General features: G+C 64.3%; 53 protein-coding genes, 1 tRNA gene and 1 pseudogene (1 of these 55 cut by a window edge). 21 read left to right on the top strand and 34 right to left on the bottom strand.

Annotation, left to right across the window (positions count from 1 at the left end; all coding sequences use genetic code 11):
* Positions 1-1,632: the 5' portion of a leucine--tRNA ligase gene (leuS, locus tag BUA69_RS09660; protein WP_046137255.1), read on the bottom strand. It extends 987 nt beyond the left edge of the window; 1,632 of the gene's 2,619 nt are visible here — the first part of the coding sequence; the start codon lies at positions 1,630-1,632; the stop codon falls past the left edge of the window.
* Positions 1,633-1,792: 160 nt separating this feature from the next.
* Between leuS and BUA69_RS09655 the strand changes: the two genes are divergently transcribed.
* From BUA69_RS09655 to BUA69_RS09640, 4 genes are all read left to right on the top strand, one after another.
* A complete protein-coding gene (locus BUA69_RS09655; protein ID WP_046137256.1) occupies positions 1,793-2,470 on the top strand; it encodes a YggS family pyridoxal phosphate-dependent enzyme in 678 nt (225 codons plus the stop codon).
* 168 nt (positions 2,471-2,638) lie between these two features.
* On the top strand, positions 2,639-3,322 hold the full coding sequence (locus BUA69_RS09650; protein WP_046137257.1) for a response regulator transcription factor: 684 nt from the start codon (positions 2,639-2,641) through the stop codon (positions 3,320-3,322).
* Positions 3,323-3,433: 111 nt separating this feature from the next.
* Positions 3,434-3,895 (top strand): cyclic nucleotide-binding domain-containing protein, encoded by a 462-nt coding sequence (locus tag BUA69_RS09645; protein WP_046137258.1) that lies wholly within the window; start codon positions 3,434-3,436, stop codon positions 3,893-3,895.
* A 244-nt stretch (positions 3,896-4,139) separates the two neighbouring features.
* Positions 4,140-4,850: a DUF930 domain-containing protein gene (locus BUA69_RS09640; protein ID WP_046137259.1), complete on the top strand. Its 711-nt coding sequence runs from the start codon at positions 4,140-4,142 to the stop codon at positions 4,848-4,850.
* A gap of 3 nt (positions 4,851-4,853) precedes the next feature.
* On the opposite strand, the gene BUA69_RS09635 is transcribed toward BUA69_RS09640, so the two are convergent.
* From BUA69_RS09635 to ffh, 6 genes are all read right to left on the bottom strand, one after another.
* Positions 4,854-5,666: an exodeoxyribonuclease III gene (locus BUA69_RS09635; protein WP_046137260.1), complete on the bottom strand. Its 813-nt coding sequence runs from the start codon at positions 5,664-5,666 to the stop codon at positions 4,854-4,856.
* A 680-nt stretch (positions 5,667-6,346) separates the two neighbouring features.
* On the bottom strand, positions 6,347-6,892 hold the full coding sequence (gene rplS, locus BUA69_RS09630) for a 50S ribosomal protein L19 (protein ID WP_046137261.1): 546 nt from the start codon (positions 6,890-6,892) through the stop codon (positions 6,347-6,349).
* Positions 6,893-7,076: 184 nt separating this feature from the next.
* On the bottom strand, positions 7,077-7,769 hold the full coding sequence (trmD, locus tag BUA69_RS09625; protein ID WP_046137262.1) for a tRNA (guanosine(37)-N1)-methyltransferase TrmD: 693 nt from the start codon (positions 7,767-7,769) through the stop codon (positions 7,077-7,079).
* Positions 7,766-8,302, bottom strand: coding sequence for a ribosome maturation factor RimM (gene rimM / locus BUA69_RS09620; RefSeq protein ID WP_046137263.1), 537 nt, complete (start codon positions 8,300-8,302; stop codon positions 7,766-7,768). Before rimM ends, trmD begins: the two co-directional genes overlap by 4 nt.
* Positions 8,303-8,424: 122 nt before the next feature.
* The gene (rpsP, locus tag BUA69_RS09615) at positions 8,425-8,826 is read right to left on the bottom strand and encodes a 30S ribosomal protein S16 (protein WP_046137264.1); all 402 of its coding nucleotides are present in this window, start codon (positions 8,824-8,826) and stop codon (positions 8,425-8,427) included.
* 31 nt (positions 8,827-8,857) lie between these two features.
* Positions 8,858-10,438, bottom strand: coding sequence for a signal recognition particle protein (gene ffh / locus BUA69_RS09610; RefSeq protein ID WP_046137265.1), 1,581 nt, complete (start codon positions 10,436-10,438; stop codon positions 8,858-8,860).
* 373 nt (positions 10,439-10,811) lie between these two features.
* Between ffh and dapF the strand changes: the two genes are divergently transcribed.
* The 4 genes from dapF (at position 10,812) to BUA69_RS09590 (ending at position 15,785) form a co-directional block, all read left to right on the top strand.
* A complete protein-coding gene (dapF, locus tag BUA69_RS09605; protein ID WP_046137266.1) occupies positions 10,812-11,666 on the top strand; it encodes a diaminopimelate epimerase in 855 nt (284 codons plus the stop codon).
* Positions 11,666-12,931, top strand: a complete 1,266-nt coding sequence (gene mtaB / locus BUA69_RS09600) for a tRNA (N(6)-L-threonylcarbamoyladenosine(37)-C(2))-methylthiotransferase MtaB (protein ID WP_046137267.1) — start codon at positions 11,666-11,668, stop codon at positions 12,929-12,931. Before dapF ends, mtaB begins: the two co-directional genes overlap by 1 nt.
* A gap of 103 nt (positions 12,932-13,034) precedes the next feature.
* Positions 13,035-14,321, top strand: a complete 1,287-nt coding sequence (gene ftsY / locus BUA69_RS09595; protein ID WP_072866528.1) for a signal recognition particle-docking protein FtsY — start codon at positions 13,035-13,037, stop codon at positions 14,319-14,321.
* Positions 14,322-15,155: 834 nt separating this feature from the next.
* On the top strand, positions 15,156-15,785 hold the full coding sequence (locus BUA69_RS09590) for a septation protein A (protein ID WP_046134482.1): 630 nt from the start codon (positions 15,156-15,158) through the stop codon (positions 15,783-15,785).
* Positions 15,786-15,800: 15 nt separating this feature from the next.
* On the opposite strand, the gene BUA69_RS09585 is transcribed toward BUA69_RS09590, so the two are convergent.
* From BUA69_RS09585 to tsaD, 4 genes are read right to left on the bottom strand one after another with little or no spacing between them, the layout of a single operon-like run.
* Entirely contained in the window at positions 15,801-16,235 is a 435-nt protein-coding gene (locus BUA69_RS09585; protein ID WP_046134483.1) for an EVE domain-containing protein, read from the bottom strand.
* Positions 16,235-16,531 (bottom strand): YciI family protein, encoded by a 297-nt coding sequence (locus BUA69_RS09580; RefSeq protein ID WP_046134484.1) that lies wholly within the window; start codon positions 16,529-16,531, stop codon positions 16,235-16,237. The genes BUA69_RS09585 and BUA69_RS09580 overlap by 1 nt, the downstream gene beginning before the upstream one ends.
* 2 nt (positions 16,532-16,533) lie before the next feature.
* The gene (locus BUA69_RS09575) at positions 16,534-17,526 is read right to left on the bottom strand and encodes an NAD(P)H-dependent glycerol-3-phosphate dehydrogenase (RefSeq protein WP_046134485.1); all 993 of its coding nucleotides are present in this window, start codon (positions 17,524-17,526) and stop codon (positions 16,534-16,536) included.
* Positions 17,523-18,587, bottom strand: coding sequence for a tRNA (adenosine(37)-N6)-threonylcarbamoyltransferase complex transferase subunit TsaD (tsaD, locus tag BUA69_RS09570; RefSeq protein WP_046134486.1), 1,065 nt, complete (start codon positions 18,585-18,587; stop codon positions 17,523-17,525). The genes BUA69_RS09575 and tsaD overlap by 4 nt, the downstream gene beginning before the upstream one ends.
* A gap of 82 nt (positions 18,588-18,669) precedes the next feature.
* On the opposite strand from tsaD, the gene hemC reads away from it, so the two are divergent.
* The 5 genes from hemC (at position 18,670) to BUA69_RS09545 (ending at position 23,144) form a co-directional block, all read left to right on the top strand.
* Complete coding sequence (gene hemC, locus BUA69_RS09565) at positions 18,670-19,608, top strand: hydroxymethylbilane synthase (RefSeq protein ID WP_046134487.1); 939 nt, start codon at positions 18,670-18,672, stop codon at positions 19,606-19,608.
* Positions 19,593-20,333 carry a uroporphyrinogen-III synthase gene (locus BUA69_RS09560; protein ID WP_160300111.1) on the top strand — a complete coding sequence of 247 codons (741 nt, stop codon included), beginning with the start codon at positions 19,593-19,595 and terminating at the stop codon, positions 20,331-20,333. The genes hemC and BUA69_RS09560 overlap by 16 nt, the downstream gene beginning before the upstream one ends.
* 24 nt (positions 20,334-20,357) lie before the next feature.
* Positions 20,358-21,656, top strand: a complete 1,299-nt coding sequence (locus BUA69_RS09555) for a COG4223 family protein (protein ID WP_046134489.1) — start codon at positions 20,358-20,360, stop codon at positions 21,654-21,656.
* Positions 21,653-23,035, top strand: a complete 1,383-nt coding sequence (locus BUA69_RS09550; protein WP_052950430.1) for a heme biosynthesis protein HemY — start codon at positions 21,653-21,655, stop codon at positions 23,033-23,035. Before BUA69_RS09555 ends, BUA69_RS09550 begins: the two co-directional genes overlap by 4 nt.
* Positions 23,036-23,068: 33 nt before the next feature.
* Positions 23,069-23,144: transfer RNA gene (locus tag BUA69_RS09545), tRNA-Thr, on the top strand.
* Between the two features lie 131 nt (positions 23,145-23,275).
* On the opposite strand, the gene BUA69_RS09540 is transcribed toward BUA69_RS09545, so the two are convergent.
* The 3 genes from BUA69_RS09540 to BUA69_RS09530 all read right to left on the bottom strand — a co-directional run bounded on the left by BUA69_RS09540 (position 23,276) and on the right by BUA69_RS09530 (position 26,990).
* The gene (locus tag BUA69_RS09540) at positions 23,276-23,545 is read right to left on the bottom strand and encodes a hypothetical protein (RefSeq protein ID WP_046134490.1); all 270 of its coding nucleotides are present in this window, start codon (positions 23,543-23,545) and stop codon (positions 23,276-23,278) included.
* Positions 23,546-23,791: 246 nt separating this feature from the next.
* A complete protein-coding gene (locus BUA69_RS09535) occupies positions 23,792-24,550 on the bottom strand; it encodes an N-acyl amino acid synthase FeeM domain-containing protein (RefSeq protein WP_046134491.1) in 759 nt (252 codons plus the stop codon).
* A 133-nt stretch (positions 24,551-24,683) separates the two neighbouring features.
* Complete coding sequence (locus tag BUA69_RS09530) at positions 24,684-26,990, bottom strand: putative bifunctional diguanylate cyclase/phosphodiesterase (protein ID WP_143154480.1); 2,307 nt, start codon at positions 26,988-26,990, stop codon at positions 24,684-24,686.
* 290 nt (positions 26,991-27,280) lie between these two features.
* Between BUA69_RS09530 and BUA69_RS09525 the strand changes: the two genes are divergently transcribed.
* Positions 27,281-27,571: a 4a-hydroxytetrahydrobiopterin dehydratase gene (locus BUA69_RS09525; protein WP_046134493.1), complete on the top strand. Its 291-nt coding sequence runs from the start codon at positions 27,281-27,283 to the stop codon at positions 27,569-27,571.
* A 2-nt stretch (positions 27,572-27,573) separates the two neighbouring features.
* Here BUA69_RS09525 and BUA69_RS09520 read toward each other — a convergent pair whose 3' ends face one another.
* The 3 genes from BUA69_RS09520 to BUA69_RS09510 are packed head-to-tail and all read right to left on the bottom strand — an operon-like array spanning position 27,574 to position 33,336.
* Positions 27,574-30,969: an error-prone DNA polymerase gene (locus BUA69_RS09520; RefSeq protein WP_201777438.1), complete on the bottom strand. Its 3,396-nt coding sequence runs from the start codon at positions 30,967-30,969 to the stop codon at positions 27,574-27,576.
* Positions 30,966-32,642, bottom strand: a complete 1,677-nt coding sequence (locus BUA69_RS21230; protein ID WP_201777439.1) for a Y-family DNA polymerase — start codon at positions 32,640-32,642, stop codon at positions 30,966-30,968. Before BUA69_RS21230 ends, BUA69_RS09520 begins: the two co-directional genes overlap by 4 nt.
* Positions 32,527-33,336 (bottom strand): hypothetical protein, encoded by an 810-nt coding sequence (locus tag BUA69_RS09510; protein WP_052950431.1) that lies wholly within the window; start codon positions 33,334-33,336, stop codon positions 32,527-32,529. Before BUA69_RS09510 ends, BUA69_RS21230 begins: the two co-directional genes overlap by 116 nt.
* A 282-nt stretch (positions 33,337-33,618) precedes the next feature.
* On the opposite strand from BUA69_RS09510, the gene BUA69_RS09505 reads away from it, so the two are divergent.
* Entirely contained in the window at positions 33,619-34,068 is a 450-nt protein-coding gene (locus BUA69_RS09505) for a tellurite resistance TerB family protein (protein ID WP_046134495.1), read from the top strand.
* A gap of 9 nt (positions 34,069-34,077) precedes the next feature.
* Here the strand turns inward: BUA69_RS09505 and BUA69_RS09500 are convergent, their stop codons facing one another.
* Positions 34,078-34,641 (bottom strand): hypothetical protein, encoded by a 564-nt coding sequence (locus BUA69_RS09500; protein ID WP_046134496.1) that lies wholly within the window; start codon positions 34,639-34,641, stop codon positions 34,078-34,080.
* Positions 34,642-34,746: 105 nt separating this feature from the next.
* On the opposite strand from BUA69_RS09500, the gene ppa reads away from it, so the two are divergent.
* Genes ppa through BUA69_RS09485 form a run of 3 tightly spaced genes read left to right on the top strand, consistent with a single transcriptional unit; the run spans position 34,747 to position 36,166 of the window.
* Positions 34,747-35,280: an inorganic diphosphatase gene (gene ppa, locus BUA69_RS09495; RefSeq protein WP_046134497.1), complete on the top strand. Its 534-nt coding sequence runs from the start codon at positions 34,747-34,749 to the stop codon at positions 35,278-35,280.
* A gap of 1 nt (position 35,281) precedes the next feature.
* On the top strand, positions 35,282-35,917 hold the full coding sequence (locus BUA69_RS09490) for a chloramphenicol phosphotransferase CPT family protein (protein WP_046134498.1): 636 nt from the start codon (positions 35,282-35,284) through the stop codon (positions 35,915-35,917).
* A gap of 54 nt (positions 35,918-35,971) precedes the next feature.
* A complete protein-coding gene (locus BUA69_RS09485; RefSeq protein ID WP_052950432.1) occupies positions 35,972-36,166 on the top strand; it encodes a hypothetical protein in 195 nt (64 codons plus the stop codon).
* A 20-nt stretch (positions 36,167-36,186) separates the two neighbouring features.
* Here BUA69_RS09485 and infA read toward each other — a convergent pair whose 3' ends face one another.
* The 13 genes from infA to BUA69_RS09415 all read right to left on the bottom strand — a co-directional run bounded on the left by infA (position 36,187) and on the right by BUA69_RS09415 (position 51,113).
* On the bottom strand, positions 36,187-36,405 hold the full coding sequence (gene infA, locus BUA69_RS09480; protein ID WP_046134499.1) for a translation initiation factor IF-1: 219 nt from the start codon (positions 36,403-36,405) through the stop codon (positions 36,187-36,189).
* A gap of 182 nt (positions 36,406-36,587) precedes the next feature.
* The gene (locus tag BUA69_RS09475; RefSeq protein ID WP_046134500.1) at positions 36,588-37,913 is read right to left on the bottom strand and encodes a hemolysin family protein; all 1,326 of its coding nucleotides are present in this window, start codon (positions 37,911-37,913) and stop codon (positions 36,588-36,590) included.
* A 1,090-nt stretch (positions 37,914-39,003) separates the two neighbouring features.
* On the bottom strand, positions 39,004-39,558 hold the full coding sequence (locus BUA69_RS09465; RefSeq protein ID WP_046134612.1) for a dihydrofolate reductase family protein: 555 nt from the start codon (positions 39,556-39,558) through the stop codon (positions 39,004-39,006).
* A gap of 409 nt (positions 39,559-39,967) precedes the next feature.
* Positions 39,968-42,109 (bottom strand): sodium-translocating pyrophosphatase, encoded by a 2,142-nt coding sequence (locus BUA69_RS09460; RefSeq protein WP_046134613.1) that lies wholly within the window; start codon positions 42,107-42,109, stop codon positions 39,968-39,970.
* 336 nt (positions 42,110-42,445) lie between these two features.
* On the bottom strand, positions 42,446-42,760 hold the full coding sequence (locus tag BUA69_RS09455) for a DUF167 family protein (RefSeq protein ID WP_046134614.1): 315 nt from the start codon (positions 42,758-42,760) through the stop codon (positions 42,446-42,448).
* Between the two features lie 3 nt (positions 42,761-42,763).
* On the bottom strand, positions 42,764-43,054 hold the full coding sequence (locus BUA69_RS09450) for a YggT family protein (protein ID WP_046134615.1): 291 nt from the start codon (positions 43,052-43,054) through the stop codon (positions 42,764-42,766).
* Positions 43,055-43,403: 349 nt separating this feature from the next.
* Entirely contained in the window at positions 43,404-44,012 is a 609-nt protein-coding gene (locus BUA69_RS09445) for a DedA family protein (protein WP_046134616.1), read from the bottom strand.
* Between the two features lie 91 nt (positions 44,013-44,103).
* Positions 44,104-45,915, bottom strand: a complete 1,812-nt coding sequence (typA, locus tag BUA69_RS09440; protein ID WP_046134617.1) for a translational GTPase TypA — start codon at positions 45,913-45,915, stop codon at positions 44,104-44,106.
* Between the two features lie 235 nt (positions 45,916-46,150).
* A complete protein-coding gene (locus BUA69_RS09435) occupies positions 46,151-46,534 on the bottom strand; it encodes a VOC family protein (RefSeq protein WP_046134618.1) in 384 nt (127 codons plus the stop codon).
* Entirely contained in the window at positions 46,531-46,926 is a 396-nt protein-coding gene (locus tag BUA69_RS09430; RefSeq protein ID WP_046134619.1) for a VOC family protein, read from the bottom strand. The genes BUA69_RS09435 and BUA69_RS09430 overlap by 4 nt, the downstream gene beginning before the upstream one ends.
* A gap of 41 nt (positions 46,927-46,967) precedes the next feature.
* Positions 46,968-47,573: an RNA polymerase sigma factor gene (locus BUA69_RS09425; RefSeq protein ID WP_046134620.1), complete on the bottom strand. Its 606-nt coding sequence runs from the start codon at positions 47,571-47,573 to the stop codon at positions 46,968-46,970.
* Between the two features lie 70 nt (positions 47,574-47,643).
* On the bottom strand, positions 47,644-49,770 hold the full coding sequence (locus BUA69_RS09420) for a putative bifunctional diguanylate cyclase/phosphodiesterase (protein ID WP_160300116.1): 2,127 nt from the start codon (positions 49,768-49,770) through the stop codon (positions 47,644-47,646).
* Positions 49,771-49,889: 119 nt separating this feature from the next.
* Positions 49,890-51,113: an argininosuccinate synthase gene (locus BUA69_RS09415; RefSeq protein WP_046134639.1), complete on the bottom strand. Its 1,224-nt coding sequence runs from the start codon at positions 51,111-51,113 to the stop codon at positions 49,890-49,892.
* 129 nt (positions 51,114-51,242) lie between these two features.
* On the opposite strand from BUA69_RS09415, the gene BUA69_RS09410 reads away from it, so the two are divergent.
* Positions 51,243-51,710, top strand: a complete 468-nt coding sequence (locus BUA69_RS09410; RefSeq protein ID WP_046134622.1) for an Lrp/AsnC family transcriptional regulator — start codon at positions 51,243-51,245, stop codon at positions 51,708-51,710.
* Positions 51,711-51,788: 78 nt separating this feature from the next.
* Positions 51,789-52,433: a LysE family translocator gene (locus tag BUA69_RS09405; protein ID WP_046134623.1), complete on the top strand. Its 645-nt coding sequence runs from the start codon at positions 51,789-51,791 to the stop codon at positions 52,431-52,433.
* Positions 52,434-52,491: 58 nt separating this feature from the next.
* Here the strand turns inward: BUA69_RS09405 and BUA69_RS09400 are convergent, their stop codons facing one another.
* Positions 52,492-52,914 (bottom strand): GNAT family N-acetyltransferase, encoded by a 423-nt coding sequence (locus BUA69_RS09400; protein WP_046134624.1) that lies wholly within the window; start codon positions 52,912-52,914, stop codon positions 52,492-52,494.
* Positions 52,915-53,151: 237 nt separating this feature from the next.
* Between BUA69_RS09400 and BUA69_RS09395 the strand changes: the two genes are divergently transcribed.
* On the top strand, positions 53,152-53,310 hold the full coding sequence (locus BUA69_RS09395; protein ID WP_072866525.1) for a YqaE/Pmp3 family membrane protein: 159 nt from the start codon (positions 53,152-53,154) through the stop codon (positions 53,308-53,310).
* Positions 53,311-53,343: 33 nt separating this feature from the next.
* Here BUA69_RS09395 and BUA69_RS21475 read toward each other — a convergent pair.
* A pseudogene (locus BUA69_RS21475) lies at positions 53,344-53,712 on the bottom strand (VOC family protein); the annotation flags it as partial.
* Between the two features lie 5 nt (positions 53,713-53,717).
* Entirely contained in the window at positions 53,718-54,920 is a 1,203-nt protein-coding gene (rlmN, locus tag BUA69_RS09385) for a dual-specificity RNA methyltransferase RlmN (protein WP_046134625.1), read from the bottom strand.
* Positions 54,921-55,181: the final 261 nt, after the last annotated feature.

Below are 55,181 nucleotides of genomic sequence, written 5' to 3'. Positions count from 1 at the left end.
GCCGCCGATATACTGGTCGACCGGCAGCCAGGCATTGGCGACGGCCGGAATGGTCGGCGTCGGTGCCTGCGGGGCGGTGAAGCGGGCGAAGTACCAGGACGAATCGACAAAGGTGTCCATGGTGTCGGTTTCGCGCGTTGCCGGACCGCCGCACTGGTGGCAATTGACATGCTTCCAGGTCGGATGATGGTCGAGCGCATTGCCGGGCTTGTCGAAGCTGACATCCTCGGGCAGCACCACTGGCAGGTCCTTCTTGGCCACCGGAATGGTGCCGCAGACCTCGCAATGGATCACCGGGATCGGGCAGCCCCAATAGCGCTGGCGCGAAATGCCCCAGTCGCGCAGGCGATAATTGATTTCGACCTTGCCCTGCGGCTTGCCGTCGACGCTGCGGGCGGCGAAATAATCGGCCGCCTGGCGCTTGGCGTCGTCGATGCTGAGGCCATCGAGGAACTGCGAATTGTAGATGGTGCCGGCATCGGTAAAGGCTTCATCGGCCACGGCAAAGCTGGCGGCGTCGCCATCGGGCGGCAGCACCACGGGCAGCACCGGCAGGTCATATTTGCGGGCGAAGTCCAGATCGCGCTGGTCATGCGCCGGGCAGCCGAAAACGGCGCCGGTGCCATAATCCATCAGTACGAAATTGGCGACATAGACGGGCAGGGTGGCGCCTTCGATCACCGGATGCTTGACGTAAAGCCCGGTGAAGACGCCCTTTTTCTCGGCCTTTTCCAGCACTTCGGTGGCCGTGCCCAGGCGATGGCATTCGGCTACGAACTCGGTCAGTGCCGGATTGTTGGCGGCCAGTTCGCTGGTCAGCTTATGGTCGGGCGACAGCGCCAGGAACGAGGCGCCGAAAATTGTGTCCGGGCGGGTGCTGAACACCTCGATGCTGGTCGCCGCAGTGGTCTGGGCCGGCAGCAGTTCGAACAGCAGGCGCAGGCCCTCGGACTTGCCGATCCAGTTGCGCTGCATGGTGCGCACCTTTTCCGGCCAGTCGGTCAGCCCGTCCAGCCCGCTCAGCAATTCCTCGGCATAGTCGGAAATCTTGAAGAACCACTGGGTCAGCTCGCGCTGCTCCACCGGGGCGCCGGAGCGCCAGCCCTTGCCGTCAATGACCTGTTCATTGGCCAGAACGGTCATGTCGACCGGATCCCAATTGACCTTGGACTTCTTGCGGGTGATCAGGCCGGCGGCCAGCATGTCGATGAACAGCGCCTGCTGGTGCTGGTAATAGTCCGGCTCGCAGGTGGCGATCTCGCGGGTCCAGTCCAGCGACAGGCCCATGGATTTCAGCTGGGTCTTCATCGCCGCGATATTCTGGCGGGTCCAGGTGCCGGGATGGGTCTTGCGCTCGATAGCGGCATTTTCGGCCGGCAGGCCGAAGGCATCCCAGCCCATGGGGTGCAGCACATTCTTGCCGCGGGCGCGGTGATAGCGCGCGACGACGTCGCCCATGGCGTAATTGCGCACATGGCCCATATGGATGCGCCCCGAGGGATAGGGGAACATTTCAAGGACGTAATAGGGCTCGCGCGGATCGTCATTGGAGGCGGCGAAGCTCTGGGCATCGTCCCAGACCTTCTGCCAGCGGGGTTCCATTTCACGCGGATTGTAGCGTTCGACGCTCACTTGCTCGTCCTTGAAGATAAATTGGCAGCTAGATCGGAGAGATCACTGGCGCGGTAAAACACCGGCGCCGCTTGCGTTTGGTGGGGATTTTGGCTACCGGACCATCACCAGAAATCCCCCTCAAGGTCAACAGGAACAGGGCAAAACCGTGGACGAGAGCATGACTGACGCCCGCCATCGCCTCGATGCGGTGCAGGCCCGCATCACAGCGGCGCAGCGCCGTTTCGGACCGCCGGCCGCCGGGGTCAGCCTGGTCGCTGTGTCCAAGACCTTCCCGGCCGCTGAGATCGCGCCGTTTCTCGCCGCCGGGCAGCGCGTGTTCGGTGAGAACCGGGTACAGGAGGCCAAGGACAAGTGGCCGGATCTGCGCGCGGCCTATCCGGACGTGCAATTGCACCTGATCGGGCCGCTGCAGACCAACAAGGCCCGCGAGGCCGTTGCCCTGTTCGACGTCATCCAGACGCTGGATCGCGACAAGCTCGCCATCGTGCTGGCCGCGGAAATGGACCGCGCCGGCAAGCGGCTCCCGTGTTTCGTGCAGGTCAATATCGGCGGGGAAGAGCAAAAGAGCGGCATTGCGCCGGACGAGACCGTGGCGTTCGTGGCGCGTTGCCGCGCCGTGCATGGTCTGGAGATTGCCGGGCTGATGTGCATTCCGCCCGAGGGGCAGCCGGCCGGTGGCTATTTCGCCCATCTTGCCATGCTGGCCAAGGAGGCCGGAGTGTCTGGCCTGTCGATGGGCATGAGCGGGGATTTCGAGACCGCCATCGCCATGGGGGCCACCCATATACGGGTCGGGTCGGCCCTGTTCGGTCATCGTCCGCCAGTCAGCGCCTAGTCAAACCGGCCAGCAGCTGCCCGGACCAGCAAAATTGGGCTATCGTGCAACTCTTGTTGTGCTGCCACCGTTGCTTACATCTGTAACGCCGATGTGATTGGCAGGCCCAAAACGTGTCGCAATAGTGTGACCCATGGGCGGGCTGATACAAAAAGTCCGGAGATAACAATGAATAAGCGACGCATTCTGCTGGTGGATGACGATGCGGACTTGCGGCAGACCCTGGTTGAGCAGCTGGCTCACTATCGCGAATTCGACATCATCGAGGCCGGCACCGCCAATGACGCGCTCAAGGCGACGCGCGAAAACAATATCGATTTGATGATTCTGGATGTCGGCCTGCCGGATATGGACGGGCGCGAAGCCGTCAAGATCCTGCGCACCGAGGGCTACAAGAGCCCGATCCTGATGCTGACGGGCCATGACAGCGATGCCGACCAGATCCTGGGGCTCGAATCAGGCGCCAATGACTATCTGACCAAGCCCTTCCGCTTTCCGGTGCTGCTGGCGCGCGTCCGCGCGGCCCTGCGCCAGCACGACCAGAGCGAGGACGTGGTCTTCACCATCGGCCATTACAGTTTCCAGCCAGCGGCCAAGATGCTCGAGGCCAATGACGGTGCCAAGGTGCGCCTGACCGACAAGGAAACCTCGATCCTGAAATATCTCTATCGGCAGGGGCCCAAGACCATCACGCGCGACGTGCTGCTCAAGGAAGTGTGGGGCTATAATAACCGCGTCACCACCCATACGCTGGAGACCCATATCTATCGCCTGCGCCAGAAGATCGAGCGCGATCCGTCCAATGCGCGGCTTCTGGTCACCGAAGAAGGTGGATACCGGCTGGTTCCATAGCGTTAGGGCAAAATTAAGGGTTCAGGCGCAGCCCGAATATGGCCTATAGGATGAGGGACGCCGCAGTGCACGTTGGCCACGCGGCAGGGATCCTTTATCGGATTGGGGCATATGCGCTTGGACGATGCGGCAGCGGTACTCGCGCAGGCCGATTTCTTCGAGATCTGTGACGATGAGCAGCGGCGGTTGCTGGCGTTTGCCAGCGATCGGCGCCGCCATGCCCCCGATGCGGTGATCTACAAGGCCGGGGATATTCCCGATGGCGCCCATGTGCTGATCACCGGCACGCTCAAGGCCAAGCCCGAAGGGCAGGGCGCCGGCACCAAGCCCTATGCGATCAGCGAACCGGGCAGCGTGGTGTCGACCATGGCGCTGATCCTGGCCAAGCCGCGCCCGGTGACCATTACGGCCGTCATCGACTGCGAAACGCTGTTCGTGCCCCGAGCTGCCTTCCTCAAGCTGATCGAGCAATCGCCCGAACTGGCACAACGCGCCGTGGCGCGCATCCAGCATGATCTGGGGGCCTATCTCGGCGCGCTGGAGCCGATTGGCGCCCGGATGAAGCGCGATTAGTTTTGCCACGTTGCGGTGGTGGATTGTTGCCGGGCCGGAATTCGGCGGTGGGTTTGCTTGCCCGACGCGGGCACCTGTCCCTTCCTGCACGACGGCTTGCTCAAGGCGTGCTGTTGCAGCGCCGCTCCCGCCCCATCGTCATCACCCGGCTTGTCCGGGTGATCCATTCTATGCGCGCCTTTCCGATTGAGCCGGTATTTCGCAAAACAGCCGCAAAGCCTTGTCAGGACGACGCAGCTCCTTCATGGCTCGGCCCATCATGCTCAGCGCTGCACGCCCCATCACAGCGGTTCGCTGGACCGTGCCGGTTTCGGCTGGCCTCCATGGTCTGCTGCTGCTTCTGGCAGTGCTGCTGATGGCGCCGCGGGCCCTGCCGATTCCGCCCGAGCGGCCAATCGCCGTAGAGCTGATCAGTAGCGAGGCTATGCAACCAGAACCGGCCGCGCCGCTGCCGCTGGCCGTGACAGCACCATCACCTGAACCAGCCGCAATGCCCCTGGTGGCACCGACACCACCTGTTGCAGAGCCGGAGCCTGCAGCCGTGGCGGGCGCGCCCGGCATGAAGCAGGCCAGCCAGTTCTATGCGTCAGGCATTTTGGCGGATCCGGCCAATGCCGAGCTGCGGGACAATTTTCCGTTGCTGGCGGGCAGCGAGCAATTGATCCAGCTGTGCAATATCGAGGCGCTGGAGCAGCTGCGGGACGAGCCGGGCACCGTTGAACCCGATGCGCTGGTCGGCTATGCCTTTGGCGACATGCAGGTCACTGGCGGGCTGCTGGAGGCCGAGGGCGGGGCGTTCCGCCGCGACGGGCAATGGTACCACCTGCGCTATCGCTGCACCGCCGGCAGCGACCTGCGCAGCGTCAGCGCGTTTGAATATCAGGTGGGGGCGCTCGTCCCGCGCAGCGCGTGGGAAGAGCACTTTCTCAATGGCGACGATGAGGGCTTCGACTAGCGGCTAGAGCGCCTGGAAGCGCACGATCACCGGCACGTGGTCGGATGGCTTGTCGGTCCAGCCGCGGGCCGGCTTGATGATCTCGGCGGCGGCGCTGCGCTCGGCGATATCGGCGGTCGACCAGATATGGTCGAGACGGCGGCCCTTATTGGCATTTTCCCAATCGGCGCTGCGATAGCTCCACCAGGAATAGAGTTTCTGGTCATAGGGCACGTGCTTGCGCACCAGGTCCACCCAGCCATGCCCGCCATTGAGGATGGCGTTGAGCGCCTCGGTCTCGATCGGGGTGTGGCTCACCACCTTGAGCAGCTGCTTGTGGCTCCAGACGTCGTTTTCATGCGGGGCGATGTTGAAATCGCCGGCAATCAGATGGCCGCGCTGGAAGATGGGCTCATTGAACCAGCTGGTCAGCTCGCTGAGGAAGCCCAGCTTGTGCTTGAATTTGGGGTTGATCTCGGGATCGGGCTCGTCGCCACCGGCCGGGATGTAGAAATTGTGCAGCGTCACCGGGCCATGGCCGAGATCGGTCAGCGCCGAAACGTGACGTGATTCGGGGATTTCGCAGAAGACCCGGCTCGACACATCGGCCAGCGGAAACTTCGAAACGATGGCAACGCCGTGATAGCCCTTTTGCCCGTGCACCGCCTGGTAGGGGTAGCCCGCTTCGGTGAAGGCATTGGCCGGAAACTGGTCATTGGTGCATTTGATCTCCTGCAGCATCAGCACGTCGGGCTGATATTGCGCGAGGAAATCCAGCACCATGGGCAGGCGCAGGCGAACCGAATTGATGTTCCAGGTGACGACAGAAGCGGACATGGGCGGGACTCAAGGCGTGGCGGGGGCCTCTTTATGGTCGCGGGGGAGGTGAAAGGTAAAGCCGGAAATGGCCGGGGCGGGCTGCGGGGATTAGCGTTGGAGCTAAACCAATGTCGACAAACCCAGCGCGCTGCCCATGGGCCTGACCCGTGGATCATTCGCAACGTGTGCCGGGCTGAGAGTGGCCCGCGGATCAAGTCCGCGGGCAGCGCGGTGGGTGTTTGGGCATGCAGGCTCTTGCGCAGGAAGGAGCGGGATTGCCGGCACAAGCCGGACAACGACGCTGGGGCGCGGGAGTAGTCCCTGGGTTCGGCGGCACCCACCGCGCTGTCCACGGGCCTGACCCATGGATCATTCGCAACGTGTGCCGGGCCGAGAGTGGCCCACGGGTCGAGCCCGTGGGCAGCCCGGTGTGTGTGTGAGCAATTTGAGTGAGGGAATGGCGCCGGGAAGGAAGGGCAACGAAGTAGCGTTGAGGCTAAACCAATGTCGACAAATCAACCGCGCTGCCCACGGGCTTGCCCCTTGGGTCACTCGCAACGCGCGCCGGGCTGACAGAGGCCCGCGGATCAAGTCTGCGGGCAGCGCGGTGGGTGTCGCGACATCGCAACAGACCTCCGCCAACCAACAAAAAACCCGGCCTTGCGACCGGGTTTTTCAAATTCAGCGATGCGCTCGGCTTATTCGGCCTTGGGCTCTTCGGTCGCTGCAGCTGCGGCGGCGGCAGCAGCGGCTGCTGCGGCTTCAGCGTCCTTGGCGGCCTGTTCGGCGGCGAAGGCTTCTGCAGCGGCAATCTTTTCCTGCTCGCGGGCGTTCTTGGCTTCCAGAGCTGCAACGCGCTCGGAGGCTTCGATCTTCTTGGTGCGCGAATTGGTCGATTCGAAAATACGGGCCGATTTACCGCGACGATCGCGCAGGTAGTACAGCTTGGCGCGACGCACCTTACCGCGCTTGAGCACTTCAACGCTGGCAACGTTGGGCGAGTAAAGCGGGAACACGCGCTCGACGCCTTCGCCATACGAGATCTTGCGCACGGTGAAGGAAGCGGTGATGCCGCCGCCATTGAGGGCGATCACAACGCCTTCATAGGCCTGCAGGCGCTCTTTTTCGCCTTCGCGAATCTTGACCCAAACCTTGACGGTATCGCCATGGGTGAAGTCGGGGAGGGCGCGCTTGGCGGCGAGCTCGGCAACATGCTCAGCATTGAGCTGCTGGATGATATTCATGGATCCGTCCTGATCTTTTCAATGGAACGATTATTCGCGTTTTGAGGCGCGATCGCCCGGTCTTGGTTATAACGGAGTTTTGCAGTCTTCTTGTTAGTGCGGCTCGGGTCCGATAAGCCCAAACGCGCGATAGTGGCGGCTCCATAGGCGAAAACGGGCCGTGAGTCCAGCGTTCCCAAGCGTTTTATGACGATTTGGGCTCCAGCAGGTCCGGCCGGCGGGTCCGGGTCAGCGCCAGGCTCTGCTCGCGCCGCCATCTGGCAATCTTGCCATGGTCGCCCGAGGTCAGCACGGCGGGGATGTCCAGGCCCTCAAAGCTTTGCGGGCGGGTATATTGGGGATATTCCAGCAACCCGTTTTCAAAGCTTTCATCGGCATGGCTGTCGGCGCCGCCGAGCACGCCGGGGATCAGCCGCACCACGGCTTCCAGCAGCACCATGGCGGCAACTTCGCCGCCGGCCAGCACATAGTCGCCAATCGAGATTTCCTCGAGCTGGCGGGCATCGATAACGCGCTGGTCGACGCCTTCGAAACGGCCGCAGACGATCACCGCCCCGGGCCCCAGCGCCAGCTCGCGGGCGCGGGCCTGGGTGAGGGGCTTGCCGCGCGGGCTCATCAGGATGCGTGGGCGCGGATCGCTTGCGGGGGTGATGGTGTCGATGGCTGCAGCCAGGATATCGGGCTTGAGCACCATGCCGGCGCCACCACCCGAAGGGGTGTCGTCGACGGTACGATGCCGGTCAGTGGCGAAATCGCGCAGATGGGTGGCGTTGAGCGACCACAGGCCATCGGCCAGGCCGCGGCCCAGCACCGACGCGCCGAGCGGGCCGGGGAACAGCTCGGGAAACAGGGTGATGATATCAGCGTGAAAGCTCAATCGGGCTCTTCCTCGCCGAGTTCGGCATCGGTGGGGACCTCGATGACCAGATAGCCATCGGCAATCCGGATCTCGGGGACCACGGCCTTGGTGAAGGGGTAGAGATAGGTATCGCCCGAGCGGGGGTCGCGGATTTCGATCAGGTCGCCGGCGCCGAAATTGGGCAGGGCAATGACCTCGCCGATCACGGTGCCGTCCTGCAGGCGTGCCGCCAGACCCAGCAGATCGGCATGGTAGAAATCGTCCTCGTCATCGGGCTCGGGCAGCTTGCTGCGCTCGACGAACAGCGAGACGCCGTTGAGCGCTTCGGCGGCATTGCGGTCATCGACGCCCTTGAGGCGCGCCACGACCACATTCTTTTGCAGCCGCAGCTTGGCAATGGTGACGACCAGGCCGGCCCGGTCGGTTTCCAGTGGCCCATAGGTGCCGATGGCCTCGGGGTCCTGGGTGAACGGGGTAATCCGCACTTCGCCCTTGATGCCATGGGCGGCGCCGATAGTGCCCACCAGCAGGCGGTTCTTGGAATTGGTCATTATGGGCTCCAAAGCACGGCTGTTCGATAGGCGGCGCAGTGGATGCTGTGCCATCGAACCAGTCAATATGCAAAGGGCCCCGACACTTGCGCGTCGGGGCCCCAGGGCAAAGCCGGTATGGCTTACTCGGAAGCGGCTTCCTCGGCGGGAGCTTCTTCCTTGGGGGCATTCTTGGCGGCTTCGGCAGCGGCGGCTGCAGCAGCACGGCTCTCGGCGCGCTCGGTCGCCTTGGCGCCCGGCTTGGCCTTTTCCGGGTTGTTGCGGACTTCGCGCTTCAACAGACCCGCGGTGTCGAGGAAACGCTCGACGCGGTCGGTCGGCTGGGCGCCAACTTCGAGCCAGTGCTTGGCGCGCTCGACGTCGAGCACGACGCGGTTGTCAGCGTCCTTGGCCAGCAGCGGGTTGAAGGTGCCGAGCTTTTCGATGAAGCGGCCGTCGCGGGGCGAACGGGCGTCGGCAACGACGATGTGGTAGAATGGGCGCTTCTTGGTGCCACCACGGGCGAGACGGAGCTTGAGAGCCATTTTATCGGTCCTTTAGAGAGAGTTTTTCGGGTTACTTCTTCTTGCCCAGGCCGGGCAGGCCTGGGAAACGGGGGGCGCTGCCGAGGCCGGGCAGGCCGGGGGCAGACTTGAGGAGCGAGCCGACATCGGTCGGCAGCTTTTCGGTCAGCTGGGGCTGGGCCTGGCCCATGCCCTGCTGGAGTTGCTTGGGGTCGATGCCGGCCTGGCGGGCCATGGCCTCGAGCTGCTTGGGATCCATCTTGGAGAGATCGGGCATGCCGCCCATCATCCCACCCATCTTGCCGCCAAACATGCCGGCGAGAGAGCCCATGCCGCCCTTGGCGACCTTTTTCATCATGTCCGCCATCTGGCGGTGCTGCTTGATCAGCTTGTTGATCTCGCTGACCTCGACGCCGGCGCCGGCGGCAATGCGCTTGCGGCGGCTGGCATTGAGCAGGTCGGGATCGGCGCGTTCCTTCTTGGTCATCGAGCCGATAATGGCGATCTGACGGTCGAAGACCTTCTCGTCGATATTGGCGCCGGCCATGGCTTTCTTCATCTGGCCAACGCCGGGCATCATCGACATCAGGCCGCCCATGCCGCCCATTTTCTTCATCTGCTGCAGCTGGCCGCGCAGATCGTCGAGGTCGAAGGAGCCCTTTTTGAGCTTCTTGGCCATCTTCTGGGCGTCTTCGGCCGAAACGTGCTCGGCTGCTTTTTCGACCAGCGAGACGATGTCGCCCATGCCCAGGATACGGTCGGCAATGCGCGAGGGATGGAAATCCTCCAGCGCATCCATCTTTTCGCCGACACCGATCAGCTTGATCGGCTTGCCGGTCGCGGCGCGCATCGACAGGGCGGCGCCGCCACGGCCATCGCCGTCGACGCGGGTCATGACGATGCCGGTAATATCGACGCGGGCGTCGAAGGAGCGCGCCAGGTTGACGGCGTCCTGACCGGTCAGCGCATCGACCACCAGCAGCACTTCGTGCGGGCTGGATACCGACTTGATCTCGGCCGTTTCGGCCATGAGTTCTTCGTCGATATGGGTGCGGCCGGCAGTATCGAGAATCAGGACGTCGAAGCCGCCGAGGCGGGCTTCGCGGGCCGCGCGCCGGGCAATGGTGACCGGGTCTTCGCCGGCCACGATGGGCAGGGTGTCGACGCCGACCTGCTCGCCCAGCACCTTGAGCTGCTCCATCGCCGCCGGGCGGCGGGTATCGAGCGAGGCCAGCAGAACCTTTTTCTTCTGCTTGTCCTTGAGGCGCTTGGCGATCTTGGCGGTGGTGGTGGTCTTGCCCGAGCCCTGCAGACCCACCATCAGGATGGTCACGGGCGCTGCGGCATTGAGATCGATGGGGGTGGCGGCTTCGCCCAGCACGCCGACCAGTTCGTCATGGACGATCTTGACGACCTGCTGGCCCGGGGTCACCGAGCGGGTAACCTCGACGCCGATGGCGCGATCGCGCACCTGTTCGACAAAGGCCCGCACCACTTCAAGCGAAACGTCGGCCTCGATCAGCGCGCGGCGGATTTCGCGCAGCGCTGCATCGACATCGGCCTCGTTGAGCGCACCGCGCCCACGCAGACCATCAAAGATTTTGCCAAGCCGGTCGGAAAGGCTCTCGAACATATTTTTGGTCCTTGTCTCTTCGGGTGATCCGACGAGATATGGTAATCATCAGCCAAACGCAAAACCCACCCGCGGGCGCAACGCGCTGGCGGATGTTGGCCTCCGGGATCGTTTGACCTTGCGGGTCCCGGTCGGCGGTTCAGGGCGGAAGCCTGATGAATGGGCTGCGTTTATTGGAAACGCTGGCTGGAGTCAACAAAACAGCGGTTCGAGGCCGGATCGGCACGGCGTCGCGCCATAGCCCTTCGGCCGGCGCGGCGCTGGCATTCCGGGCCTGCACTGGCAATTTGATGATGTATCGGCCATATACTGGCCCACAACAGACCTATCAGCAGAGCAAGAGGCCACAGTGAGCAGCGTACCGTTTCTCAAGATGAACGGGCTGGGCAACGAGATCATCGTGGCCGACATGCGCGGCCGTGCCGATCGCGTGCTGCCGGCGGCTGCCATCGCCCTCAATGGCGACATCGCCACCGGGTTCGACCAGATCATGGCCATCCATGATCCGCGCACGCCCGGCACTGCTGCCTATGTCGAAATCATCAATTCGGATGGCTCGCGCGCCCAGGCCTGCGGCAATGGCATGCGCTGCGTCGTGCACGCCCTGGCCGCCGAGAGTGGCACCACGAGCTATGTGTTTGAAACCATTGCCGGCATCCTGACCGGCGAAGCGCGGGCCGATGGGCTGATTTCGGTCGATATGGGCAAGCCACGCACCTATTGGCAGGACATTCCCCTGTCCGAGGAATTTTACGACACCCGCAAGATCGAGCTGCAGATCGGGCCGATCGATGCGCCGGTGCTGCATTCGCCCTCGGCCGTATCGATGGGCAATCCGCACGCCACCTTCTGGGTGGATCAGGATGTGTGGTCTTATGCGCTGGACCGGTTCGGGCCATTGCTGGAAAACCATCCGATCTTTCCCGAGCGCGCCAATATCTCGATTGCCCAGGTCGTGGCGCCCGATCACATCATCCTGCGCACCTGGGAGCGGGGCGCCGGGCTGACCAGGGCTTGCGGCACCGCGGCCTGCGCGGCGCTGGTCAATGGCGTGCGCACCAAGCGCACCGAGCGCCAGGCAACCATCACCATGCCGGGTGGCGATCTGATCGTGGCATGGCGCGAGGACGATCATGTGCTGCTGACCGGCCCGGCCGAGCTGGAATTTGCCGGGCGCTTCGATCCGGCCACTGGCGCGTGGTCGCGCAGCGAGCAGGATGTGGCTTGATGGCGGTCGAAACCCTGACATTCGGGTGCCGTCTCAACGCCTATGAAGCCGAAGTGATGAAGGCCGAGGCCGAGAAGGCCGGGCTGGATAATGCCATCATCATCAATACCTGCGCCGTGACGGCGGAAGCCGTGCGCCAGGCCAAGCAGGCCGTCCGCAAGGCCCGGCGCGACCATCCCGAGGCCAGGATCATCGTCACCGGCTGCGCCGCTCAGACCGAGGCGCGCAGCTTTGGCGACATGGCCGAAGTCGACCTGGTCATCGGCAACAATGACAAGATGAAGGCCGAAAGCTATACGCCGATGGTCTTCGGCACGCCGCTCAACGACAAGGTGCAGGTCAACGACATCATGAGCGTGCGGGAAACCGCCGGCCATCTGATCGAGGGCATGGATGGGCGCGCCCGCGCCTTCGTGCAGGTGCAGAACGGCTGCGATCACCGCTGCACCTTCTGCATCATCCCGTTCGGGCGCGGCCCGTCGCGCTCGGTGCCGATGGGGCTGGTGGTCGAACAGATCAAGAAGCTCGTCGACAACGGCTATGGCGAAGTGGTGCTCACCGGGGTGGATATCACCTCCTATGGCGGCGACCTGCCGGGCACGCCCAGTCTTGGCAAACTGACCCAGTCGATCCTCCGCCATGTGCCCGCGCTGCCGCGGCTGCGGATTTCCTCGATCGACAGCATCGAGGCCGACGAGGCGCTCTATGACGCCGTCGCTTCCGACCGCCGGCTGATGCCGCATCTGCATCTGTCGCTGCAATCGGGCGATGACATGATTTTGAAGCGCATGAAGCGCCGGCACAGCCGCGATGATGCGCTGGAGATCGTCGCCAAGCTGCGGGCACTGCGCCCCGAAATGGTGTTCGGCGCCGATATCATTGCCGGCTTCCCCACCGAAGACGACGTCATGTTCGAAAATACCAGGCGCATCGTCGCCGAGGCCGGGCTGACCTATCTGCATGTGTTCCCCTATTCGCCGCGCGAGGGCACGCCGGCGGCGCGCATGCCGCAGGTCGACAAGCGCATTGCCCGCCAGCGCGCCGCCATCCTGCGCGCCGAGGGTGATCAGCAATTTGCCGCGCTCTGCGCCAGCCGCGTCGGCATGGTCGAAAACGTCCTGATTGAGCGCGAGGGCCTCGGCCGGACCGAGCAATTCGTGCCGGTCAAGGTGGCTGGGGCGCAGCCGGGCGAATTGCTGGCCGTGCGCATTACCGGGGTCGTTGCCGATGGCCTGGTGGGCGAGGCGCTGCGGGAAGCCGCCTGATCAGGCGCGGATGGGCTTTCCCTTTGCGATTTGAGCGCCTAACTAGACCTCATCCTGCACGCGTGCCCGCACGTGGTGGCGGCCCTGAATTGAAGGCAAGTAGATGACCGACAAGAAGCCCGGATTCTTCAAGCGCCTGTTTGGTGGGGACGTGGCCGCACCGCGCCCCGAACCCGTGCCAGCGCCGCCGCCGGTCACTCCGGCGCCGGTCGAGCCCGAACCGGTCGCCCCCACGCCAGAACCGGCGCCGCAGACAATACCCGGACCCGTGCCGCAGTCCGAACCTGAGGTCGTGCCTGAGCCTGAGCGTCTCCCCGAACCCGAAATCATCCCACCGCCCGGCCCACCCGAGACGACGCCCGATTATGTCGAGGCAGTGGAAGACGACCTGGTTGCTGAACCGGCCGCCATCGCGCCGGTCCCTGTCGCGCCAGCCCCCGCTGCCCCGGCGACAGCTGCCGAACCCCAGGGCTGGTTTGCCCGGCTGGCTGGCGGTCTCAAGCGCTCCTCCGATCAGCTCACCGGCTCGATTGCCGGGGTGTTCACCAAGAAAAAGCTCGATGCGGCAACGCTGGATGAGCTCGAAGACGTGCTGATCCAGTCCGATCTGGGCGTCGAAACCGCCACGGCGATCACCGAAACCCTGCGCCGCGACCGCTTCAATCGCGATGTCTCAGGCGAGGATGTGCGCGCCGTTCTGGCCGCCGAGGTTGAAAAGGTGCTGGCGCCGGTGGCGCGGCCCCTGGTTATCGACAGCAGCCAAAAGCCCTTCGTCATCCTGATGATCGGGGTCAATGGCTCGGGCAAGACCACCACTATCGGCAAGCTCAGCCAGAAACTGGTGGCCGAGGGCAAGTCGGTGATGCTGGCCGCCGGGGACACGTTCCGTGCCGCCGCCATCGAGCAGCTGCAGATCTGGGGCCAGCGCACCAATGCCCCGGTCATCGTCCGCCCCGCCGGCGCCGATGCCTCGGGCCTGGCCTTTGATGCGGTAACGCAGGCCCGGGCCGAGGGCAGGGATGTGCTCATCATCGATACCGCCGGGCGCCTGCAGAACCGCGACGAGCTGATGAGCGAACTCGAAAAGATCATCCGCGTGATCAAGAAGGTCGATCCATCCGCGCCGCACGCGACGCTGCTGACGCTGGACGCCACCACCGGCCAGAATGCCCTGCGCCAGGTCGAGATCTTCGGCCAGCGCGCCGGGGTCACCGGCCTCGTGATGACCAAGCTCGACGGCACCGCCCGCGGCGGCATCCTCGTCGCCATCGCCAGGAAGTTTGGCCTGCCGGTGCATTTCATCGGCGTCGGCGAGGGCGTTGCCGATCTCGAGCCCTTCCAGGCCGCCGATTTCGCCGAAGCCATTGCCGGGCAACCGGTGAAGAACTAGGGCGGCGTTACCTTCACCCCAAGCCGACCCTATCCCACCCAGAAGCCGTCATCCCGGCGCAAGCCGGGATGACGGCGAGTAGCGACACCATCACCCAGCCACCTCACCCACAGTCATCGTCCCCTCCCCCTTGAGGGGAGGGCCAGGGTGGGGGTGCTGCGGTTGTCGCGAGGCCGGAGCGTGGGGAGCGCGCAGAACCCCCACCCTTGATCCCTCCCCTCAAGGGGGAGGGAGTCGACTGCCCATCCCCTCACCGATCCGTCAGACGACCCCACCGGACAACGTCCACCCCCCCCCCGACGCCTATGACCCTCGTTAGGTTCCGTCCGCCGCCCTGTCCGCCATCGTCCCCTCCCCCTCGAGGGGGAGGGTCAGGGTGGGGGTCTGTCTCCGCAAACACTGAGCCAAAATAACTTATCCCCCTCCCCTTTCCCCTCCCGCATACTCACCCCCATTCCCGCACTTCTACTGCGCGGTCGCGACGAACGGTCGGTGCGGGGAATGCCGGTGGGGTGGGAGTCGTCCTGCCCCGGTGGGCGACACCGTCAGTATCGGCTGAAAAACCGCCGCCCCTGGTTCGGTCCCGCATAAAATACCGGCGCGATGGCGAGGCTCTGCCTCATTTCATTGCGGACTACCCGCTCGGGGCAAAAGCCTCGCCATCCCCGCACTTGAGTGTGCGTATGGCTGAACACCGAAAACCGCGTCAGGCGGCGCTTGCGCACGCCGATAGGCAGGCCCTATTTGCACCATGCTTGGGCGGTACCGTGTTGACCTTGCATCGCGCCGTAAGGCAGACCACATTGCAGTTTTCCAAGAACAGCCGGTAGACCAATGAGCGACAACAAGGCGCAAGCCGCCGAACCCGAGGTGAATTGGGACGAATTGCGTCCGCAATTGATCAAGATGGCGCTCGAGCTGGGCCCGCTGGTGGTGTTTTTCATTGCCAATGCCCGGGCCGACATCTTCACCGCGACCGCCTGGTTCATGGGCGCCATGGTGATTTCGCTGCTGCTGAGCTGGCTGATCCTGAAAAAAATCGCGGTCATGCCGCTGGTCACCGGCGTTGTCGTGCTGGTGTTTGGCGGGCTGACCCTGTGGCTGCAGGACGATACCTTCATCAAGGTCAAGCCGACCATCACCAATGGCCTGTTCGCCGCCGTGTTGCTGGGCGGGCTGCTGTTCGGGCAGTCGCTGCTCAAATATGTGTTCGGCGACGTCTACAAGCTGCGCCCGGAAGGCTGGAGCAAGCTGACGCTCAATTGGGGCATCTTCTTTGTCGTGCTGGCCATCGCCAACGAAGTGCTGTGGCGCAATTTCTCGACCGATATCTGGGTGGCCTTCAAGGTCTGGGGCGTGATGCCGCTGACCGTGCTGTTCTCGATCAGCCAGGTCGGCCTGCTGAACAAATATGCCCCGCCGGCCGAGCCCAAGCACGTGCCGCCGATCGTCGTCGACAGCTGATATATCGTGGGCGGCCTAGAGGCCGCCCATCTTGCACAGCAATTGCCATTCCTCGGGCGAAACCTTCGACACCGAGAGCCGCGAAAGCTTGACCAGTTCGAGATCGGCCAGCTCCGGCGTCGCCTTGATGGTGGCGAGGGTCACCGGCCTGGGCAGCGGCTTGACCGCTTCCACATCGACGCATTCCCACACCACCTCACCCTTGGCATTGAGTTCGGCGGTATCGTCGGGATGGGCCAGGGCAATCACCTTGATGATGCCGACGATCTCCTTGCCGATATTGGAATGGTAGAAAAAGGCCTCGTCGCCCAGTTCCATCGCCCGCATATTGTTGCGCGCCGCGTAATTGCGCACCCCATGCCATTGCTCGGGTTCGCCGCGCCTGGTCTTGGCCATCATGTCATCGAACGAGAAGACATTGGGCTCCGATTTCATCAGCCAATAGGCCATTACTGCCCCCGCTTGTCCGGATTATTGATGCCCCAGTTCCAGCGCCTGACCTCGTAGGAGGCAAACACCTTCTCCCTGGCAAAGGGGTCGGCTGCGGCCATGGCCTTGGCTTCCTCGAGGCTGGCGGCCTCGATCACCATCAGCGAGCCATAGGGCTTTTCATTCTCGTCGAGGAAGGGGCCGGCAAACACCAGCTTGTCGCCCAGGGTCTTGAGATGCTCGAGATGGGTGGGGCGGACCGCCATGCGGTGCTCGACCCCATCGGGCTGGTCCTGGGCGATAATGGCGAACAGCATGGTTAGTCCTCACGTTTGAGCGGGCGCGACATCAGCCCCGCCACGATGGTGGCAATATCGGCGGTGCCGGTCAGCACCTGGTTGACCGCGGCAATCAGCGGGGCATCGACATCCAGACTCGCCGCCAGCGCCGCAGCGACGGGCGCGGTGGCCACACCCTCGGCCAGCTTGGCGCCAGCGGCCAGAATGGCCTCGGTGCTCTCGCCCCGGCCCAGCGCAATGCCGAACTGGTAATTGCGCGACTGGGTCGAGGTGCAGGTCAGCGTCAGGTCGCCCAATCCGGCGAGGCCGGTCAGGGTCATGGCCGAACCGCCCATGGCGACGACCATGCGCGACATTTCGGCATAGGCGCGGGCCAGGAGGGCCGAGCGGGCGGAAGCGCCGAGATCGGCACCATCGACGGCGCCGCAGGCCAGCGCATAGACGTTCTTCAAGGCACCGGCGATTTCGACGCCGATCCGGTCATCGGCGGCATAGGGGCGAAAGCTCGGGCCAGCCAAAGCGGCGGCAAGCTTGGAGGTCTGGTTGGCATCGTCACCGGCCAGCGTCACTGCCGTCGGACGGCCCGCAGCGACGTCGATGGCAAAGCTGGGGCCCGAGAGCACGAAGGGAATGGCGTCGGGCGCCATGTCGACGAGGATCTCGCTCTGGCGCTGCAGCGTGCCGGTCTCGAGCCCCTTGGCCGACAGCACCACGGGACGGCCCGCCAGCATGGCCGGATCCATGGCCGCGAGGGCCGAGCGGGTCGCCTGCGCCGGAACGGCCATGATGATGATGTCGGCGGCCTGCGCTGTGGTCGTCGCGATGATCGACGCCGACAGCACCTGATCGCCCAGATAGGCTGTGTTGGTGTGGCTGTGGTTGATCTCTTCGGCCTGCGCCGCATCGCGCACCAGCAGCGAGACCGGCCGGCCGGCCATTGCAGCGGCCTGGGCCAGGGCGGTGCCCCAGGCACCGCCGCCGATCACGCTTACGGTCTCCAGCGGCTCGATCATGGCATCGGCACTTTCATATCCGGCAGGTCCAGCGGCCAGCGCGGTCTAGCCGCGAATGTCAGCCCGTCAATGGCGCCCAGCGCAAAGCGTTCCGCCCCGGCCCAGGCGACCATGGCGCCATTATCGGTGCAAAGCGCAATTGGCGGCACGGTCAGCGTCGCCCCGCGTTCATCGCAGACCTTGCCCAAGGCTGCGGCAATGGCGCGATTGGCGGCAACACCGCCGGCGACGACGAGGTTGAGCGCCTCGGCCGGCAGTTCGGCCCGGAACCGATCCAGTGCCTGGCCGGCGCGCACGGAAACCACTTCGGCCACGGCAGCCTGGAAGCTGGCGGCGATATCGGCCACGTCCTGATTGCTGAGCGGCGCCAGGGCTTCGGCCTGCAGCCGCACCGCAGTCTTGAGCCCTGAGAAGGAAAAATCCAGCCGGGCTTCGCGCAGCAGCGGCCGCGGAAACTTGAAGCGCCTGGGATCGCCGGACTTGGCAATCGCTTCGACGGCGGGGCCACCGGGATGACCAAGGCTCAGCAGCTTGGCCACCTTGTCGAAGGCCTCGCCCAGCGCATCGTCGATGGTGGTGCCCCAGCGCTCATAATCGCCAACGCCGCGCACCAGCACGAATTGGCTATGCCCACCCGAGACCAGCAGCATCAGATAGGGAAAGTCGATTTGGTGAGTCAGCCGCGCCGTCAGCGCATGGGCTTCCAGGTGATTGACCGCGATCAACGGTTTGTCCAGCGCGGCGGCCAGCGCCTTGGCGGTGGTCAGCCCGACCAGCACGCCCCCGATCAGGCCGGGGCCGGCGGTGGCGGCAATGGCGTCTACCTCGTCGAGCGCGACCCCGGCTTCGCGGCAGGCCTGGGCGATGATGTGATCGAGCCAGGTCACATGGGCGCGCGCCGCCAGCTCGGGCACAACGCCGCCAAAGGCCGCATGTTCATCGAGCTGGGAACGCACCACATTGGAACGAATCGTGGCGTTGCCGGATTGGTCGCGCACAACGATAGCGGCCGCGGTCTCGTCGCAGCTGGTTTCTATACCCAAGATGATGGCTTGGCCCATAATGGCGGCTGGCGCTTGCCCGGTCACGACGAACTGGTTACTCCCTTTGGGGAGCCTTTGCCTACTATAGGACGACAAGACTATGCAATCGCCCACCCCCTTTGCCCGGATCGGAACGCGCGGCTCGCTACTGGCGCTGGCGCAGGCGCGGCTGGTGCAGACGCTGCTGTCGCAAGCCCATGGCGTGGCGCCCGATGACATTGCCATAGAGGTGATTTCCACCAGCGGCGACCAGACCGAGCGGGCGCTAGCCGATATTGGCGGCAAGGGGCTGTTCACCAAGGAAATCGATCAGGCGCTCCTCGATGGCGTCATCGATATCGGCGTGCATTCATCCAAGGACGTGGCAACCGGCCTGCCGGCCGGCATGGCGCTGCCGGTCTTTCTCGAACGCGAGGATGTGCGCGACGCTTTTCTGTCGCTGAGCGTGCGCGGCATCGATTATCTGCCCGATGGCGCCAAGTTCGGCACCTCCTCGATCCGCCGGGCGGCGCAGGTGCGGCGCCAGCGTCCAGATCTGCGCATCGTGCCGTTCCGCGGCAATGTGCAGACGCGGCTGCAAAAACTGGCTGACGGGGTTGCCGAGGCCACCATGCTGGCGGTTGCTGGACTTAATCGGCTGGGCGAGGGGCATCGGGCGACGGCCATGCTCGATCCCGAATTGTTCATGCCGGCGCCAGCCCAGGGCGCCATTGGCCTTGCCGTGCGCCAAGGCGATGACCGCTTTGCCAACCTTGTGGCGCCGCTCAATCACGCGCCGACCCACGCCGCCATTACTGCCGAGCGGGCGATGCTGGCCGTGCTCGACGGGTCGTGCCGCACGCCGGTCGGGGCTTTGTCGCAACTGGACGGCGACCGGCTGGTGCTCAAGGGCGAAATCCTCAGCCTTGATGGCCAGACCGCCTTTACCGATATGGTCAGCGGTGCGGTCGGCGAGGCCAGTGATATCGGCACGGCATTGGGCCGGAAGCTGCTGGACAAGGCTGGCACGCAATGGCTGGCCCAATGGGCGCAAGTCTGATGGTCATGCTGGTCACCCGACCGGAGCCGGATGCTGCGGCGACGCTATTGCGCCTCCAGGCGCTTGGCATCGCGGCGGTGGCCGCGCCACTGATGGTCCGGCAGACCCTGGCGACCGCCTTGCCCGCGGCGGGCGGTTTTGCCGCCATGGCGGTGACCAGTCCGAATGCCCTGAGAGCCCTGGCCGAGCGCGGCGCCCTGGCACAGTACCAGCACCTGCCGGTCTATGCTGTCGGACGCAAGACGGCGGACGATGCCCTGGCGCTGGGATTTGCCGAGGCGATCGATGCGGGCGGGACCTTTGGCGATGTCGTCAATGGGCTGGCGCATGCGGGTCTGGCGGGACCGGTTTTCTATCCGGCCGGCACGCATCTGTCGGGCGATCTCGCCCGCTCGGTGGCGCCATTCGGGGTCAGCGTCGAGACCGTTCGGGTCTATGACATGGTCGCGGCGCCGGGCGAGGCACTGCTGGAGGTGCTGGCCGAGGGGCTACCCGGCGCGGTGCTGCATTACTCGCGTCGGAGCGCCGAATTATTCGTCGCGGCGCTGGATGGGCAGCTGGATCGCGATGCGCGCAGCGCCATGGCCATGCTGTGCATCTCCGAGAAAGTGGCCGAGCCGCTCATCGCGGCACATTTCAATCGCATCGCTCTGGCAGATCATCCCAATGACGATGCGATGATGACGCTGGCCCTGGCTTTTGCCCGCGAGCAAAACGGGCCATGATGGCAGTGAACAAGGAGCGAGCTTATGGCTGACGAGAAAAGCGGTCCGGTCAAACCCCCGGTGCTCGACCTCAAGGCTCGCCCGGCGGCGGCCAAGCCCGCCAGCAAGCCGGACACGGCCAAACCTGATGCGGCCAAGCCTGATACGACAAAGTCCGAATCCCTGCAGTCCGAGGCGCCCAAGCGGGAGAAGCCAGCTGCGGCATCGGCGGCGGCAAAACCTGCCGAGCCAGCGAAACCGAACGAATCAGCGGCGGGGGCCAAGACGCCACCGGTCGCGGCCGAGCGGCCGTTTCCGGTGCTGGCCATGCTTGGCGGCGGCGTCATCGGCCTGGCGGCGGCCTATGGGCTGGCCTGGGCCGGGCTTTGGCCCTCTGCGCCCGCAGCGCCGCTGCCGGCCGATCCGCGCCTGGCGCGTTTTGAGGCGGCGATACCCGAACTGCAGACGGTGACCGAAACCACCCAGTCCGAAATGGCGGCGCTCAATCAGCGCATTGGCGCGCTCGAGACCGCAGGTTCCGCCGCGGACGCCATGGCGCCAGCACCCGCTGTCGATATCAGCGCGGTGGAAGCCGAAATTGCGGCTTTGGCGGCGCGACTTGATGGGTTGAGCAGCGCCGCTCCGGTCCAGAGCGGTGTCGAAGAGCTTGCCGCCCTGCGCACGGAAATGTCGGGGCTTTCCAGCCGGATTGAAGAATTGGGCGCGCGGCTCGGAACGACCGAAGCGAGTGTGCGGACCCTTGACACCAGCGTCGCCGATACCAAGGCTGCCCTGGCCGAACAGCCCGCCGATATCGGCGCGGTCCTGCAATTGCCGCTGGTGCTGTCCGGCTTCGAGGCGGCCTTTGCCAGTGGCCGGCCCTATGAGGCTGAACTGGCGGCATTGCGCAGTGCGGTACCCGATGCCGTGGTGCCGACTATCATTGCCAATGGCGCAGCCACTGGCCTGCCCCGGGCCGACGCGATAGCCGCGCGCTTTGCGCAGGTGGTCCCCGCCATGCTGGCCATGCGTCCGGCCAATCCCGATAGCGACTGGCAGGGCACGGTGACGGACTGGTTCCGCTCGATGATTGCGCTGCGCCCGACCGGGGCGGTCGAAGGCGACGACCCCGAAGCGGTGGTGGCGCGGCTCGAAGCAGCCATTGGCCGCCGTGATTTTGCCACCGCCGAAACGCTGCTGGGCAGCCTGCCGGCCCCGATGGCCAGCGCCGCCGCTGATGTTCCCGCCATGATCGCGGCGCAGGCCGAGGCCGGCCGGTTCCTCGATAGCCTGCGTGCCTCGGCCCTTGCCGGTTCAAGCGGCAGTGTTGGAGCCACTCCATGATCCGCCTCGCCTCCTGGATCGTCGCCAGCCTGGTCATTGCCCTTGTCGCGGCCTGGCTCATCGCATTGCCGGGGACGCTGACGCTGGAGGTGGGCGGTTATCGCATGCAGCCGCGGCTGGGCGCAGCCATCTTCATGCTGCTGCTGATCGCCGTGGTGATCATCTTCATCTGGGCGATCATTCGCCGCATTATCGCAACGCCGCGCGTCCTGGCGCGGCGCAGTCGGGAACGACGCAAGGAATTGGGCGTCGAAGCGCTTTCGGATGGCTTTGTGGCGCTGCAATCGGGCGATCCGGCCCGCGCCCGCATGCTGGCGCGCGAAGCGCAGTCGCGCCTGCCCGCCAATCAGGCGGCCCGCCTGCTTGAAGCCCGCGCCGATCTGGCCCTGGGCGACATGCCGGCGGCCCGCGAGCATTATCGCGCGCTGATCGGCGACGAAAAGACCGCCCTGGCTGCCCTGACCGGGCTGTACGAGCAGGCGCGCGCCCAGAACCGGCCCGATGCCGCACTCACCTTTGCCCGCAAGGCATTGACTCTGGCGCCACAGGCCGGCTGGGCCGCCAATGCGGTGTTCGAGGACTATATCCGCCGCGGCCAATGGGCCGAGGCCGTGGCGATGGTCAATATCGAAACCACCGGCACGCGTGAAGCGCGGGCGCGCAAGCGCCGGCGCCAGGCCGTGATCGAAACCGCACGCGCCCGCGAAGCCGAGACCAGCGATCCGATGCGGGCGCTGGACCACGCGCTGACGGCGCTGAAGCTCCTGCCCGATTTCGTGCCGGCGGCGTTGATCGCGGCGCGCATCCACATCAATCATGGCGAAACCCGCAAGGCGATGAGCCTGTTGCGCCGCATCTGGCGCGCCACCGGCCATCCCGACGCCGCGGCGCTCTATGCCCATGCCCAGCCCGGCGCGTCGGCGGTCGAGCGGCTCAAGCGCATGCGCGAACTGATCGATGTGCCAGCGCCGCATCGGGCTGCCGCCATGGCTTTGGCCCGCGCCGCCATCGATGCCTATGACTGGCCCCTGGCGCGCACCACGCTGCAGCCCTATCTCAACGAGCCAACCCAGGGCATTGCCAGCCTGATGGCCGAGATCGAAGAGGGGCAATCGGGCGATCAGGGCAAGGCCCGCGAATGGCTGGCCCGCGCCGTGCGCGCACCGCGCGATCCGGCCTGGACCGCCGATGGCCTGACCAGCGACGAGTGGGAGCCGACCTCGCCGGTAACGGGACGTCTCGATGCGTTCGAATGGAAGGTTCCGGTCACTGCAACGGGGCGTCCACCTGAAGCGGTGCCGCCCTTGCCCGGACCTTTGCAGCCGGCGCAGGGCCTGCCTGATGTGTTGCCTCTTGCACCGGCTGGAAAGCCCCAGTAAAAGACCGCCCATCGATCCGGTGCAACCGGGTTGGCCGCATTAGCTCAGTTGGTAGAGCACATCATTCGTAATGATGGGGTCAGGTGTTCGAGTCACCTATGCGGCACCATTTCAATCCATTGAAATTGCTGGTATTTTTGCGCATTGGGTCGGCGGCGTCATGTGACGCGCATAAAAAAGGGGCGCAGCGCGCCCCTCGATTTATGTGTCGGCCAGGTGCGCCTGGATCGCGCTCTCGGCTTAGTTGTGCCGCATATCGCGGCCGGCATCGGCCTTGCGGGCGAGCGGGAAATCCCGCCGCCAGTAAAGGTCCTTGATGTCGCTGCCAGTATAGGTGCGATCGTCGACCTCAAGCCGCGCGCCCCGCAAACTGACGGGGGCAGCGTCTTCCATCGCAAAGCGAATGGCCTGGGCGGCAGTGCGGACAGCGCGCGGGCCCTGGGCCGTTGCGGTCTTCCAGTCCCGGCCAAGATAGAGGCGGGCATGGGCGTGAAAAGGATAGTTCGTCATTCGTTTAGTCCTGTAACCGGCTTAATCGGCCGGATTTGTTTTGGTTGAAGTCTGCGCTGAAGCCGAAGGCATAGCGCCAAGCTCCGGCAGCGTGAGCGGCCGGGTGGGTAGACGTTTGCAATGCAATGGGGAGCCGAATTGTCGGCGAACTTGCAGCGACAGCCAAGCGTGGCTGGAAACGTATGATCGCTATATGGAGGGCAAACTGGCCTAAATCAAGGCCAGCCGTGAAAATCTTGGCGCGCCTCAGGCGCTGGCGGTCTCGATCAGGCGCAGGCGATGGGCCATGCGGGCGGTCGGAGCAATGGCGCCAACCGCCCGATGATCGGGACCAAACAGGTTTTCCCGCTCCTCGGCCGTCGACATGAAGAACGGATAGCGGTCGGCGACGCGGTCGCGGATTATCGGCACTTCGGCCGCATACAGGCACATCGGAAAGGTCAGTTCGGCGAAATAGCGCTCGTCGCCCAATTGCTTGGAGCCGAAAATGCGCTTGTAGAAGGCGGCATGTTCGGGGCGGACCGAGGAAATGCAATAGCGCGCCTCGAAATGCTCGCAGGCCATGGCGATGATGCGCAGCGTCAGGTAGGGCAGCGCCGGAAAGGCCAGCGAGGCCTCATGATCGGCGGTGAAACGGCTGGGGTCGATATAGCTGTCGCCATGCTCAAGGATCGGACCCAGCACTTCGGGCCACACCGAGCGGCCGGGCGAGGTGGGATCGTCCGGGGTGACATGATGGAAACGGATCGAACTAACCAGCGTGCCGTCGATATAGACGCCAAAGCTGTAGCAATTGGCGGCGTTGTCGTAATCGTCCCGGGTCACGCGCTGCGAGTTGATCGGTACGAATTCCTCGCGCCGATAGGCCTCATAGCGAAGGCGGTAAACCGGATCGAACTGCTCTTCGAGGGAAACCCGGCGATACTGAACGCGATCGAGCAGGTCGATCAGGGTGACAGCGAAGCGCGAGGCGGCGCTGGCCTGATCTTGGGAGGTCGCACTCATTACTAAATCCCCAATTGACGCGGCCAGGTTAACGGTTTGTTAGCCATAACAAAATTGGGAAAAATAGCGAGCCTGGCGGACGGGGCCAGGCCAAATGGCGTTTAGAATATGGAAAACAGCGTGTTAACGCGGATTAACCATGTCTGCGGGTAATCGCCTCAGGCGGTGGGGGCGCGTTGAAATGAGCAATCAACTCGACAATATCGTGCGCCGGCAGCGGCCGGCTGAACAGGAAACCCTGCACTTGCTGGATCCTGGTGTGCGCCACGAGGATGTTGAGCTGTTCCTGGGTTTCGACGCCTTCGGCCACCACGGTCAGATTGAGGTCGCGGCCGAGGCGCGCCACATTGGTCAGCAGGCGCAGCGCACGCGGATTGGTGCCGATATCGACGACGAAGCTACGATCGATCTTGAGCTTGGTAAAGGGCAAGGCGTTCAGGTAGCTAAGCGAGGAATAGCCGGTGCCGAAATCGTCGAGGGCGATGGAAATGCCCTGGGCGGCGAGGTTGCGCAGAACGCCCAGCGCCACGTCGTGCTCTTCGATCACGGCGGTTTCGGTGACTTCGATTTCGAGGCGGTGGGCCGGCAGACCCGAGCGCAGCAGCGCCTGCTCGACAAGCCAGCCCATATTGGCGCCGCGGAAATCGCGGGCCGAAATGTTGATGGCGACGCCGACATCACCCGGCCAGAGGCTGCATTGCGCAGTGGCCGATTCCAGCACCCAGGCGGTCAGATCGGAAATCAGGCCGATTTCTTCGGCCAGCGGAATGAAGGTCGAGGGCGGGATGCTGCCGAGATCGGGGTGATCCCAGCGGGCCAGGGCCTCGCAGGTCACGACCCGGCGGGTCTCCAGGTCGATCAATGGCTGGAAGGCCAGCGTAAGCGAGCCGGTGCGCACCGCTTCGCGCAGATCGGTCTTGAGCCGCTGGCGGTAGTGGTAATCGATATCCATCTGCGTGTGGAAGATCTGGCTACGGCCCTTGCCGTCACCCTTGGCTGTGTAAAGCGCCAGATCGGCCTTGGTCATCAAAGCATCGATATCATCGTCGCCCGACTGGCTGGTGACGATGCCGACGCTGACATCGCTCGATAGGGTGAGCCCATCCAGGTGGAAGGGGGCGCGGAACGCCGCCAGGATGCGGTCGGCCTCGCGCTGCGCGGCACCGGCGCTGTCAATCTGGCGGCGATAGACTACGAATTCGTCGCCGCCCAGGCGGGCCAGCACTGCATCGGGGGGCACGGCCTTGCGCAGGCGCAACGCCACTTCGGTGAGCAATTGGTCGCCCACGATATGGCCGAGCGTATCGTTGACATGCTTGAAGTCATCGATATCGATGATCATCAGGCAGATGGTGCGGGTCGGCCCCGACACGGCCCGACGGGCCTTCAGATCCTCGACCACCAGATCGCTGAAATAGGCGCGGTTGGGCAATTCGGTCAGCGCGTCGTGACGCGCCATGAAGGTGATCCGCTCCTCAGCGGCGATGCGTTCGCTGATGTCTTCAAACAGCATGACGCTGCGCTCGCGGCGCGAACTGACGGTCACTTCGTAATAGCGCCCCAGCGGCAGGCAGAGCAGCACCTTGCCCGAGGCGCGCTTGTCGGCCATGTCGATGAGCCGATCGACGGCGCTGTAGGGCAGGCGACCATCGGCGCCGAGCTCCGCCAGGATCCCGGCAAAAGGGCGGCCCAGCAGGTCGGTGATCTCCAGCAGGGCGAATATGCGCACGGCGCGTTCATTGACCACGGTCACCGCGCCGTTTTCGTCCAGCATGCACAGGCCGTGCTGCATGGTGCTCATGGCCATGTCGAGTTCGCCGGCAAGCCGGGAGGCTTCGACTCTGCCATGCACGGCGCTCAGCAGGATCGAGCGGATATCGGCAGCCAGCTTGCGGAAGCTGACCAGCATGACGATCAGCAGGCCGGCGAGAACGGGGTGATAGAGATCGCCGCCCAGCATCAGGCCGATCGAAAGCGGAAAGACCAGGAGCAGGGTCTGGATCGTGACCAGCCGGTCGAGCCCAAAGTTGCGGGCGCAGACGCCGACCATGGCGGCAATGGACAGCGAGGTGGCGACCAGTTCGGCATAGGGGTCATCGACCAGTACCATCGCCACCAGGCACCAGACGCCATAGACGGTCGCCACCAGGCCCCCGCCAATGACGGCGCGGAACTCCCAATGTTCGGCGGCCTCAGCGTCATCGCTCTCGATGGCCGCCTTCCAGAAGGCGCGCATGTTGAGATAGCGGATCAGGCCAACGCCGAGAAATGCCAGGGCGACAAGATAAAGGGCGAGCGATTGGGCCTTGTATGCCGACAGGCCAGCGGCAAGCGCGCTGGCGAAGGCGCCAGCCAGCAGCGCCCGTCTATCGCCATAGACAGACCGGACGATCGACACATAATCCAGTGTCGGCATCGATTTGCGAGCCGAAGCAAGCACGCGGGGCACCCCAAGTTACGAGCTGATCAGGCCCGCAGCACGTTAAGATCATCTTGCTAGACGACAGCTTGGACGCAAAGAGGTGATGAATCCGTTCACGACGGTGAATGGCACTTTAATGAAGTGCATCGTTTTCGCCCGGCATTTTTCGCACTTGTTGGAAATCCGCGCCCGGGTATGGCGCGCCGGGGGGCAAGGGCGCCGATGTGCTGATCTGCCTGCAGATCGCCATGGAACAGTCGTTTTGCCTCGCTAGTGCTGGGTTTTGACCAAGATGATTGGAAAGCAGGATGGCGGACAAGCTCAGCAGCACGCAAAGGGAACGGGCGCTTGGGGGGCTCAATGGCTGGGTCTATGACGAAGCCGGCGATGCCATCAGCCATGTGTTCAAATTCAAGGACTTTTCCGAAGCTTTTGCGTTCATGACCCGCGTGGCGCTGGCTGCCGAGAGCGCCGGGCACCATCCGGAATGGTCCAATAGCTATAATCGGGTGACAATTGTGCTGACCACCCATGATGCGGGCGGCCTCACCACCAAGGACATGGCCTTGGCCAAGGTGATCGACACCATCCTGGTCTAGCCTCAATGAAAATTACGTCCCCCCGGCAGCGCCGCGTAAGCCTGGCGGCGGGCGGCCTCGATCTGCAGCAGCGCCGGCCGGTCGCGCCCTGGGGGCGAGCCGGTCCTGCCTTCGTCGCCGCGGGCGAGAATGGCATCGCCCATGTCCTGTCCAGCCGCCAGATCGAGCAGATGCCGGGTCATGTCGGTCAGTTCCCTGGCGATGATGTGAATGACCAGGCCCTCGCGCTGCAACTGGCCGCGTACCGCCAGCAGGCGTGACCCCAGCACGATGCGGCGATTGGCTTCAAACACCTTTGGCCAGATGACGATATTGGCGATGCCGGTCTCGTCCTCCAGGGTCGCAAAGATCACCCCGCTGGCCGTGCCGGGCCGCTGGCGCACCAGCACCAGCCCGGCCACTTCGATAAAGCGCCCCGGCTCGGCATTGATCAACTCGGCGGCCCGCACGATCCGCCGCTGCTCCAGCAAGGGGCGCAGGAACTGGACTGGGTGGCCCTTGAGCGAATAGGACAGGTGCCGATAGTCATGGATCACCGATTCACCTGGCGGCATGGGGGGGAGTTCGGCATCGGCCTCCGGTGTACCCCGCGGGCCATCGGCGCTGGCAAACAGGGGCAGGGTCTGCGCCCCTTCCGTGCCCATGAGACCCTTGATCGCCCAGAGCGCATCGCGGCGGCTGAGGCCGAGCGAGGCAAAGGCATCGGCATTGGCCAGTCGTTCGAGGATGGCGGGGCCCAGGCCGGTGCGCAGCCAGAGGTCGCGCACCGAATCATAGCCAGCGCCGCGCCGGGCAATGATGATATTGGCATCGCCCTCCCTGAGGCCTTCGGCAAAGGACAGGCCCAGCCGGATCGCCTTGGTGGAGCGGATATCATCGATCATATCGGCATGCTGGGGCCACAGGCACTGGTTGGCCGGGCGGCTGCCTTCCTCGAGGACGCTTTCGAGATCGGACAGGTTGACGTCGACAGGGCGGATTTCGACGCCATGCTCCTGGGCGTCGCGGATGATCTGGGAGGGGGCATAAAAGCCCATCGGCTGGCTATTGAGCAGGGCGGTGGCGAACACATCGGGGTAATGGCATTTGAGCCAGCACGAGGCGTAGACAAGGAGGGCAAACGAAGCGGCATGGCTTTCGGGAAAGCCATATTCGGCAAAGCCCTGGATCTGGGCAAAACTGGCCTTGGCGAATTCGAGCGGATAGCCGTTGGCGAGCATGCCGGAGATGAACTCATCGCCGAACTGGGCAATCTTGCCGGTGCGCCGCCACGCCGCCATGGCGCGGCGTAACTGGTCGGCCTTGCCGGCCGAAAAGCCGGCGCCGACAATGGCGATCTGCATGGCCTGTTCCTGAAACAGGGGAATGCCCAGGGTTCGCTCCAGTACCGCCTGAAGTTCCGGCGAGGGGTAGTTGACCTCCTGATTGCCCAGGCGGCGCTGCAGATAGGGATGCACCATGCCACCCTGGATCGGACCGGGCCGGACGATGGCGACCTCGATGACCAGATCATAGAACTTGGTGGGCTTGAGACGCGGCAGCATCGACATCTGCGCGCGGCTTTCGATCTGGAACACGCCGATCGTATCGGCGCGGTGGGTCATGGCATAGACGCGGGCCTTCTTGGACTGATCGGGGTCCTTCTCTTCGGCCAGCAGATCGACAAGTTTCAGGTCCAGGCCATAATGGACATGCATCATCTCGAAGGCGCGGCGCAGGCAGGACAGCATGCCGAGCGCCAGGATATCGACCTTGAGGATGCCCAGGGTGTCGATATCGTCCTTGTTCCATTCGACGATGGTGCGGCTGTCCATGGCGGTCTGGCCGATGGGAACGAGTTGGTTGAGCGGGTCGCGGGTGATGACGAAGCCGCCGACATGCTGGGACAAGTGCCGGGGAAAACCGCGTAGCGCCCGTGCGACCTCCATGGCCATGGCAAGGGTGGGATCGGCGGGATCAAGCCCGGCATCGCGCATGGACTGGGTCTGGACGTCGCTGGACCAGCCCCAGTGCAACTGGTTGAGTGCGGCAATGGTGTCATCGGAAATCCCGAATACCTTGCAGGTCTCGCGGATGGCGCTTTTAGTGCGGTAGGAGATGACGTTGGCGGTCAGCCCGGTGTGGTTGCCGCCATATTTGCCATAGATATATTGCATCACCTCTTCGCGCCGCTCGTGCTCGAAATCGACGTCGATATCGGGCGGCTCGTCGCGTTCGGTGGAGATGAAGCGGCCAAAGACCAGATTGGCTGTGGCCGGATCGACCTCGGTAATTTCCAGGCAAAAACACACCGCCGAATTGGCGGCGGAGCCACGCCCCTGGCACAGGATCTGCCGCTCATGGCGGGCATATTGAACAATGTCATGCACGGTCAGGAAATAGGCGGCATAGCCCTTGTAACCGATGAGGCAGAGTTCCTTCCACAGGCTGGCCTTGATCGCGTCGGGGACGCCGGCGGGATAGCGCTTCTGCGCACCGATCCAGGTCAGGCGCTCCAGCGTCTGCTGGGCGGTTTCGCCATTCCCCACGGTTTCCTCGGGATAATTGTAGCGCAGCTGCTCCAGCGAGAATGCGATGCGCGACAGGAGGGTCTGGGTCTGGGCGATGGCATCGGGATAGGCGGCGAACAGGCGCGCCATTTCCATGGGCGGCTTGAGATGGCGCTCGGCATGGGCTTCAAGCCGCCGGCCGGCTTCGGCAATGGTCAGGTGTTCGCGGATGCAGGTCACCACATCCTGCAGGATGCGCCGGCCCGGTTCGTGATAGAGCACGTCATTGACCGCGATCAGGGGAATGCGGAACTGCTCCGCCAGCGCTGCCAAGCGCGCCAGGCGGGCCCGGTCATGACCTTGAAAGCGACAGGCAGCCGCCAGCCAGACACGATCGGGCGCCAGTTGCACCAGCCTTTGCAGGGTGAGGCGGGATTGATGCGGCGCGGCTTCGTCGAAGTGGACGATGAACAGCTGGCCTTCAGTCGCAGCGCGGAGGTCATCGAAAGTGAGGTGGCAATAGCCTTTGGCCCCGGCCATGTTGCCGGCGCTCAACAATTGGCAGAGCCGGCCATAGGCCTGCCGGTCGCTCGGATAGGCGGTGATGTCGGGCGTGCCATCGGCAAAGCAGAGCCGTGTGCCCACGACATAGCGGAAGTTGGAATCGGCGGGCTTGAGATCGCGGAGCGCCGCAAAGCCGCGCACCACGCCGGCAAAGGTATTGCGGTCGCACAGACCCAGGCCATTGAGGCCGAGCGCCAGCGCAGCCGCCACCAGCTCTTCGGGATGCGATCCGGCGCGCAGGAACGAGAAATTGGAAGTCGTCACCAGTTCGGCATAGGCGGGCGCGGTGGGCAGCCCCGCCGCCGGTCTGGCGGGGCGTTCGGGCAGCGCGACGACGCGGCTCACGGGAAAAACCCCTGCATGTACCAATCCAGTTGGCTCGCATAGCCGAACAGGCCCTGGCGAAACAGCCAGAAGCGGCGGCCACTGCTGTCCTCGGCAATATAATAGTCCCGGCTGTACTGGCCTTCCCGATAGGCCGGCGATTGCTCGGACAGCGCCTCTTGTGCCGCGGTGACGTCGTCTCCTTTCTGATGGTTGTCGCTGCCCAGCAATTGCAATTGCCTGCCGGCACGCCACCATTCGGTGGCCAGCCGTTCGGGGCCGGAGGCCTTGACGAATTTGTAGCTGACGCGGCGCCAGACCATGGAATTGGGCGGGCCATCGGGCACCTGGGCGAAAACGGTGATCGGTTCGGGCGCCGGCAGCAGGCGCAGCGGCCGGAGGCGGGTCGGGTCGGGCGCAGCGTGCGGATCGTCGGCGGTGCGGGCAATGACCGGCTCGAGTTTGACGGCGCGCTCGGGGATATGGGTGTTGACGAATTTGCTGCGCACCACGGCCAGTGGCCCCAGCCGGCTGCTGACCCGGTCATAGAGCCGGTCGAGATCTTCGGCGCCGTCCTGGGCGACAAAGGCGCCCAGTTGCAGCGCATCCAGTTGCGTGACCGAACTGGCCGCCAGCCGGATCATGTCGATGCCGAAACCGGCATCATAATCGCCCTGCAGCCGTTCGGAGCGATTGGCGAACAGGCGCGCGATATGGGCGGGGTCGCGCGTGGGACGGCCAGAATTGACCGACATGGTCATGACCTGGTGGTCCACCCGATAAAGGAAGAGATGGAAGGCCTGGGCGCCCAGCCCTTCGCCTTCGAGCCGCAGACCCAGCTGGATGGCGAGGTCATGGGCGCACATCAACACGTCATCCATCAGCCCGATCGGTTCGACAAAGCGCCGTTCGGCATGGCGTTCGGCCAAAGGCAGGCGTGGCGTCAGCCGTTCCTCGGCCCGCCCATAGGCCTGGTCGAGGCGTTGGAGCAGGCTGACGCCAAAGCGCGCCTGCAGGGCCTTGCGGTCGCGGCCCGGCAATTGGCCGATCTGCTTGAGCCCCATCTGGGTCAGCCCGGCGGCCTGTTGCGGATTGAGGCGCAGTGCGGCGACAGAGAGCGGGTCCAGTACGGCGGCGGTCTGATCGGGTGGCACCACCTGGCTGCGGGCAAAGTGGCTGACCGCCCAGGCGGCGCCGATAGTGGAGGCGATGGCGCCAGCTACGGTATAGCCCAGCGCGCGCAGGCGGGTCAGCAGGGTGCGCAGCATCGGCGCTTCGCCACCGAACAGATGCGCTACGCCGGTGATATCGAGCACAAGATCGCCAAAGGCGGTCATATCATCCATGACCGCGACCAGGGGACTGGCATTGGAGTGCCAGTCGGCAAAATCGGCGAATATGGCGGCAAGCCAGGGACGGTCGATCTCGCGGACGGTAAGACCTGGCACCATGGCGCGGGCATCGGCCAGGTTCTGTCCGACACTGAGCTTGAGGCTTGCCGCCTGGCCGTCGATGGCCGCCAGGCGCAGGCCGCCCTTGATATGTTCGTAAAGCACGATGGGGCCGGTCAGCTCCGGCTCACGCCGTCTGAGGATGTCGGTCGGCCAGGTCGGCAGGAACAGGGCGAGATAGCGCCGGCTGGGCAAGAGGCTGGGCTGGGCTGGCGCTGCCAGTATCGATGATCTCAAAGCCATTTTCAGTCCACTCCAGCAGCCACTCCTGATTATGCGTATTGGTGATCGCGCCCTTTTCCAGCCGGGCCTGCCAGCGGGTTTCGCCGGAAGCGCGGGCATCGAAGGACAGAGGCCCGCTGAGCGCGGGGGCAATATGCCAGCGCAATTGGGCGGCGCTGGCCTCTCGCCAGGCGCCATAGCGCAGGAAAAACGCCGATGCGCCGCTGCTGGCCGCGCGCAGGCTGAGCCGGCGGCTGGCGGTGAAATTGAGCGCCTTGGGCTGACCGGCGACATCGGCCAGCACGGCGGCAACGGCGCGGCAGGCAATGGCCTCCTCCGCCGCCCAGAGCAGTTCGACGATATTGGCCGGGCGGATGAGCACCAGGGCTGCCGGGTCAAAGCCCAGACTGACCAGACCCGGCCCATAGGGCAGTCCCATTTCCTGGGCCTCGGCCTGTAATTGCAGGTAAACCACGGCTGGGCGTTCAGCGCTCAACAGGCCGCGCGCCTGCGCCAGGGCAAAGCCCAGCGTGGCCCCGGCATGGCGGCGTTCATCGGTAAAAACCTCCTGAACCAGTCCGGGGGTGGGCAGGATGAAGCCGTCGGCCCCGCTTTGTGGCGTTGCGGCCGCCTCGGCCAGCGCCGGCCGTCGTTCGATGTCGGCGATAGTGGCGCGCAACGCTGCCAGCCGGTCCATGCGTGCAAGGCTCGTCATTGCCGAACCTCCTGTTCGATTGGCTGCCAGCCTCGGAGAAATGAGGCATCCATGCAGCACTAAATTAGAACAAATAGGGAACAATAATGACTGCGAAGAGTCAAGCTGAGTCTTTTCCGCAGGCTTCGGTGTGGCGGGGGTGCATCACGACGGGTCAAGAGCGCGTGAGTGGGTCTGGCAGGCATTGAGCCGGGTGGGTGGCCTGACTATCCTGCGTCTGCCTGCCTCCCGGCGCGCGCCCACATCATCGACGTTCGCCGCTCTCGAAAGGAGGCCCTTGCCATGTTCGAGGCCCTGACCCGCCTGTTCCAAAAACCTGAAGCGGCCCTGAGCATTCACGATCCCAAATTGGCGGTCGCGGCTTTGCTGGTGCATCTGGCGGCGGTCGACGGGCAGATGAAGGACGAGGAGCGCAAGGCCATCAAGGTGGCGCTGCAGAGCCATTATGAAATGGACGAAGCATCGGTCGAGCGGCTGGTGCGCGAAGCGGCGCTGCGCGATGCCGAGGCGGTGGACTTCTACAAGTTCACCTCGGCGCTGTCTTCGCTGGACAGTGCCGATCGTCTCGAGATCGTGCGGATGATGTGGCAGGTGGTGTTCGCCGACAAGAACAACCACGAGCTGGAAGACAATATGGTGTGGCGGATTGCCGAGCTGATCGGGGTCTCGGCCCGCGATCGCACCATGCTGCGCCGCCAGATCAGCAAATCGGGCCCGCAAGCCGCCGGCTAAGCCAGGCGCTTAGGGCGCCCAGGCGGCAAACCTGCCGAGGATCTCCACCTCATCATCGACGCAATCAAAGCTGCCGGCCCTGTCGGCGGCCTGCCGGGCCAGCTCATTGGCGTTGGCATTGGCCAGCGCATCGATATAGGCGATGTGGCAGGTCTGGCCATCGACCAGCTGGGTTACCACCAGCACTTCGTTGGTCTCTTCGCTCGTTTCAGGGTTCTGCGTGAAATAGCGCACGATGGTGGCGATGGGCATCCAGCGGCCCGAGGCATTGGACAGGCGCCATTCCATCTTGGGGCCGAGATGGTTGAACGGCGGCAGGGTCTGGCCGCGCAGCGGTTCCCTGGCCTGGTTGAAGCCATAGGAGAGGATGAAGCGGAGATCGCTTTCCGCCACCTTGAGCGGATAGCCCTTATAGCCGGGGCAGGCCCAGCTGGCGCCAAAATCATCGGCCTGCAGCAGCAGGCACTTGTCCAGATTGATGTCGGTATAGGCGCTGTCAAAGGCTGCCTGGGCTGGTGCAGCGAGCCCCAGAAGGGCGGCGGCAGCCAGCAGGACCGGCAGGGATTTCGGCATGGCGCTTCTCCGGCATCTCGTGGCTCGGGCGGCAATATGGCTTGCTTTTGCGGCCTGTTCTAGGCAGAACGCGGGAGATCCTCCCATCCTCCCCGGAAGAGCCAAATGAACATCGACGCCATCCCGACCGGCAGTAATCCGCCCGAAGACCTCAATGTGATCATCGAAGTGCCCTTGGGCGGCGAGCCGATCAAGTACGAGATCGACAAGGCCAGTGGCGCCCTGTTCGTCGACCGGTTCCTCTATACGCCGATGCGTTATCCGGGCAATTACGGCTTCGTGCCGCACACCCTGTGCGGCGATGGCGATCCGCTCGACGTCATCGTGATGAATACCCGCCCGCTGGTGCCCGGCGCCGTGGTGCGCTCGCGCCCGGTCGGCGTGCTGTTCATGGAAGACGATGGCGGCCAGGATGAAAAGATCATTGCCGTGCCGGTGTCCAAGCTGACGCGCATGTATGACCACATCCTCGATATCGGCGACATGCCGGAAATCCAGCTGGAGCGGGTCAAGCACTTCTTCACCCATTACAAGGATCTGGAACCCGGCAAGTGGGCCAAGATCAATGGTATCGGCAATCTGGCCGACGCCAGGAAGGTGATCCTCGACTCCATCGAAATGGCCAAGAACGCCAAGTGAGATGACCGCCAGGCCCGGACGGATTGTTATCCTGAACGGGGTGCCGCGCTCGGGAAAATCCTCGATCGTGGCGGCGTTGCAGCAGACCGGCCCCTGGATCAATCTGGGGGTCGATGTCTATGCCAAGGCAATGCCGCGCCAGTTGCTGCCCGGCATTGGCCTGCGGCCCGGCGGCGAGCGGCCCGACCTGGAGCCGATGCTGCCGGTCCTGTTTGCCGGCCTTTATGACAGCATTGCCGCCCATGCCCGGTTGGGGCTCGATGTGGTGGCCGATCTCGGCCATCACGATTCTTACTCCACGCCGCTCGGCATCTTGCCGGATTGCGCCCGTCGCCTCGCGGGTTTGCCGGTGCTGTTTGTCGGCATCCACTGCCCGATCGAGGTGATCATGGCGCGGCGCAATGCCGATCCGCAGGGCATTTACGCCAGCAGCAGCGATGGGAGCGTGCCCGAACCGGTGCGGCGCTGGCAGGATGGGGTGCATCGCCCCGGGATCTATGACCTTGACGTCGATACGGCGCAGCTCTCGTCCGAGCAATGTGCGGCGGCGATCCTGGCGCTACTGGATTGCGGCGTAGCCGGATTCACGGCGTTCGAGCAGCTGGCGCGGCTTCAGGGATCGAACCCACAATCGTGATTTGCCCGGCGCCGAGGCCGGGCGCATCGTTCGCGCAGAATGGCGAGGATGGTGATGACCCTGATCAAGAATATTGCCGGACTGGCCTGCATCCTCGTGGGTGGGCTGTGGGTCTTGCAGGGCGCCAATATTGTGGGCGGCAGTCCCATGTCCGGTCACAGCCAATGGCTGGTGATTGGCGTGGTGGTGACGCTGGTCGGCTTTGGCGTCTTGTACTGGGCCAATCTCAAGTCCGGCAGGCCGGGCTGAGCTGGGCGTCAGCCCTGACGTTAGCGGAAGCGGTAGGTCAGCCGGCCCTTGGTCAGGTCATAGGGCGTCATTTCGCACAGCACCTTGTCGCCAGCCAGCACGCGAATGCGGTTCTTGCGCAGCTTGCCGGCGGTGTGAGCGATGATCACATGCTCGTTCTCAAGCTTGACCCGGAAGGTCGCGTTGGGAAGCAGTTCGGTCACGATGCCCGGAAATTCGAGCACGTCTTCTTTGGCCATGAAGGCTCCTGGGCAGCCCCGCAGAGGGGCCGAAACTGTCGGCTGGTCTCATCCGGGTATGTTGAGATCAGTGCCGGTGGGGCGCCGGGAAAACCCGGGCGCTCAACATCGGCAAGATGATCGAATGGCGCGCAACCTATAGCAGCGCGGCCGCTTTGTGAACTGCCTGCGTTTTTCGGCGTCTACTTGGCCGGGGCCTTGAGTTTTTGATCGGCTGCGGCGGCGCCCTTCTTGGTCACCAGCAGCTGATTGAGGCGCATGCGGTCGGCGTCGACGACTTCAAAGATATAGCCACCCTCCTCGACCTTGTCGCCCTTGCGGGCGGCGCGGCGCAGGCGATGCACGATGAAGCCGCCAATGGTTTCATAGGCGCCTTCGGCCGGCAGGGTCCGCATCGCCAGCGCGCGCACCACATCGACCAGCGGCGTCATCCCATCGATCAGCCAGGTCTGGTCGTCCCGGCGCAGGATCGGTTGTTCCTCGAAGGGATTGGCCAGGCCCTGCATCAGCGCGCCCATCAGGTCCTTGAAGGTGACGACGCCGACCACCAGCGCATATTCGCTGACCACCAGGGCAAAGCCGGTGCCCTGGGCCTGAAATTCGGCCAGCACTTCCCAGATATTGAGCGTATCGGGCACCGAAAGCACATCGCGGCGCGCCTTGGCGAAATCGATGTGATCGACGCCATCGATGGCGGTGGCCAAAACATCCTCGGCGCGCACGCAGCCAATGACCGCATCGATGCCGCCATCGCAGATGGGGTAATGCGAAAACGGGCGGCGCTGCACCTTTTCGCGCTGCACTTCGGGCGGCTCGCGAATATCGAGATAGACGATGTCGTCGCGAATGGTCATCACCGAGGTGACGCTGCGGCGCTCCAGCGCCAGAACATTTTCGATCAGGCGATGCTCGTTCTTCATCAGCGCGCCCGATTCGGCGCCGCCGGCGAGAATCATGCGGAAATCCTCGGAGGTGACCTGATCGCGCTCGATCGAGGGTTGCAGGTGCAAGAGGCTGATGAACCAGTCCGAAATGGTGGCGAAGAACCAGACCAGCGGGCCCAGCACGCGCACGGCGTAAAACGGGAACCAGCCAACCGCCAGCGCCACTTCTTCGGGCACCAGCATGGCGATCTTCTTGGGAATCAGGTCGGCAAACAGCACAAAACTGCCGGTCAGCAGGACGAAGGCGGTAATCGAGCCGGCCAGCGGGGCGGCCTCGCCGACGCCGATCAGCGTGAACAATTGGGCAAATACCTGGCCAAACAGGCTCTCGCCGACAATACCGGCCAGGATCGACACGGCATTCATGCAGATCTGCAGCGCGGTGATGACGCGACTGGCATCGCCGCGCAGGGCGACGAAGCGCTGGGCGCGGCGGTTGCCACCTTCGGCCAGCGCCCTGATGCGCACTTCGCGCGCCGCGGCAAAGGCGATTTCGGACAGCGAAATGACCACGCTGATCGCGATCAGCGCCAGGATCACCAGAATGCCGACAAACAGGTCCATCATCGTCTCCATGCCAAGTGGAGCTATCGTATACGAGGCAAGGGGGAGCGGGGATAGCGCGGGCGGGAAAAGTCGTTGCCAAGGTGTGGACGTGCACAAGCGCGAGCGCAGGCGCCGCCGGACGCGGTTTCGGAAGTGCTGGGCATTTCAGCCGAAGCGCACAGCGCTTCAGCGGGAAATGCGGGGCACTTCGTAGCCGAAGTGCGGGGATGGCGAGGCTTTTGCCCCGAGCGGGTAGTCCGCAATGAAATGAGGCAGAGCCTCGCCATCGCGCCGGTATTTTATGCGGGACCGAACCAGGGGCGGCGGTTTTTCAGCCGATACTGACGGTGTCGCCCACCGGGAGCGGGCGACCCCACTCCCACCGGCATTCCCCGCACCGACCGTTCGTCGCGACCGCGCAGTAGAAGTGCGGGAATGGGGGTGAGTATGCGGGAGGTGTGGTGGGAGGGGGATAAGTTTTGAGTTTGGTACTTGGCCATCAGTCCTCACCGGGCTGCATGGATGGGGAGATGGAACTGCAGCACCCCCACCCTGACCCTCCCCTCAAGGGGGAGGGGACGCAGACTGCGGGGGGCGGTTTTGGGGGACACCGGCGCGGTGCCGCCACACACACCGCGTCACCCCGGCGAAAGCCGGGGTCAGTTTCCCTGCTTTCGCCGGGATGACGGCGTTGAGGGCCTGGTTTGGTGACCCCACCCTCACAAGGGGAGAGGCCGGCCGACAGATTGATGACGAATTTGCAGTCGGCTCCCTCCCCCTTGAGGGGAGGGATCAAGGGTGGGGGTTCTGCGCCCTCCACACGCTCCCGCCTCGCGGCAACCGCAGCACCCCCACCCTAGCCAGCCATTCGAGCATAGCTCTCATGGCCTTCCGCACTCAAATCGCTCCACTGGAGCGATTTGTCCCTCCGGGCCGCTTGGAAGCCCCTCAAGGGGGAGGGGACGATGACTGAGGGTGTTGGGCAGGACGATGGTGTCGCCACAAACTCGGCGTCGCCCCGGCGCAAGCCGGGGGCCAGTTTGGGGATGTGGAAGGAAACTGGATCCCGGCTGGCGCCGGGATGACGGTGTTGCGGCGGGATAGGTGCCTAGGCCGCCCGCAGGCCGTAGGTCAGCACCATGTTGCCCTTGGAGGTATGCTGGGAGGCTTTCAGGTCGAGACGGGTGGTGGGGCCATCGGGCAGGAAGAGCGGGCGGCGGTTGGCGCCGGAGATGACGGGGTGGATGATCAGCATTAGCTCGTCCAGAAGGCCGGCATAGAGCAGCTGGCGGACCAGTGACATGCCGCCCATGACGGCGATAGTGCCGCCGTCCTGGGCCTTGAGATCGCGGACGAAGGTTTCGAGATCACCCTTGATCAGGCTGGAATTGCTCCAGGCCAGCGGCCCGGTCAGGGTGCGCGAGGCGACGAATTTGGGCACGGCATTGATGAAATCGGCAAAGTCGCCGTCCTGGGCGGCGGTCGGCCAATATCCGGCCCAATCCTGGTAGCCGACGCGGCCCATCAGGACCGTGTCGGTAATCTGCTGCACCTTGGTCAGCTCGGCGCCGAGATCGTCGTCAAAGCTGTCGAACTGGAATTGGTCGGGCGCCTCGGCAACGCCATCGATGGAATAGAACAGGCCGGCAATCAGCTTGCGCATCGGGAGTCTCCCTCGGGTTTTGTCATTGTCACACAGGCGACGAGCCGGGTGGGGAGAGTTCGACAGAAGGGATGAGATTTTTTGTCGCCGAGACGGGAGAGAAAGGCAGGAGCCTTAGATCAGTAGCCCGTCTCGTTTCACACCGGGTCATTCCGGCGCAGGCCGGAATCCATTCTGAAGGCTATCCCGGGCGCTGGATGATGCGGCGGGCCACGGACATGGATCCCGGCCTGCGCCGGGATGACATCGTGGGTGGGCGAGCGCGCCGTTCGATGCGCTGCACGCGATCCATTTGGCGCGCGAGAAGCTGGCGACCGGGCATGATCGGGAGTTTTAGGGGGATCCCTGAAGAGCGAAGGCCCGGGAAACCCCCGGGCCTTCTTCAGGTTCGGTCGAGGCGGATGCCTCGTTAGCCCAGATGGGCCAGGACGGCGAGGAGCAGGAGCGCCACGATATTGGTGATCTTGATCATCGGGTTGACGGCCGGGCCGGCCGTGTCCTTGTAGGGGTCGCCGACGGTGTCGCCGGTAACGGAGGCCTTGTGGGCATCGCCGCCCTTGTGGTGGGTGACGCCGTGGCTGTCGGTGAAACCGTCCTCAAAGCTCTTCTTGGCATTGTCCCAGGCGCCGCCGCCGGCGGTCATGGAGATGGCGACGAAGAGGCCGGTGACGATGACACCCATCAGCATGGCGCCGAGGGCCGAGAAGCCGGCGGCCGGGCCGGCGATCCAGTTGATCAGGAAGAAGACGACGATGGGGCTGAGCACCGGCAGCAGCGAGGGGACGATCATCTCGCGAATGGCGGCCTTGGTCAGCATGTCGACGGCCCGGCCATAGTCGGGCTTTTCGGTGCCGGCCATGATGCCGGGGCGTTCCTTGAACTGGCGGCGCACTTCCACCACCACCGACTGGGCGGCGCGGCCGACGGCGGTCATGCTCATGCCGCCGAACAGGAAGGGCAAGAGGCCACCGAACAACAGGCCCACCACGACATAGGGATCGGCCAGCGAGAAGGTCAGCGTGCCCATGCCCTGGAAGATGGCTGGCGCATCGGGCAGGCCCGAGAAGTAGATCAGGTCCTGGGTATAGGCGGCGAACAGCACCAGGGCGCCGAGGCCGGCCGAACCGATGGCATAGCCCTTGGTGACGGCCTTGGTGGTATTGCCGACGGCGTCGAGCGCGTCGGTATTGTGGCGCACTTCCTTGTCGAGACCGGCCATTTCGGCAATGCCGCCGGCATTGTCGGTGACGGGGCCGAAGGCATCGAGCGCCACGACGATGCCGGCCAGAGCCAGCATGGTGGCGACGGCGAAGGCAATGCCGAACAGGCCGGCGAGATTATAGGTGACGATGATGCCGCCGATGATGACCAGCGCCGGCAGGGCGGTGGATTCGAGCGAGACGGCCAGGCCCTGGATGACGTTGGTGCCATGGCCGGTTACCGAGGCTTCGGCGATGGAATTGACCGGGCGGCGACCGGTGCCGGTGTAATATTCGGTGATGACGATGATGAGGCCGGTGATGACCAGGCCCGCGACGCCGCACCAGAACAGGCTCCAGGGGGTGAAGGTCCGGTCATTGGCCTCGATGACGAGATTGAGGTCGCCGAAGACGAACCACAGCACCGGCAGCAGGGCGATCAGCGACAGCACGCCGGTGGCGATGATGCCCTTGTAGAGGGCGCCCATGATGTTGTTGGAGGCGCCCAGCTTGACGAAATAGGTGCCGATGATCGAGGTGACGACACAAGCGCCGCCAATGGCCAGGGGCAGGACCATGCCCATCAGCCGGAGCTGTTCGGGCAGGATGATGGCGGCCAGCACCATGGTGGCAACGATGGTCACCACATAGGTTTCGAACAGATCGGCGGCCATGCCGGCGCAATCGCCAACATTATCACCGACATTGTCGGCAATGGTGGCGGGGTTGCGCGGATCGTCTTCGGGAATGCCGGCTTCGACCTTGCCGACCATGTCGCCGCCGACGTCGGCACCCTTGGTGAAGATGCCGCCGCCGAGACGGGCGAAGATCGAGATCAGCGAGGCGCCGAAGCTGAGGGCGACCAGCGCATCGATGACGGTGCGGCTGGTGGGGGCATAGCCCATGCCGGTGAGCACCATGAAGTAGAGGGTGACGCCGAGAAGGCCGAGCCCGGCCACCAGCATGCCGGTGACGGCGCCGGATTTGAAGGCAAGGTCGAGCCCCTTGGCGAGCGAGGTGGTGGCGGCCTGGGCGACACGCACATTGGCGCGGACCGAGACGTTCATGCCGATGAAACCGGCAGCGCCCGAGAGCACGGCGCCGATCAGGAAGCCGATGGCGGCATAGATCCCCAAGAGGAACCAGGCGGCGATCAGGATGACCACGCCGACAATGGCGATGGTGGTGTATTGGCGTTTGAGATAGGCCGATGCGCCCTCGCGGACGGCGGCTGAAATCTCCTGCATGCGGGCTGACCCCGCATCGGCGGCCATGAGGCTTTGCGTGGTCACCACGCCATAAACGATAGACAGACCGCCACAGACGACGATCAGCCAGAGTGCCAAAGTCATTCTTATAGTCCCTCTCGGTGTTCCTCCAGGGACTCAATCGCAGACCTGGCCGGTCCTCCAACCGGCAAGAGCCTACCCTCCAAGAGCCCCTTCCGTGGTCGAGATTAGCGGGATTGGTTGGTTAAGCAATGGATATTGCGATGAATTGTCGCAGGTTGGGGTGAAGGCGAGCAGGGGCCAGCGGCGCCTGGGCGCCCTCCCGCTTGAGGGGAGGGCTGGCGTGGGGGGCCTGGTTTTGCGCAGAAGCCCCACGACCCCCTCCCTCATTCCCTCCCCTCAAGGGGGAGGGAGGCGCAGGCGGGTGGTTTGGGTGGGGCGTTCTGCAGCGCGGGAGGATCAGCTCAGGGCGGCGATGGCGATGGCGAGGGCTGGTCCATCGCCCGACAGGGCGAGGGTTTTCTGGCGGGCGGTGTCGCCGGCGGTGAGGGTGATGGCGGATTTGGGGATGCCGAGGGCCTTGGCGAGCAGGGCGATGACGGCGGCGTTGGCGCGGCCCTTGTCAGGGACGGCCTTGACGCGGAGCCGGAGGACGGCGCTGCCGTCATCACGAAGTTCGACACCCTCGATGGCGTCGCGGCCGGCATTGGGGGTGACGCGAACAAAAAGGCTCAGCCCGGTGGGGCTGAGCCGATAGCAGGACGGCTGATCCACAGATCAGAACACGTTGGGATAGATGTAATAGATGATGATGCGTTCGATGAAGAACAGGATCAGGAACAGGATGATCGGGGAAATATCGAGCCCCGAAAAGTTCGGCATGACGCGGCGGATCGGGCGCAGCACCGGCTCGGTGAGCTGGTTGAGGATGCGCCAGACGCTGGCGACGAACTGATTGCGCGTATTGATCACGTTGAACGAGATCAGCCAGCTCATGATGATCATGGCCAGGACGACCCACCAGTAAAGCTGGAGGATGAGAAGGATGATGTCGAGCACGGCGCGCATGGGCGTCTCCGATGAAAGGTCCCGATTATCTAATGGGTTGGACGGCACAGGACAAGGGCACGACGCGCGCCGCCAAACCAAGAGCCCCGCACCGGGTCAAACGGTGCAGGGCTCAAATGACTGACATCCGGTACGCAAAACAACAACCCGGATATCCATACAATTGCAGGAAGCGTGCCAAGTGCGCGGCGCCGGGAAAACGGGGGTTTTCTGCGTTAAGGTCTTGGAAAGTTTCGCGATTTGCGGGGGATGGGTGTTGCAGAATGCAAGCCGGGTTGCATTCTGCGAGAGGGCCCCTCGGGTCAAGCGCGGGCGTGATGCGGTGGGGGTGATGGCTGCAGGGGCGGTGTCAGGCGGCGGGCTTGCTTGGCTTCCACATCAGCAGCCGCACCAGGTAGATCAGCACGACGAGGCCCAGCACGATGTAGCTCAGCGGATCCAGGATCACTTCGACCAGGTCGTAATGCTCGTGCAGCAGGTAGCCGGCCGAGGTGAGGATGAGGTTCCAGATCAGCGCGCCGGTGGTGGAGGCGGCCAGAAAGATGGGCAGCGGCATGCGGGCGAGGCCGGCGGGGATCGATATCAGCGTCCGGATCAGCGGCATCAGTCGGCCGAACAGCACGATGATGGGACCGAAGCGGCGGAACCAGTCGACGGCGACGTCGATTTCCTCGGCATTGATGGTCATGACACGCCCGAAACGGTCGGCGAGGCGGCGCACCCGCCCGAGCCCGAACAGGCGCCCGGCATAGTACCAGGGCAGCATGCCGACGACGGCGCCGAAGGTGGCGGCTGCCAGCACCCCGGCGAAGTGGAGATCGCCATTGGCGGCGGCAAAGCCGGCAAAGGGGATGATCAGTTCGGAGGGAATGGGGGGAAAGATGGACTCGGCCAGCATCACCATGAAGATGCCGAGATAGCCCCAGTCGGAGATGGTTTGGATGATCCAGTCGGTCATGGGGGCACTCCTAGCGAACTCGGTGGCAAGATGGTGGCCAAACACCAAGAAAGAGTAAGGGCCCCGACGTTTCCGTGGGGCCCCTGATTGTTTAGCTTGCCTTGGAGCGCAGGGCGCGCTTGCGATCGTTGGGATCGAGCCAGATCTTGCGCAGGCGGATCGACTTGGGCGTCACCTCGACATATTCGTCTTCGGCGATGTAGCCGAGCGACTGCTCGAGGGTCAGCTTCTTGGGCGTGGTCAGGCGCACCGCTTCGTCCTTGGACGTGGTGCGGATATTGGTCAGCTGCTTGCCCTTGAGGGCGTTGACCTCAAGGTCGTTGTCGCGGCTGTGCTCGCCGATGATCATGCCTTCATAGATGTCGACGCCAGCGTCGATCATGATCGGGCCGCGATCTTCCAGGTTCCACAGCGCGAAGGCGACGGACTGGCCGGTGCCGTTCGAGATCAGCACGCCGGTGCGACGGCCTGGCAATTCGCCCTTGAACGGGGCGAAGGAGTGGAACAGGCGGTTGAAGATGGCGGTGCCGCGGGTGTCGCTCAGCAGCTCGGGCTGGTAGCCGATCAGCGAGCGGGTGGGAACCAGCAGGCGAATACGGGTCCGGCCAACGCCGGACGGACGCATCTCGACCAGTTCGCCCTTCCGCTCGGTCATCTTCTGAACGACCGTGCCGGTGTGTTCGTCATCGACGTCGATGATGACTTCCTCGATCGGCTCCAGCTTCTCGCCGTTCTCTTCCTTGAACAGCACCTTGGGGCGACCAATGGTGAGCTCGAAGCCTTCGCGGCGCATGTTTTCGATCAGCACGGCCAGCTGCAATTCGCCACGGCCGGCCACGTCGAAGGAGTCATTGTCATCGCCCGGCGTCACCTTGATGGCGACGTTGCCCTCGGCTTCGCGCATCAGGCGTTCACGGATGACGCGGCTCTGCACCTTGTCGCCTTCACGGCCGGCCAGCGGGCCGTCATTGATGCGGAAGGTGACCGACAGGGTCGGGGGATCGATCGGCTTGGACGCGATCGGCTCCATATTGGACGGTACCGAAATGGTATCGGCAACGGTGGTGGTCTCGAGACCCGCAATGGCGACGATGTCGCCGGCTTCACCGACATCAACCGGGGTGCGCTCCAGGCCACGGAAGGCCAGGACCTTGGAGACGCGGCCCTTCTCGATGATCTTGCCTTCACGGCTGAGCGTGTGGATCGGATCGCCCGCCTTGACGGAGCCCGAGAAGACGCGGCCGGTCAGGATGCGGCCCAGGAAGGGGTTGCGCTCGATGGTGGTGACCAGCATGCGGAACGGGCCGGTTTCGGTCTTGGGCTCGGGCACGTGCTCGACGACCTTGTCGAGCAGCGGGGCCAGGCTTTCGCGGGCGCCATCGGGCTCGCTGGCCATCCAGCCGAGCTTGGCAGCGCCGTAAAGCACCGGGAAGTCCAGCTGTTCGGGGGTCGCATCGAGGGCGATGAACAGGTCGAAGATTTCTTCGAGCACTTCGAGGTGCCGCTCGTCGGACTTGTCGATCTTGTTGATCGCCACGATCGGGCGCAGGCCCTGGGCCAGCGCCTTGCCGAGCACGAACTTGGTCTGGGGCATCGGGCCTTCGGCCGCGTCCACCAGGATCACCACGCCATCGACCATCGACAGGATACGCTCGACTTCGCCGCCGAAGTCGGCGTGGCCGGGGGTGTCGACGATATTGATGCGGGTATCTTTCCAGAGCAGCGAGGTCACCTTGGCGAGAATGGTGATCCCGCGTTCGCGCTCGATGTCGTTGGAGTCCATGGCGCGCTCTTCGACGCGCTCGTTTTCACGGAAGGAGCCGGATTGCTTGAGAAGGACGTCGATCAGTGTCGTCTTGCCGTGGTCAACGTGGGCAATGATGGCAATGTTGCGCAAGCTCATGTGGTTTTGTCAGCCTCGTTGGCATGACTTGAGCAGGGGTCCCAAAAACACGTCCACAGGAATACTCTTGTGAACCGGAACCGGCCAAACCATGCTGGATGTCAGGGCGCCGACCCAATAGGGGCGTTAGTGGCGCAGTCGGGCGTGCCAATACAGCACAGAGCGCCGCGACACAAGATGGCGTTTGCGCAGGGCTGGAATGCGGGCGGCCCGCGAGAGCCGCCCGATCGCGGTTTTACCGCAGTGACCGGGGCAGTTCGCCGGCCTGCCAGAGGCCCAGGCCAAAGCCATCGGGATCCAGAAAATCGGCACTCCAGCCGCCGGGTGCCTCCGATACCGGGGTGACGATGGTGACGCCCTCGGCCACCAGATCGGCAACGATGTCGTCAATGCCGCCACCTTCGACATCGAAGACCAGCGCCGGGGTGTTGCCGCGCTGGCCGTCCATCTGGAAGAAGATCAGCTCGAGGCCACCAGCCAGACTGGCCTGCAGCCAGAACGGTTCGGCCCCATCCTGGCGGATCAGATCGAGATTGAAGGTGCGGCGATAGAAAGCCTCGGTGCGTTCGATGTCGCTGACATAGAAGACGATGCTGGCGCTTTTGGGCTTGAAGCTCATGGGGTGTTCTCCTGGAGGGTCAGGGGTTTATCGGCGGCCTGGTAAAGGCCCAGGATATGGTCGTCGGGATCGCGAAAGGCCGCGCCCTTGCCGGCAGGCGCATCCCCCACGGGGGCGACGATGGTGGCACCCAGGCGCGCCAGGCCATCGACGACATCGGCGATGCCGCCATCTGGCAGGGTGAACGTGACCAGCAGGCTGGTGCCCGGCTGGGGCGTGCCGGCCATGAAGCTGATGCTGAAGACCGGGCCGAGGCGCAGGAACAGCAGGCGACTGGCACCGCTGCCGCGGTGTTCAAAGTCAAAGCCGAAGACGTCGCGATAGAAGCGGGCGGTCCGGTCGAGATCGCGGCTATGAAAGACGAGACAGGTTTCAGACGGTTGGGCGAGCATGAAAGGTCCTTTTCGAACAGGTCCCCCGGGGGACCTATCCATCAGTTGCCGCCGACTGGCATTTTGTGAGCCCGCACCACGAATAAATGTCCGTCCGGGTCATGGCTGGCGAAGACGCCGCCCTGGCGCAGCAGGCCGGGCAGCAGGGCATCGCGGATGCGGCCATAGGCCAGATCGAGATTGAGGCCGGGCATGCCATCGGGCATGGCGACGCCCTGGGCGGTCAGATGGCGCTTGAGCGCGGTGATGCGCTGGCGCAATGCGGCATCGGACAAATCGAGCAGATAGGCGATTTCGCGGCGGTTATGGCCGGACAGGGTCAGTGCGGCGACCGCTTTCAGCGACGGGGGCAGGGCCGAGAGCATGGCGGCCAGATCGAGCGGCTCGGCCGGGGGGGCCGGGTGCTGGCGCAATTCCTGCCAATGGCTCTCGCGGCGCTGGCGGCGGCTGGCGCCCCGGGCGGCCAGGCGCGCCCGATTGCGGATGACGCCGGCCAGCCAGCGCGTATCGGGGCTGCCGGCGGGATCGGTGTGCCCGCTGCGCACGGCTTCGAGCAGCGCCTCCTGCACCAGATCCTCGGCTTCATCGGGGCGGCGCGACCAGCGGCGGGCGACGCCCAGCAGGTGGTCATAGTCGTTTCTGTGCATGGCAAGTCCACCCTGTGCGAATCCCGACAAGGTGACTTGGAAAGCGCCAAAGCGCAAACGGGCAGGTGCGTCAGGACGCCCGCATGCCGCCGCGGTGCGGTGTGACATGATCGATCTGCAGCAGGGTCGCCATCGCGGCGGCCGGAACCGGGGGCGAGAACAGGAAGCCCTGGACTTCCGAGCAGCCCTGGCTGCGCACCATTTCGAGCTGTTCCTCGGTCTCGACGCCTTCGGCGGTGGTGGCCATGCCCAGCGACTGGCCGAGCCCGATCACGGCCTTGATGATCGCGAGGCTATCGCCGCGCTTGGTCAGATCGCGCATGAAGGAGCGGTCGATCTTGATCTTGTCGAAGGGGAAGGAGCGCAGATAGGACAGCGACGAATAGCCGGTGCCGAAATCATCCATGGAGATGCGCACGCCCATGGCGCGCAATTCGTGCAGCGCGCGGATGGTGCTGTCGCTATCGGCCAGGAGCAGCGATTCGGTGATTTCCAGTTCGAGCCGGGTGGGGGCGAGCTTGGCGTCGGCCAGCGCCGATTTTACCAGGCCGACGAGATCGCGGTTCTTGAACTGGATGGGCGACAGATTGACGGCGATGCGCACATCGCCCGGCCAGGTGGCGGCGGTCTTGCAGGCCTCGCGCAGCACCCATTCGCCAATCGGGACGATCAGCCCGGTTTCCTCGGCAATGGGGATGAATTCGGCCGGCGAGATGGTGCGGTTGTCGTGATCCCAGCGCAGCAGGGCCTCAACGCAGGTGACGCGGTTCTCGCTCATGCCGAGCAAGGGCTGGAACACCAGGCGCAGCTCGTTGCGCTGCAGCGCGACGCGCAGGCCCGCCTCGATGGAGCGGCGCTGCTGCAGGGCCGCATCCATGCCGCTTTCGAAGAAATGATAGGTCGAGCGGCCGTCGCTCTTGGCCTTGTAGAGCGCCAGGTCGGCATTTTTCATCAGGGTATCGGTCTTTTCGCCATCGCTGGGGCCGACGGCGATGCCGACGCTGGCGCCGATGTCGATCTGCTGGCCGCCAATCAGGAACGGCGCCGACATCGCCTTGATGATACGGTCGGCGAGGCGGGCGGCGTCGGCGGCGTCTTCGACCGGGCGCATCAGCAGCGCAAATTCATCGCCGCCGAGCCGGGCCAGCACATCGGTCTCGCGCGTAGTGCCCCAGAGGCGGGCCGAGGCCTGCTTGATGACTTCGTCACCAACGGCGTGGCCGAGCGTATCGTTGACCGCCTTGAAGTGATCGAGATCGATATAGAGCACCGCCGCCAGCTCGCCCCGGCTGAGGCTGGATTCGGTGCGCGACATCTGTTCGAGGAACTCGATACGGTTGGGCAGGTCGGTCAGCGCATCATGGCGGGCCAGGTGGCGGATCCTGGCTTCGTTCTGGCGCTGCTCGGTGATGTCCTCGTGCGTTGACACCCAGCCGCCATCCTTCATCGGATGGTGCTGCATCATGATGGTGCGGTTGTTGAGCTCGTGGATGTTCTTGCCATATTCGCGGCGGGCGATCATCTCGCGGCGCCAGGTGATGTATTCCTCGCGGGTGCCGCCGGCGCTCATGCCCTGATCGAACAGGTGGCTGAGAATGTCCTCGAGCTGGGTGCCGGGCTTCAGCAGCCGCGCGGGCAGGTCGTAGATCCTGGCATAAGGCTCGTTGCAGATGACCAGGCGCCCGCGGGCATCCATCATGCACAGGCCCTGGCTGATATTGTTGACCGCCGCGTCCAGCCGGATGTTCTGGCGCTCCAGTTCGAGCTTGCGCTTCTGCACGCTCTCGCTGCGGACGATCTCGTCGGTAATGTCCTCATGGGTGATGACCCAGCCAATGGCGGGGGAGAACACATGGGCGGTCTCGATGGTGCGGCCGCCATGCACGACTTCGCGGCTCTTGGCGCGGGCGCCGCCGCGATTGGCCAGCAATTGCTCGGTATAGTTCTCGTAGAATTCGGCGGGGCCGACTGCGCCGTGATTGCCCAGCCGGGACGACAGCTGGATCACCTCTTCAAGGCTCATGCCGCGCTGGATGGCGTCGGGCGCGAAACCATAGATGTCGCGATAATGCTTGTTCCACATGACCAGGCGAAACTGGGGCGACCAGACGCAAAAGCCATAGGGAATGTTCTCGAGCGCAGCGTCGAGCAGCAAGGTCTCGGCCAGATGGCCCGTGTCTTCGGTCCGCACCGACATGTCCCCCTGCATCATGCCCCTCAGCCGACGCTGGCGGGAAGGTTAAGGGCTGGTCCTTAACGGCGGATTAAGGACAACAGTCCGTGGCAGGCCCCGGCCGGGGCCTGCCCGTTGATCGATCAGCTCGCCGCCTTCTTGTTGCGCGCGGCATAGGTCTTGAGGCGCAGGCCGTTGAGGCGGATGAAGCCTTCGGCATCCTTGTGATCATAGGCCACGGCGCCTTCCTCGAAGGTCACCAGGTCCATCGAATACAGCGAATAGGGCGAGGTGCGGGCAATGACGCTGGCCGATCCCTTGTAGAGCTTGAGGGTGACTTCGCCGGTGACATATTGCTGGCTCTTGTCGATCAGGGCCTGCAGCATTTCGCGCTCGGGGGCGAACCAGAAGCCGTTATAGATCAGCTCGGCATATTTGGGCATCAGCTCATCCTTGAGATGGGCTTCGCCGCGGTCGAGGGTGATCGATTCGATGCCGCGGTGGGCCACCAGCATGATGGTGCCGCCGGGGGTCTCGTAGAGGCCGCGCGACTTCATGCCGACAAAGCGGTTTTCGACGAGATCGAGCCGGCCGATGCCGTGCTTGCCACCCAGTTCGTTGAGCTTGGTGAGCAGGTTGGCCGGGCTGAGCTTGACGCCATTGACCGAGACCGGATCGCCCTTCTCGTAGCCGATGGTGATGATCTCGGCCTGGTCGGGCGCGTCTTCGGGATTGACGGTGCGCTGGGCGACATAATCGGGCGCCGGCACGGCCGGGTCTTCCAGCACCATGCCTTCGGAGGAGGTGTGCAAGAGGTTGGCGTCGACCGAGAAGGGGGCCTCGCCGCGCTTGTCCTTGGCGATCGGGATCTGGTTGGCCTCGGCATAGGCGAGCAAAGCGGTGCGGCTGCGCAGGTCCCATTCGCGCCAGGGGGCGATCACCTTGATGGCGGGATCGAGCGCATTGGCGGTCAGCTCGAAGCGAACCTGATCGTTGCCCTTGCCGGTGGCGCCATGGGAAATGGCATCGGCGCCGGTTTCCTGGGCGATTTCGATCAGCCGCTTGGCGATCAGCGGGCGGGCAATCGAGGTGCCGAGCAGGTAGACGCCTTCATAGACCGCATTGGCGCGGAACATGGGGAAGACGAAGTCGCGGACGAATTCCTCGCGCAGGTCCTCGATGCGGATATCCTTGATGCCGAACATTTCGGCCTTCTTGCGCGCCGGCTCGAGTTCTTCGCCCTGGCCCAGGTCAGCGGTGAAGGTCACCACTTCGCAATCATAGGTCTCCTGCAGCCATTTCAGGATGATCGAGGTGTCGAGGCCGCCCGAATAGGCGAGCACGACTTTTTTGATGTCTTTTGCCATGAAGTCCGTCCCCAGAATGTGATGGCTGGAAGGATAGGCCATGTCTGGCGCAATAATCTTGCGAAAACTTCCACTATGGCGCCAGTGGGCGGCATGATATGCTAATTTACGTGTCTTTGGAGGCGTGAAATGCCAAACATCGTGGATCCCATCGATCGGCGCATCCTGGCGGCGTTGCAGCGCAATGGGCGGATGAGCAATGTCGAACTCGCCAATGAGGTGGGGCTGTCGCCATCGCCCTGCCTGCGCCGGGTGCGAATCCTGGAAGAGAGCGGCATTATCGAGCGCTATGTGGCGGTGCTGGACGGCGCCAAGGTGGGCGTGGGCCTGACGGTGTTTGCCCGGGTCTGGTTCAAGACCCAGGACGCCGAGATCACCAACCAGTTTGCCGAGACGGTGCGCAAGTTCCCCGAAGTGCTGGAATGCTACCTGACCACCGGGGAATGCGATGCGATCATGCGCATCGTTACCGCCGACCTGCATGCCTATTGGCGGTTCCAGTCGGACTATCTGATGCGCATTCCCAGCGTACAGAGCGTCAAGACCGACGTGCCGATGGAGACGATCAAGCGCAGCCATGAGCTACCGCTGGGCTAGGGGCCGCGCCGGGGTCGACAGCGGCGCCGGAGCTTGACAGGGTAGCGCCGCGCCAACTCTATCCGCTGTGGAACCGCCATGTCCTTCATCCCCGATCTTTCGGTCATCCTCGCCTTTGCCCTTGCCACCGTCGTGCTGGCGATCACGCCGGGGCCGGACATGGCCCTGCAGATGTCGCGGGCGATCAATTATGGCCGCAGCCATGGGCTGGCCACGGCGGCCGGGGCGATGACCGGGATCTTCGTGCATACCTGCCTCGTTGCCTTCGGCATTTCGGTGCTGATCGTGGCGGCGCCGACGGCGTTTCTGGCGCTGAAAATTGCCGGGGCGTTGTATCTGCTGTGGCTGGCCTGGCAGGCGATCACCCAGGGCGGCGGGTTGCGCATCGCACAGAAGGCAGCCAGGGCGCCGACGGTGGCGCAGAGCTATTTCACCGGCGTCGGCATCAATCTGCTCAATCCCAAAGTGGTGCTGTTTTTCATGACCTTCCTGCCGCAATTCGTTGATCGCAACGATCCGGCGGCGGGACAGAAGCTGTTCTTCCTCGGCGCCGAATTCATCCTGGTGTCGATCCCGCTGGCGGTGCTGACTGTGTTTGCCGCCGAACGGCTGGCGGCACTGCTGGTGCGCAGCGTCTGGGTGCAGCGGGCGCTGAACTGGAGCTTTGCGGCGGTGTTCACGGCGTTTGCGACGACGATCCTGTTTGCCGAGGGGCGGAAATAGCAGCGAGCGCTGGGCCCCGCGAGGGGGCTCAGAGCGTTGCGCGCTGGGTCCGCCTGGCTCAGCGCAGGTCGAACTCGTAATATTTCATCGTGTCTTCGGCGCCGTTGAATTTGCGGTAAAGGCCGTTGGCGGCGGTGTTGTCGAGTTCGGTGCCGAGCCAGGCCTCTTCGCACCCGAGTTCGCGGCCCCAGGCGAACAGCGCTTCGAGCAGGGTGCTGGCAATGCCCTGGCGGAGATGGCTGGAGGCGGTGCCGACCTCGTCGACATAAAGCTCGCTCACCTTGTCGGGGTGGTGATGCACGACGCCGGTGCACTGGCCGACGACCAGATCACCATCGAAGGCCAACACCATCAGATGGCCGGGGGCAGCAAGATAGCGGGCGAGGCGGTCGGGTTGGACGGGTTCGTCAAACACATCGGGGCCGATATTGGCTAGCAGCGCCGCGTCGACGGCGGTCAGGCGCTTGAGGAGAATGGGCATACTGGTCCTCTCTACCCTTCGGGCGAAGGGCTTTGGGCGTCACCAGTCAGAGACCGGATCAGACGTGCCGAAGGACGGAAAGAGGAGCCGCCGGCACCGCGCCAGGTTGGTGCCGCTGTGGTCGCGGCGGCGACAGATTAGCGCGGCGGCGAGAGGCGGGAAAGGCCCGTTTGCGCGGCGGCGATCGGAACGGATGGGGCCGTCGCCCGTTTGCCTTGCCCAACATAGGGGCAATTCATGGACGTGCTACGCATCATTCTGTCGGTCATTATTCCGCCCGTGGGCGTCTTTCTGCAGGTCGGCCTCGGCCTGCAATTCTGGCTCAATATCGTGCTGACAATTCTGGGTTATTTCCCCGGCCTGATCCACGCCGTCTGGGTCATCACGCGCAAATAGTGACGAGGTCACGCGCTCGAAAAACCGCAATAGATAGCCATCCGGGTCCTGCACGCAGAATTGGCGCTGGGTGATGGTAACAGCGCCAGTGGCATAGGCCCTGGTTTCGACCGGCAGGAACAGGCGCCATCTCGCGGTCTCGAGGTGCGCCAGCAGTGGCGCCAGGGCCGGTACTTCGATCTGGAAATTGACGCCGCGGCCGAAGGGGTCGGCGAGCGGGGCGGTGACCCAATCGCGGCCGATGCCGGCCTGGTCCAGCATCAGCGCCGCGTCGCCCAGCGCGATGGCGGCAAAGCCTTCTTCGGCGCGCATATAGCTGATGTCGAAGCCGAGGATGTCGCGATAGAAGACGAGGCTCGCGGCGAGATCGCTGACGGTCAGCTCCGGGATCAGCGCCGCCATGCCCCTTAGCCCGCCAGGGCTTCGCGGTCCTTTTTGGACAGGCGTTCGCTCTCGCTCTTGAGCTGGCCGCAGGCGGCGAAGATATCGCGGCCGCGCGGGGTGCGGACCGGGCTGGCATAGCCGGCCTTGTTGACGATATCGGCGAAGCGCTCGATGCGCGACGAGGGCGAGGTGCCGTAGTTCGAGCCGGGCCAGGGATTGAACGGGATCAGGTTGATCTTGGCCGGAATATTGGCCAGCAGCCGCACCAGTTCGCGCGCATCGGCATCGCTGTCATTGATGCCGTCGAGCATCACATATTCAAAGGTGATGCGGCGGGCATTGGAAAGGCCGGGATAATTGCGGCAGGCTTCCAGCAATTCCTTGAGCGGCCACTTCTTGTTGATCGGCACCAGCACGTCGCGCAGGTCGTCATTGACCGCATGCAGCGAGATGGCGAGCATGACGTCGATCTCGCGGCCGGTCGGCTCGATATAGGGCACGACGCCCGAGGTCGACAGCGTGATGCGGCGCTTGCTGAGGCTCATGCCGTCGCCCGAGGAGGCGATCAGCAAGGCCTGCTTGACGTTGTCGTAATTGTAGAGCGGCTCGCCCATGCCCATCATGACGATATTGGTGATGGCGCGGCTGCCGTCGCTGGGCACGAGGCCGCCATCATCGGGGCGCGAACCGCCGGGGAAATCGCCGAGACGCTCGCGCGCCATCAGGATCTGGCCGAGGATTTCACCAGCGGTCAGGTTGCGGACGAGCTTCTGGGTGCCGGTATGGCAGAACGAGCAGGTGAGGGTGCAGCCGACCTGGGACGAGACACACAGGGTCCCGCGGTCCTGTTCGGGGATGTAGACGGTTTCGATTTCCACCGGCGGGAAATTGGGATTGGCCGGATCGCGGAAGCGGAACAGCCATTTGCGGGTGCCGTCGCTGGAAACCTGCTCGGTGACGATTTCCGGGCGATCGAGGATGAACTTGTCGGCCAGGAGCTGGCGCACCGGCTTGGCGACATTGGTCATCTTGTCGAAATCGGTGACACCATTGACGTAGAGCCAGTTCCACAACTGGCTGGACCGCATCTTGGCTTCATGGGCGGCAATGCCGGCGCCGATCAGCGCCTCGGCCAAAGCGGGCTTGCCCAGGCCGATCAGCGACGGCCGGCTGACCGCAGCGGGGCGGTTGGCAGCAGAATGGTCGAGGTTAAGAGCAATGCTCATGGCGGCATGGGTCCGGGAATTGCGGGGGTTGGCGCGGCCAATAGCATATGGGGACGGTTTAGGCAAAGTCACGGAGCCGGGAGGGGGCCATGTGCGCGGCGCAGGGGGGCAGTTGGTGCGGGGGGGCGATGGCCCGATCCAGTCCCCGCGTCATTGCCCGGCTCGTCCGGGCAATCCAGCTGTCGTGCCGACCGGCCAAAAGCCAGGAGATGGATCACCGGGACAAGCCCGGTGATGACGTTGGGGGGGCGGTGATGACGA

The organism is Devosia limi DSM 17137, assembly GCF_900128975.1.
In the GTDB taxonomy this organism is placed as follows: Bacteria; Pseudomonadota; Alphaproteobacteria; order Rhizobiales; family Devosiaceae; genus Devosia; species Devosia limi.
Note: the sequence above shows the minus strand (reverse complement) of the source record. Positions and strands in the feature narration are given on the sequence as shown.

What these genes read in the sequence shown, in the direction of transcription:
- BUA69_RS09655 (WP_046137256.1), top strand. Translation starts at nt 1,793, where the DNA reads ATGACTGACGCCCGCCATCGCCTCGATGCGGTGCAGGCCCGCATCACA.
- BUA69_RS09650 (WP_046137257.1), top strand. Translation starts at nt 2,639, where the DNA reads ATGAATAAGCGACGCATTCTGCTGGTGGATGACGATGCGGACTTGCGG.
- BUA69_RS09645 (WP_046137258.1), top strand. Translation starts at nt 3,434, where the DNA reads ATGCGCTTGGACGATGCGGCAGCGGTACTCGCGCAGGCCGATTTCTTC.
- BUA69_RS09640 (WP_046137259.1), top strand. Translation starts at nt 4,140, where the DNA reads ATGGCTCGGCCCATCATGCTCAGCGCTGCACGCCCCATCACAGCGGTT.
- BUA69_RS09635 (WP_046137260.1), bottom strand. Translation starts at nt 5,666, where the DNA reads ATGTCCGCTTCTGTCGTCACCTGGAACATCAATTCGGTTCGCCTGCGC.
- rplS (WP_046137261.1), bottom strand. Translation starts at nt 6,892, where the DNA reads ATGAATATCATCCAGCAGCTCAATGCTGAGCATGTTGCCGAGCTCGCC.
- rimM (WP_046137263.1), bottom strand. Translation starts at nt 8,302, where the DNA reads ATGACCAATTCCAAGAACCGCCTGCTGGTGGGCACTATCGGCGCCGCC.
- rpsP (WP_046137264.1), bottom strand. Translation starts at nt 8,826, where the DNA reads ATGGCTCTCAAGCTCCGTCTCGCCCGTGGTGGCACCAAGAAGCGCCCA.
- ffh (WP_046137265.1), bottom strand. Translation starts at nt 10,438, where the DNA reads ATGTTCGAGAGCCTTTCCGACCGGCTTGGCAAAATCTTTGATGGTCTG.
- dapF (WP_046137266.1), top strand. Translation starts at nt 10,812, where the DNA reads ATGAACGGGCTGGGCAACGAGATCATCGTGGCCGACATGCGCGGCCGT.
- mtaB (WP_046137267.1), top strand. Translation starts at nt 11,666, where the DNA reads ATGGCGGTCGAAACCCTGACATTCGGGTGCCGTCTCAACGCCTATGAA.
- ftsY (WP_072866528.1), top strand. Translation starts at nt 13,035, where the DNA reads ATGACCGACAAGAAGCCCGGATTCTTCAAGCGCCTGTTTGGTGGGGAC.
- BUA69_RS09590 (WP_046134482.1), top strand. Translation starts at nt 15,156, where the DNA reads ATGAGCGACAACAAGGCGCAAGCCGCCGAACCCGAGGTGAATTGGGAC.
- BUA69_RS09585 (WP_046134483.1), bottom strand. Translation starts at nt 16,235, where the DNA reads ATGGCCTATTGGCTGATGAAATCGGAGCCCAATGTCTTCTCGTTCGAT.
- BUA69_RS09580 (WP_046134484.1), bottom strand. Translation starts at nt 16,531, where the DNA reads ATGCTGTTCGCCATTATCGCCCAGGACCAGCCCGATGGGGTCGAGCAC.
- BUA69_RS09575 (WP_046134485.1), bottom strand. Translation starts at nt 17,526, where the DNA reads ATGATCGAGCCGCTGGAGACCGTAAGCGTGATCGGCGGCGGTGCCTGG.
- tsaD (WP_046134486.1), bottom strand. Translation starts at nt 18,587, where the DNA reads ATGGGCCAAGCCATCATCTTGGGTATAGAAACCAGCTGCGACGAGACC.
- hemC (WP_046134487.1), top strand. Translation starts at nt 18,670, where the DNA reads ATGCAATCGCCCACCCCCTTTGCCCGGATCGGAACGCGCGGCTCGCTA.
- BUA69_RS09560 (WP_160300111.1), top strand. Translation starts at nt 19,593, where the DNA reads ATGGGCGCAAGTCTGATGGTCATGCTGGTCACCCGACCGGAGCCGGAT.
- BUA69_RS09555 (WP_046134489.1), top strand. Translation starts at nt 20,358, where the DNA reads ATGGCTGACGAGAAAAGCGGTCCGGTCAAACCCCCGGTGCTCGACCTC.
- BUA69_RS09550 (WP_052950430.1), top strand. Translation starts at nt 21,653, where the DNA reads ATGATCCGCCTCGCCTCCTGGATCGTCGCCAGCCTGGTCATTGCCCTT.
- BUA69_RS09540 (WP_046134490.1), bottom strand. Translation starts at nt 23,545, where the DNA reads ATGACGAACTATCCTTTTCACGCCCATGCCCGCCTCTATCTTGGCCGG.
- BUA69_RS09535 (WP_046134491.1), bottom strand. Translation starts at nt 24,550, where the DNA reads ATGAGTGCGACCTCCCAAGATCAGGCCAGCGCCGCCTCGCGCTTCGCT.
- BUA69_RS09525 (WP_046134493.1), top strand. Translation starts at nt 27,281, where the DNA reads ATGGCGGACAAGCTCAGCAGCACGCAAAGGGAACGGGCGCTTGGGGGG.
- BUA69_RS21230 (WP_201777439.1), bottom strand. Translation starts at nt 32,642, where the DNA reads ATGGCTTTGAGATCATCGATACTGGCAGCGCCAGCCCAGCCCAGCCTC.
- BUA69_RS09510 (WP_052950431.1), bottom strand. Translation starts at nt 33,336, where the DNA reads ATGACGAGCCTTGCACGCATGGACCGGCTGGCAGCGTTGCGCGCCACT.
- BUA69_RS09505 (WP_046134495.1), top strand. Translation starts at nt 33,619, where the DNA reads ATGTTCGAGGCCCTGACCCGCCTGTTCCAAAAACCTGAAGCGGCCCTG.
- BUA69_RS09500 (WP_046134496.1), bottom strand. Translation starts at nt 34,641, where the DNA reads ATGCCGAAATCCCTGCCGGTCCTGCTGGCTGCCGCCGCCCTTCTGGGG.
- ppa (WP_046134497.1), top strand. Translation starts at nt 34,747, where the DNA reads ATGAACATCGACGCCATCCCGACCGGCAGTAATCCGCCCGAAGACCTC.
- BUA69_RS09490 (WP_046134498.1), top strand. Translation starts at nt 35,282, where the DNA reads ATGACCGCCAGGCCCGGACGGATTGTTATCCTGAACGGGGTGCCGCGC.
- BUA69_RS09485 (WP_052950432.1), top strand. Translation starts at nt 35,972, where the DNA reads ATGACCCTGATCAAGAATATTGCCGGACTGGCCTGCATCCTCGTGGGT.
- infA (WP_046134499.1), bottom strand. Translation starts at nt 36,405, where the DNA reads ATGGCCAAAGAAGACGTGCTCGAATTTCCGGGCATCGTGACCGAACTG.
- BUA69_RS09475 (WP_046134500.1), bottom strand. Translation starts at nt 37,913, where the DNA reads ATGGACCTGTTTGTCGGCATTCTGGTGATCCTGGCGCTGATCGCGATC.
- BUA69_RS09465 (WP_046134612.1), bottom strand. Translation starts at nt 39,558, where the DNA reads ATGCGCAAGCTGATTGCCGGCCTGTTCTATTCCATCGATGGCGTTGCC.
- BUA69_RS09460 (WP_046134613.1), bottom strand. Translation starts at nt 42,109, where the DNA reads ATGACTTTGGCACTCTGGCTGATCGTCGTCTGTGGCGGTCTGTCTATC.
- BUA69_RS09450 (WP_046134615.1), bottom strand. Translation starts at nt 43,054, where the DNA reads ATGCGCGCCGTGCTCGACATCATCCTTCTCATCCTCCAGCTTTACTGG.
- BUA69_RS09445 (WP_046134616.1), bottom strand. Translation starts at nt 44,012, where the DNA reads ATGACCGACTGGATCATCCAAACCATCTCCGACTGGGGCTATCTCGGC.
- typA (WP_046134617.1), bottom strand. Translation starts at nt 45,915, where the DNA reads ATGAGCTTGCGCAACATTGCCATCATTGCCCACGTTGACCACGGCAAG.
- BUA69_RS09435 (WP_046134618.1), bottom strand. Translation starts at nt 46,534, where the DNA reads ATGAGCTTCAAGCCCAAAAGCGCCAGCATCGTCTTCTATGTCAGCGAC.
- BUA69_RS09430 (WP_046134619.1), bottom strand. Translation starts at nt 46,926, where the DNA reads ATGCTCGCCCAACCGTCTGAAACCTGTCTCGTCTTTCATAGCCGCGAT.
- BUA69_RS09425 (WP_046134620.1), bottom strand. Translation starts at nt 47,573, where the DNA reads ATGCACAGAAACGACTATGACCACCTGCTGGGCGTCGCCCGCCGCTGG.
- BUA69_RS09420 (WP_160300116.1), bottom strand. Translation starts at nt 49,770, where the DNA reads ATGTCGGTGCGGACCGAAGACACGGGCCATCTGGCCGAGACCTTGCTG.
- BUA69_RS09415 (WP_046134639.1), bottom strand. Translation starts at nt 51,113, where the DNA reads ATGGCAAAAGACATCAAAAAAGTCGTGCTCGCCTATTCGGGCGGCCTC.
- BUA69_RS09410 (WP_046134622.1), top strand. Translation starts at nt 51,243, where the DNA reads ATGCCAAACATCGTGGATCCCATCGATCGGCGCATCCTGGCGGCGTTG.
- BUA69_RS09405 (WP_046134623.1), top strand. Translation starts at nt 51,789, where the DNA reads ATGTCCTTCATCCCCGATCTTTCGGTCATCCTCGCCTTTGCCCTTGCC.
- BUA69_RS09400 (WP_046134624.1), bottom strand. Translation starts at nt 52,914, where the DNA reads ATGCCCATTCTCCTCAAGCGCCTGACCGCCGTCGACGCGGCGCTGCTA.
- BUA69_RS09395 (WP_072866525.1), top strand. Translation starts at nt 53,152, where the DNA reads ATGGACGTGCTACGCATCATTCTGTCGGTCATTATTCCGCCCGTGGGC.
- rlmN (WP_046134625.1), bottom strand. Translation starts at nt 54,920, where the DNA reads ATGAGCATTGCTCTTAACCTCGACCATTCTGCTGCCAACCGCCCCGCT.